The sequence below is a fragment of the Ruegeria atlantica genome, from assembly GCF_947495585.1.
GTDB lineage: Bacteria > Pseudomonadota > Alphaproteobacteria > Rhodobacterales > Rhodobacteraceae > Ruegeria > Ruegeria atlantica_G.
Genome location: NZ_CANLZK010000012.1, coordinates 1 through 54,872, shown reverse-complemented (window position 1 = coordinate 54,872; position 54,872 = coordinate 1). Strand labels below are relative to the sequence as shown.

60 protein-coding genes and 2 tRNA genes are annotated in these 54,872 nt (G+C 55.1%); 38 read left to right on the top strand and 24 right to left on the bottom strand.

The window, feature by feature from the left end:
* The first annotated feature begins 142 nt into the window (after positions 1 to 142).
* Positions 143 to 1,942 carry a translation elongation factor 4 gene (gene lepA, locus QMP16_RS17950; protein WP_058272209.1) on the top strand — a complete coding sequence of 600 codons (1,800 nt, stop codon included), beginning with the start codon at positions 143 to 145 and terminating at the stop codon, positions 1,940 to 1,942.
* 76 nt (positions 1,943 to 2,018) lie between these two features.
* On the opposite strand, the gene QMP16_RS23670 is transcribed toward lepA, so the two are convergent.
* Positions 2,019 to 2,558: a GNAT family N-acetyltransferase gene (locus QMP16_RS23670; protein WP_432653415.1), complete on the bottom strand. Its 540-nt coding sequence runs from the start codon at positions 2,556 to 2,558 to the stop codon at positions 2,019 to 2,021.
* 572 nt (positions 2,559 to 3,130) lie between these two features.
* On the opposite strand from QMP16_RS23670, the gene QMP16_RS17945 reads away from it, so the two are divergent.
* The 3 genes from QMP16_RS17945 (at position 3,131) to QMP16_RS17935 (ending at position 4,343) form a co-directional block, all read left to right on the top strand.
* Entirely contained in the window at positions 3,131 to 3,346 is a 216-nt protein-coding gene (locus QMP16_RS17945) for a hypothetical protein (RefSeq protein WP_282153497.1), read from the top strand.
* A 113-nt stretch (positions 3,347 to 3,459) separates the two neighbouring features.
* Positions 3,460 to 3,780: a hypothetical protein gene (locus tag QMP16_RS17940; RefSeq protein WP_282153496.1), complete on the top strand. Its 321-nt coding sequence runs from the start codon at positions 3,460 to 3,462 to the stop codon at positions 3,778 to 3,780.
* Between the two features lie 110 nt (positions 3,781 to 3,890).
* Positions 3,891 to 4,343, top strand: a complete 453-nt coding sequence (locus QMP16_RS17935; RefSeq protein ID WP_282153495.1) for a hypothetical protein — start codon at positions 3,891 to 3,893, stop codon at positions 4,341 to 4,343.
* Between the two features lie 1,091 nt (positions 4,344 to 5,434).
* Here the strand turns inward: QMP16_RS17935 and QMP16_RS17930 are convergent.
* A complete protein-coding gene (locus QMP16_RS17930; protein WP_199528492.1) occupies positions 5,435 to 5,572 on the bottom strand; it encodes an entericidin A/B family lipoprotein in 138 nt (45 codons plus the stop codon).
* 214 nt (positions 5,573 to 5,786) lie between these two features.
* The gene (locus QMP16_RS17925; RefSeq protein WP_109313386.1) at positions 5,787 to 6,128 is read right to left on the bottom strand and encodes an ArsR/SmtB family transcription factor; all 342 of its coding nucleotides are present in this window, start codon (positions 6,126 to 6,128) and stop codon (positions 5,787 to 5,789) included.
* Positions 6,129 to 6,472: 344 nt separating this feature from the next.
* Between QMP16_RS17925 and QMP16_RS17920 the strand changes: the two genes are divergently transcribed.
* From QMP16_RS17920 to QMP16_RS17895, 6 genes are all read left to right on the top strand, one after another.
* Positions 6,473 to 7,105, top strand: a complete 633-nt coding sequence (locus tag QMP16_RS17920; RefSeq protein WP_108861785.1) for an ATP-dependent Clp protease proteolytic subunit — start codon at positions 6,473 to 6,475, stop codon at positions 7,103 to 7,105.
* 134 nt (positions 7,106 to 7,239) lie between these two features.
* A complete protein-coding gene (gene clpX / locus QMP16_RS17915) occupies positions 7,240 to 8,505 on the top strand; it encodes an ATP-dependent Clp protease ATP-binding subunit ClpX (RefSeq protein WP_058272201.1) in 1,266 nt (421 codons plus the stop codon).
* 63 nt (positions 8,506 to 8,568) lie between these two features.
* On the top strand, positions 8,569 to 8,943 hold the full coding sequence (locus tag QMP16_RS17910; protein WP_282153494.1) for a Rid family hydrolase: 375 nt from the start codon (positions 8,569 to 8,571) through the stop codon (positions 8,941 to 8,943).
* A 79-nt stretch (positions 8,944 to 9,022) separates the two neighbouring features.
* On the top strand, positions 9,023 to 9,406 hold the full coding sequence (locus tag QMP16_RS17905) for an NADH:ubiquinone oxidoreductase subunit NDUFA12 (RefSeq protein ID WP_058272199.1): 384 nt from the start codon (positions 9,023 to 9,025) through the stop codon (positions 9,404 to 9,406).
* A gap of 13 nt (positions 9,407 to 9,419) precedes the next feature.
* Complete coding sequence (gene mlaD, locus QMP16_RS17900) at positions 9,420 to 9,872, top strand: outer membrane lipid asymmetry maintenance protein MlaD (RefSeq protein WP_058272198.1); 453 nt, start codon at positions 9,420 to 9,422, stop codon at positions 9,870 to 9,872.
* The gene (locus QMP16_RS17895; protein WP_108861789.1) at positions 9,869 to 10,237 is read left to right on the top strand and encodes a DUF2155 domain-containing protein; all 369 of its coding nucleotides are present in this window, start codon (positions 9,869 to 9,871) and stop codon (positions 10,235 to 10,237) included. Before mlaD ends, QMP16_RS17895 begins: the two co-directional genes overlap by 4 nt.
* Here the strand turns inward: QMP16_RS17895 and aat are convergent.
* The 4 genes from aat to QMP16_RS17875 all read right to left on the bottom strand — a co-directional run bounded on the left by aat (position 10,192) and on the right by QMP16_RS17875 (position 13,409).
* Positions 10,192 to 10,824: a leucyl/phenylalanyl-tRNA--protein transferase gene (aat, locus tag QMP16_RS17890; protein WP_282153493.1), complete on the bottom strand. Its 633-nt coding sequence runs from the start codon at positions 10,822 to 10,824 to the stop codon at positions 10,192 to 10,194. The genes QMP16_RS17895 and aat overlap by 46 nt on opposite strands.
* 48 nt (positions 10,825 to 10,872) lie before the next feature.
* Positions 10,873 to 12,222: an acetyl-CoA carboxylase biotin carboxylase subunit gene (gene accC, locus QMP16_RS17885; RefSeq protein ID WP_282153492.1), complete on the bottom strand. Its 1,350-nt coding sequence runs from the start codon at positions 12,220 to 12,222 to the stop codon at positions 10,873 to 10,875.
* 9 nt (positions 12,223 to 12,231) lie between these two features.
* Entirely contained in the window at positions 12,232 to 12,723 is a 492-nt protein-coding gene (gene accB / locus QMP16_RS17880; protein WP_058272194.1) for an acetyl-CoA carboxylase biotin carboxyl carrier protein, read from the bottom strand.
* 149 nt (positions 12,724 to 12,872) lie between these two features.
* Positions 12,873 to 13,409 (bottom strand): LuxR C-terminal-related transcriptional regulator, encoded by a 537-nt coding sequence (locus QMP16_RS17875; RefSeq protein WP_282153491.1) that lies wholly within the window; start codon positions 13,407 to 13,409, stop codon positions 12,873 to 12,875.
* A gap of 204 nt (positions 13,410 to 13,613) precedes the next feature.
* Here QMP16_RS17875 and QMP16_RS17870 point away from each other — a divergent pair, with 204 nt between their 5' ends.
* From QMP16_RS17870 to QMP16_RS17850, 5 genes are all read left to right on the top strand, one after another.
* On the top strand, positions 13,614 to 14,909 hold the full coding sequence (locus QMP16_RS17870) for a helix-turn-helix domain-containing protein (RefSeq protein WP_282153490.1): 1,296 nt from the start codon (positions 13,614 to 13,616) through the stop codon (positions 14,907 to 14,909).
* Between the two features lie 76 nt (positions 14,910 to 14,985).
* Positions 14,986 to 15,366, top strand: coding sequence for a response regulator transcription factor (locus QMP16_RS17865; RefSeq protein WP_113788253.1), 381 nt, complete (start codon positions 14,986 to 14,988; stop codon positions 15,364 to 15,366).
* The gene (locus QMP16_RS17860) at positions 15,363 to 15,665 is read left to right on the top strand and encodes a hypothetical protein (protein WP_282153489.1); all 303 of its coding nucleotides are present in this window, start codon (positions 15,363 to 15,365) and stop codon (positions 15,663 to 15,665) included. Before QMP16_RS17865 ends, QMP16_RS17860 begins: the two co-directional genes overlap by 4 nt.
* A complete protein-coding gene (locus QMP16_RS17855; protein ID WP_282153488.1) occupies positions 15,665 to 18,343 on the top strand; it encodes a sensor histidine kinase in 2,679 nt (892 codons plus the stop codon). The genes QMP16_RS17860 and QMP16_RS17855 overlap by 1 nt, the downstream gene beginning before the upstream one ends.
* Positions 18,344 to 18,420: 77 nt before the next feature.
* Positions 18,421 to 19,527, top strand: a complete 1,107-nt coding sequence (locus tag QMP16_RS17850) for a FliM/FliN family flagellar motor C-terminal domain-containing protein (protein ID WP_282153487.1) — start codon at positions 18,421 to 18,423, stop codon at positions 19,525 to 19,527.
* Positions 19,528 to 19,545: 18 nt separating this feature from the next.
* Here QMP16_RS17850 and QMP16_RS17845 read toward each other — a convergent pair whose 3' ends face one another.
* From QMP16_RS17845 to QMP16_RS17830, 4 genes are read right to left on the bottom strand one after another with little or no spacing between them, the layout of a single operon-like run.
* Positions 19,546 to 19,977: a TIGR01244 family sulfur transferase gene (locus QMP16_RS17845; RefSeq protein ID WP_282153486.1), complete on the bottom strand. Its 432-nt coding sequence runs from the start codon at positions 19,975 to 19,977 to the stop codon at positions 19,546 to 19,548.
* 9 nt (positions 19,978 to 19,986) lie between these two features.
* A complete protein-coding gene (locus QMP16_RS17840; protein ID WP_108861819.1) occupies positions 19,987 to 20,418 on the bottom strand; it encodes a DUF6691 family protein in 432 nt (143 codons plus the stop codon).
* On the bottom strand, positions 20,418 to 20,840 hold the full coding sequence (locus tag QMP16_RS17835) for a YeeE/YedE family protein (protein ID WP_058272188.1): 423 nt from the start codon (positions 20,838 to 20,840) through the stop codon (positions 20,418 to 20,420). The genes QMP16_RS17840 and QMP16_RS17835 overlap by 1 nt, the downstream gene beginning before the upstream one ends.
* A 32-nt stretch (positions 20,841 to 20,872) precedes the next feature.
* Positions 20,873 to 21,736, bottom strand: a complete 864-nt coding sequence (locus tag QMP16_RS17830; protein WP_282153485.1) for an MBL fold metallo-hydrolase — start codon at positions 21,734 to 21,736, stop codon at positions 20,873 to 20,875.
* Positions 21,737 to 21,981: 245 nt separating this feature from the next.
* On the opposite strand from QMP16_RS17830, the gene QMP16_RS17825 reads away from it, so the two are divergent.
* A complete protein-coding gene (locus QMP16_RS17825) occupies positions 21,982 to 22,197 on the top strand; it encodes a hypothetical protein (RefSeq protein WP_058277021.1) in 216 nt (71 codons plus the stop codon).
* 9 nt (positions 22,198 to 22,206) lie between these two features.
* On the opposite strand, the gene QMP16_RS17820 is transcribed toward QMP16_RS17825, so the two are convergent.
* Complete coding sequence (locus QMP16_RS17820) at positions 22,207 to 22,425, bottom strand: hypothetical protein (RefSeq protein WP_109313464.1); 219 nt, start codon at positions 22,423 to 22,425, stop codon at positions 22,207 to 22,209.
* Positions 22,426 to 22,586: 161 nt separating this feature from the next.
* On the opposite strand from QMP16_RS17820, the gene QMP16_RS17815 reads away from it, so the two are divergent.
* Positions 22,587 to 22,853, top strand: coding sequence for a DUF2312 domain-containing protein (locus QMP16_RS17815; protein WP_058272185.1), 267 nt, complete (start codon positions 22,587 to 22,589; stop codon positions 22,851 to 22,853).
* Between the two features lie 13 nt (positions 22,854 to 22,866).
* Here the strand turns inward: QMP16_RS17815 and QMP16_RS17810 are convergent, their stop codons facing one another.
* Positions 22,867 to 23,763 carry a hypothetical protein gene (locus QMP16_RS17810; RefSeq protein ID WP_282153484.1) on the bottom strand — a complete coding sequence of 299 codons (897 nt, stop codon included), beginning with the start codon at positions 23,761 to 23,763 and terminating at the stop codon, positions 22,867 to 22,869.
* A 164-nt stretch (positions 23,764 to 23,927) separates the two neighbouring features.
* On the opposite strand from QMP16_RS17810, the gene QMP16_RS17805 reads away from it, so the two are divergent.
* Positions 23,928 to 24,003: transfer RNA gene (locus QMP16_RS17805), tRNA-Thr, on the top strand.
* A 360-nt stretch (positions 24,004 to 24,363) separates the two neighbouring features.
* On the opposite strand, the gene QMP16_RS17800 is transcribed toward QMP16_RS17805, so the two are convergent.
* The 3 genes from QMP16_RS17800 to QMP16_RS17790 form a co-directional block, all read right to left on the bottom strand.
* Entirely contained in the window at positions 24,364 to 26,376 is a 2,013-nt protein-coding gene (locus QMP16_RS17800) for an ATP-binding protein (protein WP_282153483.1), read from the bottom strand.
* Positions 26,366 to 27,706 (bottom strand): SIR2 family protein, encoded by a 1,341-nt coding sequence (locus QMP16_RS17795; protein WP_282153482.1) that lies wholly within the window; start codon positions 27,704 to 27,706, stop codon positions 26,366 to 26,368. Before QMP16_RS17795 ends, QMP16_RS17800 begins: the two co-directional genes overlap by 11 nt.
* Positions 27,707 to 27,784: 78 nt before the next feature.
* Positions 27,785 to 29,143 carry a hypothetical protein gene (locus QMP16_RS17790; protein WP_282153481.1) on the bottom strand — a complete coding sequence of 453 codons (1,359 nt, stop codon included), beginning with the start codon at positions 29,141 to 29,143 and terminating at the stop codon, positions 27,785 to 27,787.
* A 185-nt stretch (positions 29,144 to 29,328) separates the two neighbouring features.
* Here QMP16_RS17790 and QMP16_RS17785 point away from each other — a divergent pair, with 185 nt between their 5' ends.
* Positions 29,329 to 29,973 (top strand): hypothetical protein, encoded by a 645-nt coding sequence (locus QMP16_RS17785; RefSeq protein ID WP_282153480.1) that lies wholly within the window; start codon positions 29,329 to 29,331, stop codon positions 29,971 to 29,973.
* Positions 29,974 to 30,200: 227 nt separating this feature from the next.
* On the opposite strand, the gene QMP16_RS17780 is transcribed toward QMP16_RS17785, so the two are convergent.
* Positions 30,201 to 30,419: a GDCCVxC domain-containing (seleno)protein gene (locus QMP16_RS17780; RefSeq protein ID WP_260023730.1), complete on the bottom strand. Its 219-nt coding sequence runs from the start codon at positions 30,417 to 30,419 to the stop codon at positions 30,201 to 30,203.
* Between the two features lie 4 nt (positions 30,420 to 30,423).
* A complete protein-coding gene (locus tag QMP16_RS17775; RefSeq protein WP_170657909.1) occupies positions 30,424 to 30,747 on the bottom strand; it encodes a hypothetical protein in 324 nt (107 codons plus the stop codon).
* Positions 30,748 to 30,846: 99 nt separating this feature from the next.
* Here QMP16_RS17775 and QMP16_RS17770 point away from each other — a divergent pair, with 99 nt between their 5' ends.
* The 3 genes from QMP16_RS17770 to QMP16_RS17760 all read left to right on the top strand — a co-directional run bounded on the left by QMP16_RS17770 (position 30,847) and on the right by QMP16_RS17760 (position 33,396).
* The gene (locus QMP16_RS17770) at positions 30,847 to 31,245 is read left to right on the top strand and encodes a MerR family transcriptional regulator (protein WP_282153479.1); all 399 of its coding nucleotides are present in this window, start codon (positions 30,847 to 30,849) and stop codon (positions 31,243 to 31,245) included.
* Positions 31,246 to 31,519: 274 nt separating this feature from the next.
* The gene (locus tag QMP16_RS17765) at positions 31,520 to 32,752 is read left to right on the top strand and encodes a sensor histidine kinase (protein ID WP_282153478.1); all 1,233 of its coding nucleotides are present in this window, start codon (positions 31,520 to 31,522) and stop codon (positions 32,750 to 32,752) included.
* Positions 32,749 to 33,396 (top strand): response regulator transcription factor, encoded by a 648-nt coding sequence (locus QMP16_RS17760; protein WP_282153477.1) that lies wholly within the window; start codon positions 32,749 to 32,751, stop codon positions 33,394 to 33,396. Before QMP16_RS17765 ends, QMP16_RS17760 begins: the two co-directional genes overlap by 4 nt.
* Before the next feature lie 72 nt (positions 33,397 to 33,468).
* Here QMP16_RS17760 and QMP16_RS17755 read toward each other — a convergent pair whose 3' ends face one another.
* Entirely contained in the window at positions 33,469 to 34,332 is an 864-nt protein-coding gene (locus QMP16_RS17755; RefSeq protein WP_174840302.1) for a hypothetical protein, read from the bottom strand.
* Between the two features lie 158 nt (positions 34,333 to 34,490).
* On the bottom strand, positions 34,491 to 35,372 hold the full coding sequence (locus QMP16_RS17750) for a cation diffusion facilitator family transporter (RefSeq protein WP_282153476.1): 882 nt from the start codon (positions 35,370 to 35,372) through the stop codon (positions 34,491 to 34,493).
* Between the two features lie 234 nt (positions 35,373 to 35,606).
* Between QMP16_RS17750 and QMP16_RS17745 the strand changes: the two genes are divergently transcribed.
* The gene (locus QMP16_RS17745; protein WP_282153475.1) at positions 35,607 to 36,305 is read left to right on the top strand and encodes a hypothetical protein; all 699 of its coding nucleotides are present in this window, start codon (positions 35,607 to 35,609) and stop codon (positions 36,303 to 36,305) included.
* A 462-nt stretch (positions 36,306 to 36,767) separates the two neighbouring features.
* Here the strand turns inward: QMP16_RS17745 and QMP16_RS17740 are convergent, their stop codons facing one another.
* The gene (locus tag QMP16_RS17740; RefSeq protein ID WP_170657913.1) at positions 36,768 to 37,349 is read right to left on the bottom strand and encodes a TetR/AcrR family transcriptional regulator; all 582 of its coding nucleotides are present in this window, start codon (positions 37,347 to 37,349) and stop codon (positions 36,768 to 36,770) included.
* Positions 37,350 to 37,473: 124 nt separating this feature from the next.
* Here QMP16_RS17740 and QMP16_RS17735 point away from each other — a divergent pair, with 124 nt between their 5' ends.
* The 8 genes from QMP16_RS17735 to QMP16_RS17700 all read left to right on the top strand — a co-directional run bounded on the left by QMP16_RS17735 (position 37,474) and on the right by QMP16_RS17700 (position 42,748).
* Positions 37,474 to 38,064 carry a YceI family protein gene (locus QMP16_RS17735; RefSeq protein WP_282153474.1) on the top strand — a complete coding sequence of 197 codons (591 nt, stop codon included), beginning with the start codon at positions 37,474 to 37,476 and terminating at the stop codon, positions 38,062 to 38,064.
* Positions 38,065 to 38,130: 66 nt separating this feature from the next.
* Positions 38,131 to 38,670 (top strand): luciferase family protein, encoded by a 540-nt coding sequence (locus QMP16_RS17730; RefSeq protein WP_282153473.1) that lies wholly within the window; start codon positions 38,131 to 38,133, stop codon positions 38,668 to 38,670.
* Positions 38,671 to 38,879: 209 nt separating this feature from the next.
* Positions 38,880 to 39,215 carry a hypothetical protein gene (locus QMP16_RS17725; RefSeq protein WP_170657915.1) on the top strand — a complete coding sequence of 112 codons (336 nt, stop codon included), beginning with the start codon at positions 38,880 to 38,882 and terminating at the stop codon, positions 39,213 to 39,215.
* A 58-nt stretch (positions 39,216 to 39,273) separates the two neighbouring features.
* Entirely contained in the window at positions 39,274 to 39,741 is a 468-nt protein-coding gene (locus QMP16_RS17720; RefSeq protein WP_282153472.1) for a DUF411 domain-containing protein, read from the top strand.
* A 68-nt stretch (positions 39,742 to 39,809) separates the two neighbouring features.
* The gene (locus tag QMP16_RS17715; protein WP_282153471.1) at positions 39,810 to 40,205 is read left to right on the top strand and encodes a c-type cytochrome; all 396 of its coding nucleotides are present in this window, start codon (positions 39,810 to 39,812) and stop codon (positions 40,203 to 40,205) included.
* Between the two features lie 12 nt (positions 40,206 to 40,217).
* Positions 40,218 to 40,562: a copper resistance CopC family protein gene (locus QMP16_RS17710; RefSeq protein ID WP_282153470.1), complete on the top strand. Its 345-nt coding sequence runs from the start codon at positions 40,218 to 40,220 to the stop codon at positions 40,560 to 40,562.
* On the top strand, positions 40,559 to 41,437 hold the full coding sequence (locus tag QMP16_RS17705) for a CopD family protein (RefSeq protein ID WP_282153469.1): 879 nt from the start codon (positions 40,559 to 40,561) through the stop codon (positions 41,435 to 41,437). Before QMP16_RS17710 ends, QMP16_RS17705 begins: the two co-directional genes overlap by 4 nt.
* Positions 41,438 to 42,662: 1,225 nt before the next feature.
* Positions 42,663 to 42,748, top strand: a tRNA-Leu gene (locus QMP16_RS17700).
* 8 nt (positions 42,749 to 42,756) lie between these two features.
* Here QMP16_RS17700 and QMP16_RS17695 read toward each other — a convergent pair.
* Both QMP16_RS17695 and QMP16_RS17690 read right to left on the bottom strand, forming a co-directional pair.
* A complete protein-coding gene (locus tag QMP16_RS17695; RefSeq protein ID WP_282153468.1) occupies positions 42,757 to 43,254 on the bottom strand; it encodes a hypothetical protein in 498 nt (165 codons plus the stop codon).
* Complete coding sequence (locus tag QMP16_RS17690; protein WP_282153467.1) at positions 43,247 to 43,996, bottom strand: helix-turn-helix transcriptional regulator; 750 nt, start codon at positions 43,994 to 43,996, stop codon at positions 43,247 to 43,249. The genes QMP16_RS17695 and QMP16_RS17690 overlap by 8 nt, the downstream gene beginning before the upstream one ends.
* 605 nt (positions 43,997 to 44,601) lie before the next feature.
* Between QMP16_RS17690 and QMP16_RS17685 the strand changes: the two genes are divergently transcribed.
* From QMP16_RS17685 to QMP16_RS17660, 6 genes are all read left to right on the top strand, one after another.
* Positions 44,602 to 47,025 (top strand): hypothetical protein, encoded by a 2,424-nt coding sequence (locus tag QMP16_RS17685; protein WP_282153466.1) that lies wholly within the window; start codon positions 44,602 to 44,604, stop codon positions 47,023 to 47,025.
* 128 nt (positions 47,026 to 47,153) lie between these two features.
* Positions 47,154 to 49,091, top strand: a complete 1,938-nt coding sequence (locus QMP16_RS17680) for a type I secretion protein (RefSeq protein WP_282153465.1) — start codon at positions 47,154 to 47,156, stop codon at positions 49,089 to 49,091.
* Positions 49,092 to 49,342: 251 nt separating this feature from the next.
* The gene (locus QMP16_RS17675) at positions 49,343 to 51,421 is read left to right on the top strand and encodes a type I secretion system permease/ATPase (RefSeq protein WP_432653414.1); all 2,079 of its coding nucleotides are present in this window, start codon (positions 49,343 to 49,345) and stop codon (positions 51,419 to 51,421) included.
* Complete coding sequence (locus tag QMP16_RS17670) at positions 51,418 to 52,770, top strand: HlyD family type I secretion periplasmic adaptor subunit (protein WP_108862401.1); 1,353 nt, start codon at positions 51,418 to 51,420, stop codon at positions 52,768 to 52,770. Before QMP16_RS17675 ends, QMP16_RS17670 begins: the two co-directional genes overlap by 4 nt.
* Positions 52,771 to 52,842: 72 nt before the next feature.
* The gene (locus QMP16_RS17665; protein WP_282153463.1) at positions 52,843 to 53,214 is read left to right on the top strand and encodes a rhodanese-like domain-containing protein; all 372 of its coding nucleotides are present in this window, start codon (positions 52,843 to 52,845) and stop codon (positions 53,212 to 53,214) included.
* A gap of 100 nt (positions 53,215 to 53,314) precedes the next feature.
* On the top strand, positions 53,315 to 53,503 hold the full coding sequence (locus tag QMP16_RS17660; protein ID WP_058272333.1) for a hypothetical protein: 189 nt from the start codon (positions 53,315 to 53,317) through the stop codon (positions 53,501 to 53,503).
* On the opposite strand, the gene QMP16_RS17655 is transcribed toward QMP16_RS17660, so the two are convergent.
* Positions 53,504 to 54,262: an alpha/beta fold hydrolase gene (locus QMP16_RS17655; RefSeq protein ID WP_282153462.1), complete on the bottom strand. Its 759-nt coding sequence runs from the start codon at positions 54,260 to 54,262 to the stop codon at positions 53,504 to 53,506.
* A gap of 92 nt (positions 54,263 to 54,354) precedes the next feature.
* Between QMP16_RS17655 and QMP16_RS17650 the strand changes: the two genes are divergently transcribed.
* A complete protein-coding gene (locus QMP16_RS17650; RefSeq protein ID WP_282153461.1) occupies positions 54,355 to 54,729 on the top strand; it encodes a hypothetical protein in 375 nt (124 codons plus the stop codon).
* Positions 54,730 to 54,872 lie beyond the last annotated feature (143 nt).

The window sequence follows — 54,872 nt, the reverse complement described above, 5'->3', positions numbered from 1 at the left end:
GGTGCGCCGGCCATTCAGCGCCACTATCCTACCCGCTGGCTGATTTTGGGTAAATGCGTCAGAGCAGAAAGACACCATAGCAGCCTTTTCTGCAACGCTTCACGGCTTGACGAGGCCCCAATCTCCGGACATATCCCAACCCATGACAGACCTCGCTCATATCCGCAATTTCTCCATCGTCGCGCATATCGACCATGGCAAATCCACCCTTGCTGACCGGCTCATCCAAGAGACCGGGACAGTCAAGGATCGTGACATGAAGGAGCAGCTGCTCGACAGCATGGATATCGAGCGCGAGCGTGGCATCACCATCAAGGCCAACACGGTCCGCATCGACTATACCGCTGACAACGGCGAGCAGTACGTGCTGAACCTGATCGACACCCCGGGCCACGTGGACTTTGCCTATGAGGTCTCGCGGTCGATGCGCGCGGTCGAAGGATCGCTGCTGGTTGTGGACTCGACGCAGGGCGTCGAGGCGCAGACGCTGGCGAATGTCTACCAGGCCATTGACGCCGATCATGAGATCGTGCCGGTGCTCAACAAGATCGACCTGCCGGCGTCTGACTGTGACCGGGTCGCCGAACAGATCGAGGATGTGATCGGCATCGACGCCTCCGAGGCCATTCAGGTTTCGGCTAAGACCGGGCAGGGCATCCACGAAACGCTGGAATCCATCGTCACCCATCTGCCCGCGCCTAAAGGCACGCTCGACGCGCCGCTCAAGGCGATGCTGGTCGACAGTTGGTACGACGCCTATCTCGGCGTCATCGTGCTGGTCCGCATCATGGACGGCACGCTGAAAAAGGGCATGCGGGTCAAGTTTATGTCGAACAACACCCTGCACCATGTCGACCGCGTCGGCGTTTTCCGTCCCGAGATGGAGATGGTCGACAGCCTCGGCCCCGGTGAGATCGGTTTTCTCACCGCGTCCATCAAACAGGTCCGCGATACCCGCGTCGGTGACACCATCACCAATGACCGCAACGGCACCGAAGAGGCTCTGACAGGCTTCAAACCCGCGCAGCCGGTGGTATTTTGTGGCCTGTTCCCCGTCGACAGTTCGGAATTCGAAGACCTGCGCGACGCGATCGACAAACTGGCGCTGAACGACGCCAGCTTCAGCTTTGAAATGGAAACCTCGGCAGCACTTGGCTTTGGCTTCCGCTGCGGCTTCCTTGGCCTTTTGCACCTTGAGGTCATCCGCGACCGTATCGAACGCGAATATGATATCGAGCTCATCACCACCGCGCCGTCGGTGATCTATCACGTCTACATGAAAGACGGCGAGATGATCGAGCTGCACAACCCCGCCGACATGCCCGACCCGTCCAAGGTCGATCATATCGAGGAACCGCGCATCAAGGCGACCATTCTGGTGCCCGATGAATTCCTGGGCGACGTGCTGAAACTCTGCCAGGACCGCCGTGGCATCCAGCTGGACCTGACCTATGCGGGCAGCCGCGCCATGGTCGTCTATGACCTGCCGCTGAACGAGGTCGTCTTTGACTTCTACGACCGCCTGAAATCGGTGACCAAGGGATATGCCTCGTTCGACTACCAGATGACCGGTTATACCGAGGACAATCTGGTCAAGATGTCGGTGCTGGTGAATGACGAGCCCGTCGATGCGCTGTCGACCATGGTTCACCGCGACCGGGCTGAGATGCGGGGCCGGGCGATGTGCGAAAAGCTAAAGGACCTGATCCCGCGCCACATGTTCAAAATCCCGATCCAGGCCGCCATCGGAGGCAAGGTCATCGCCCGCGAGACCCTCTCGGCCCTGCGCAAGGACGTGACCGCGAAGTGCTACGGAGGCGACGCCACGCGGAAACGCAAACTGCTGGACAAGCAGAAGGCGGGTAAGAAAAAGATGCGTCAGTTCGGGAAGGTGGATATCCCGCAGGAGGCATTCATCTCTGCTTTGAAGATGGACAGCTAAGGCTGCCCATCATGAATGAAGGTTCGCGAAAGCAGTTAGCGGGACTCTAGCATAGCCTGAGAAGCTGCTTTCGGGTTCAGCCCTCAAAAAGTTGAATGACGCTCCAAATGGGAAGTATCATCAACGGAGACGGGCCAGTTTCATCTGGAGCAATTCCGAAACCGAATTTTTCGTAGAGCTTAGTTGTACGTTCATTGAGGGAGCGCAATGCAACCCCGTAAGGAGCGACATACTTAGATACTTCATAGGCTTTTCGAAGCGCGTCTACCAACAAATGCGTTCCGATTCCAGACGACTGCCGTGGAGCTGCGACTGCTAGGTAGTCGATGTAAATCAAGGGTGCGCCGTTTGACCAAGCGTCACGGTGCTCAGCCGAAATTTTCGAGGTCTGTTCGGTGGACAATGATAAGCAATAAAAGCCTATTGTGGGCCCGTCGGTCGTTGACCTTGCACAAAACACTCGTGCCCTTCGTCTTTCGTGAAATTTGTGGGCCTTATCCTTGGCCCACTTATCTATCTCTCTTTCCCCGCACGAAAAACTGCGGAGGCAGTCTTTAGTGCGCAGTAACGTGACTTCTGGATGTGGATGGTCTGAAATCTTCTCTGCACTCGTCATCTATGTTCTTCTGATAATTCTCAAATGCTCGACGAAGTTCAGGCGTAACACCACCGGTGTTCTTGTACAACTGGCGGCAGAAGTCATAAGCCTCTTTATCGCTTGAAAAGAGTGCCTTCTTTTTGTCTGGACTAGCGCTAAAGCGAAGAAATTCCCAAAGCGAAAAAGCCATTTGTCTCACCGGTCTCTAAGTTAACTCAGCACCGGGTCGCAGTGCATCAATATCTGATTCTGTAGTGATCCGACCCTCGTTCCTTCACTACATCTATATAGAACGTAGGCCTTTTTGTGTAAAAAATAAGTTCTGTCAATTCACGGAATTGAAATATCCCAACGTCATACGCGTTTTTTTGCCGCGCGTGAGACGAAAATAAGCTCAAATCATAGCTAACAGAAGCTGTCGTGCCTGATTAGAGTTCTAAATGTCAGGGCTGGAACGGATATTCAACCCATCCGCACGGCGGTGCCGCCGAGCCGCGCCGACCCGCCCTCATGGGGCGGCGCGGCCCTTGGGACTTAGAATTCTGTGACTAGCCGCTGACAAATCACCTCATTAGGTTGTCGCTATGACAATGAACTATAAAACTATCTTGGAGCGTTGGCCCGTCGCGACGATTGGCCTGACGTTTCTTTCCTACTTTGTTTTGCAAAGCATTGCGGACCACACTTTCCGCGCCTTTGATCAGCAGGAATTTAACCCCGGTTGGGTACTGTTTCTCATTGTTGGTGGCTGGGGATTCTACAGCATGTTTCACATGGCATTTTATCTAATTCGAATGTTTAAATAGTATCGTATCAGTGGTTTATCGGTCGTCCACTTAACACCTGTGACCCAGCTCACAGCTCCAATCGCACCCGCCTGTTACACTTAACCCATCGGAACCCTCAGCAGGAGGCGCAGATGTCCACATCCATGATCCCCCTTATCGCCCTGGGGTCGGCGGGTCTCTATTCCGTGGCCATGATCGCGATGAAGTTCTGGTGGAAACTCCCCGGCGTGGGGCTTGGCCTGCTGATCGTCGCGACCCTGCTGGCCGGGGCAACGCTAGAACTCGCCGCGCTGCGCGAGGAACGGCTAGGCATCATCTATACCGGAATTCTAGGGGCCGAAGTTGTTCTGATCGCCGTCGCCTCGTTCTTTCTGTTTGGCGAAAACTTTTCGTATCGCGAGGCGGCAGGTATCGGTCTGGTCATCCTCGGCACCGCGCTGGCCTGGGCCTGAGGCAAACATTACCGGTTTGTGAAGTTTCCCTTAGGTAAGTTGCAACCCGCGCACTCCCTTCCAATCTGTTCAACAGGCCAGCAACGGCCCTGAACTTTGGAGGAGAGCCCATGACCAGATATATGACTGCCGGAGCAGCCGCTCTGGCGACAAGCCTCAGCCTTGCCACGGCCTCGATGGCCGAAACCACACCGGATCTGCGCGGTGCCTGGACAGGCACCTATACCAAGGTTTCGCCGTCCCGGGTGACCACCGGCGATGCGCCGCGCTTTCATCAGGGAGAGTGGCTTCTGGATATTCAGCAGCAGCAGGACAACCTGTTCTGGGGGCCCAGCATGTGGCGACCGGATGCTGGCACAGATTGGCGCGTGTTTGACGCCACCGGCACCATCAGTCTGGATGGGTCAGGCACCATCGGCATCGTCGAAAGTTCGGCCGATCCGCAAGTGGGTGTGAATGCGCTGGTGGATGCGCGCTATCAGGACGGCAAGATTTACGCGGATTTCCGTAGCCTGCGTCGCGGGACAACGTACAGCGTTGTGCTCGAACGTCAGGTGAACTGAAGCGTTTCCGGCCCGATCGGCTGTAGGGGGTACTGGCTGCACCGTGTTGCAGCGCGTAGTAGGTAATCTCGGTCGGGTCGGAACGCTTCTCATAAACGGACACAGCGTCTCCTCAGGGGGGGACGGGTCGGGCGGCATCTTGGCTGCAAGTGACAGGGTCCTGAACACACGGTGCCGGATTGCGGCGTTCCCTGGCACCTGTGGTTTAGGCTCTCGCGAACCTTCAGCGCGGCTTTGCTTGTGGTCTGAGGGCCGTCCGGCCCCGGATTCTCTGGTTATCTCTGGCTGGGCAATCACAAGATACGCCTGATTCGATGCTCTGAGGCTGTGAATATCCACAATTGGCAGCAAAATGGCTTTTGCAGGTGCAGAAAACGGGGAAAATCGGGTCATTTCGTCGAATTCAGCGTTTTCCATTGCCAAGACCGCACGGCGTTTCAATTTCCGGAGTTATCCACAATTTTCTCCCAGCGGATATCAACACTTTATCCCCGTCTATTTTTCATGCTGCAGTGCTATTTTCTTGTCGGAACATGACCCGGATGTAACAGTTCTATTACCGCAACGGTTCTTAGGAACCAGGGTGGGACGCAAAGGCCGAAGGCGGGTCGAGGCAATAAAGGCAAGTCTTAGGATTGGTTTTTATATGCAAAGGCTTACCGGTGGATGGTCAGCTGAATTGGGTGTCAGACCCGGGTCAGATGATCAGACTCTCAGAAGGTCGATGCGTGCTGTAAGGCATCTTAGGGTGCCGAGCAGCGGCCGTGGCCTGTAACAGGGTCGGGGCAACTGGATCGGGGCGTCCCTCGGGCGCATCGACCCGGCAAGGCGTCAGGAGTATCCGTGAGGGTACATGCATGGACCGCGTCTGCGCACCTGACGCCTTTTCCTTTTCTCAGGTCTATCCAGGCTACCACTCTGCCCCCCCGCAAAACGGGAACGGGGTTCTTGTGGATACACAAGAACCCCGAAGTGTCAGATATGCAATGCCGCGTCTATGCACCTGTGCCAAGGAGTGTACCTCGGTTGGTCGCAATCTTCAACCATATCCTGTATGCGTAAGTTACGCTTTCACAACATCCTGAATTGCGTCAGATATTCTGCTGAACGTCTGTTGCAGCTTCCTGGATGGCATCGCCTGCTTTTTCGATATCTTTGCCTGCACCCTTGGTCGTCTCGCACGCTGCAAGGGTAAACATTGCCAGCCCTACTAGAATTGCTCGGATCATCAGTACCTCCATTTGATTTTCTATACATGGCGTAGCAGCTTTTATTTGCTGGAACCAGTATTTTACCGTGCTTGCAACGGGCGTAGAAACACGAAGCTGCCGAGCCAATTGACCGCATGGATTGTGAAGGTGGGGTGTGGCCGCACCGACGACGGATCGTTCCGATCGAAAAGATTGGACTTACGCGTCGGGTGCGGTGGAAAGATGAACGAAATCAGTCCTTATCGCCCGCGCAGAACAGCTCATACACCACTTCCAGCATACGGCGCGGTCTGTCGTCAGCAAGGCGGTAGTAAATAGCTTTGCCTTCGCGTCGCGGAATCACAAGGCCTTCCAGACGAAGGCGGGACAGCTGCTGCGAGACAGCCGCTTGCCGCGCGGACAGAAGATCCTCAAGCTCGGTCACGGATTTTTCGCCAGAGACCAGATGGCACAAGATCATTAATCGGCCTTCGTGACTGATCGCCTTGAGGAAATTCGATGCGCGGGTCGCATTTCCCGCCATCCGGTCGAAATCGTCAGACGTCATATTCTGTGAAATCTGAGGCAATGCCATTGGTGTTTTCCTTTTGGGCCCTGGTGTGAGGGCACTTTTGTGAGTGAGCACATTTGTGAGTGGTTCGCTAAAGCGGTTCGCATTGCTACACGTTCTGTGCATGAATTTCCATATGCATGGATCAAAATGCCGTGATGGGAAAAGGGGAACTTATTGTTTAGAGCATCAAACCGCGCATTGACATCGGCGGCTTCGGTACGTTCGACATCAGACTATCCACCTATTTTGGACGGTTGGAGTGCGATCTGTTGAGCCCCCCTTGCAGCCCCCCCGTGGCGACACTAAGACTCGGGTAACGTTTCTTCGGGTAATGTCCCGATCCATAGCAAAACAGGCAGGTTCTCATGTTCGATCCCGTTGACACCTATATGAATACGCTCGTTCCCATGGTCGTCGAGCAGACCAGCCGGGGTGAACGCGCGTATGATATTTTCTCGCGCCTTCTGAAAGAGCGGATCATTTTCATCAACGGTCCGATCCACGACGGGATGAGCCACCTGATCGTCGCGCAATTGCTGCACCTCGAGGCCGAAAATCCGAACAAAGAAATCTCGATCTACATCAATTCGCCTGGCGGCGTGGTTACCAGCGGTTTGTCGATTTACGATACAATGCAGTATATCAAGCCCAAATGTTCGACATTGGTAATCGGTCAGGCAGCCTCGATGGGGTCGGTTTTGCTGGCCGGGGGCGAGAAGGGAATGCGTTTCTCGCTGCCCAACAGCCGGATCATGGTGCACCAGCCCAGCGGCGGCTATCAGGGCCAGGCCAGCGACATCATGATTCACGCGGCCGAGACGCAAAAGCTGAAGGATCGCCTTTATGACATATACGTGCGTCATACCGGCCAGACCAAAAAGGCGGTTGAAAAAGCGCTGGACCGTGACAATTTCATGAGCCCGGAAGAGGCGAAAGACTGGGGTCACATCGACGAAATCGTCGAAAATCGCGCCAAAATGGACGGTGACGAGGCCTAAGAATATCTCCCCACGTCCTGGGCGTGGGGACCATTTTTGAGATTGTAGCCGCCCCGGTGGTGGCCTAAGCTGCACCAACATGTGGCATGCGCGGTTCGACATGGACCGCAGGGACGAAGCCCGAAAGGTAGAACATGGCGACGAATTCAGGCGGTGACGGCAAAAACACGCTCTACTGCAGCTTCTGCGGCAAGAGCCAGCATGAGGTACGCAAGCTGATTGCCGGCCCGACCGTTTTCATCTGCGATGAATGCGTCGAGCTTTGTATGGACATCATCCGCGAAGAGACGAAGGCCAGTGGCCTGAAATCCAGCGATGGCGTTCCGACACCCAAAGACATTTGTGAGGTGCTGGACGATTACGTAATCGGTCAAGCCACCGCTAAGCGGGTTCTGTCGGTTGCTGTTCACAACCACTACAAGCGTCTGAATCATGCCCAAAAGGCCGGCAGCGATATTGAGCTGGCCAAGTCCAACATTCTGCTGATCGGTCCGACCGGCTGCGGTAAGACGCTGCTGGCGCAGACGCTGGCGCGTATTCTGGATGTTCCGTTCACAATGGCGGACGCAACAACGCTGACCGAAGCCGGGTATGTGGGTGAGGATGTTGAAAACATCATCCTCAAGCTGCTCCAGTCCAGCGAATACAATGTCGAACGCGCGCAGCGCGGCATCGTCTATATCGACGAGGTCGACAAGATCACGCGCAAATCCGAAAACCCGTCCATCACGCGCGATGTGTCAGGTGAAGGTGTGCAGCAGGCGCTGCTGAAGCTGATGGAAGGCACCGTGGCCAGTGTGCCGCCGCAAGGCGGGCGCAAGCATCCGCAGCAGGAATTCCTGCAAGTGGATACCACGAACATCCTGTTCATCTGCGGTGGTGCTTTTGCAGGTCTGGATAAAATCATCGCACAGCGCGGCAAAGGCTCGGCCATGGGCTTTGGCGCGGACGTGCGGGACAATGATGAACGCGGCGTAGGTGAGATTTTCAAGGATCTCGAGCCCGAGGATCTGCTGCGGTTCGGCCTGATTCCGGAATTCGTCGGACGTCTGCCGGTTCTGGCAACGCTGGAAGATCTGGACGAAGATGCACTGGTCACCATCCTGACCAAACCCAAGAACGCTCTGGTCAAGCAATACCAGCGCCTGTTCGAACTGGAAGATGCCGAGCTGGCCTTTACCGATGATGCGCTCAAGTCGATCGCCAAGAAGGCCATCGAACGCAAAACCGGCGCACGCGGGTTGCGCTCGATTTTGGAAGATATCCTTCTGGACACCATGTTCGAGCTTCCGGGCATGAAGAACGTAACCGAAGTGGTGGTGAACGAAGAGGCGGTGTCGTCTGACAAGCAGCCCCTGATCATCTACGCGGATGCCGCGGAATCAGCTTCGGCAGGGTAAGGCACAACAAGAATTACCAAGACGGCGCGGCATTGACCGCGCCGTTTTCTATTGGAGGGAAGCATGAAAATCAGACGCATTTCATCTGGCGGCGAATTCGAAGCCAAAGTCGGCTATTGTCGTGCTGTGGTTGCAAATGGCTTTGTCTTCGTAGCCGGGACCTGCGCCCAGGGTGATAACGTGCCCGATGATATCGTATCACAGTGCAAATCGTCCCTGGAGGCTATTGGAAAAGCGCTGGCCGAGGCTGGAGCCGGTTTTGCAGACGTGGTTCGGGTAAACTACTATTTGCCGGATATGAATGAGTTCGAACTTTGCTGGCCATTGTTGGTGGACGCATTTGGTGACAACCCGCCTGCAGCGACGGTTGTCGAATGCAATCTCATAACCCCAAAAGACCGTATCGAGATTGAAGTGACCGCGGTTCTGCCGAAATAGGGACTGCGATCCTTGTGACACTGGACCTTAGTGAGGCTTTGGTCCATATCTGCGAGTACAGAAATGCCGGAGGCAGCTGATGGGAATCCTAAACAGTCTTTTGCGGGCCGTAACCTGGTGGAACGGATCCACATTGAACACGCAAATTTACACATCGCGTAAGGGTATCAAGGTCGGTGAAGACGACGAAGGCAACGTGTTTTACCACAATGCTGACGACAGTAGACGTTGGGTGATTTTCAATGGTGAGGCTGAGGCGAGCCGGGTTGATCCAGATTGGCATGGCTGGCTGCACCGCACCTGGGATGAGCCGCCGACGGACAAACCGCTGAAACACAAATCCTGGGAAAAACCGCATCAGGAAAATCTGACAGGCTCTGCTTTGGCTTATGCACCAGCAGGTTCTTTGCGCCGCCCGGACCCGGTCGAGCGTAAGGACTACGAGGCCTGGAGCCCGGAATAACACGAGGCGAGCAATGTCGAGTTATAATGCAACCGAAGTTCTGGTCGGTGGGGTCGTCTTAGCCTGTGCCGTCGCATTTGGCGTTTACGCCAGCCAATCCACCGGCCTGTCGCAAAGCAGTGGCGGCTATGAACTGGGCGCCTCTTTCCGTTCCTTGGAAGGGGTAGGCGTCGGCACCGACGTACGCCTTGCTGGTGTCAAGATTGGCACTGTAACCGGTGTAGACCTGAATCCCGAAACCTATCGCGCCGATACCACCTTCTCGATCTCTGACGGAATTCTGGTGCCGGACGACAGCGCGATTGTCATCTCATCCGAAGGGCTGCTGGGCGGCAACTTTGTCGAGGTTATGCCGGGTGGTTCGCCGTTCTACTTTGAAGCGGGCGATCAGGTCGAAGATACGCAAGGTGCCGTCAGTCTGATTTCCCTGCTGGTCAAGTTTGTGGCCGGGGACGGAAGCGAATGAAGCGATTTGCCCTGATTGCAGCGTTGCTGGTCGCGACGGGGGCCACGGCCCAGCAAAAAGCCCAATCCGGTCCAGGCGCAATGCTGCGTGGTCTGGACAAGGTCAGCGGTCAGACCGTCGATGTTGAAATGCGGAATGGTCAGACACTGCCGGTTTTTGGGTTGGATGTGGCCTTGGGCGATTGTCGCTATCCAGCGGACAACCCGACCGGTGATGCGTTCGCCTATCTGACGATCTGGGAAAAAGGCAGGACAGATCAACTGTTTGACGGCTGGATGATTGCCACGTCGCCCGCATTGAACGCGCTGGACCATGCGCGTTATGACGTCTGGGTGATGCGCTGTATTACTGCATCGGGCGACTGAGGCACGTCTGCTGCGAAATCCGCACTGGCATTGATCGCCTCTTCAAGTGTGTTCCGATATTGCGTACGCGGAATCTCGATCGCTCCCAGAGACGCCAGATGAGCGGTCAGAAACTGGGTATCAAACAAGCGAAATCCGGTTTGGCGCAAGCGATCCACGAGATAGGCCAGCGCGATTTTCGAAGCATCCTTTCGACGGGAAAACATGCTTTCGCCGAAAAACGCCGCACCCAGTGTAACGCCATAAACGCCGCCGACCAGTGCGTCCTCATCCCAGACCTCCAGCGAATGGGCCCGGTCCGCGAGGTGGAGTTGTTGATAAAGGTGGCGCAATTCTGCATTGATCCAGGTGTCTGCCCGATCAGCGCAGCCATCGACCACTCCGGAAAAATCGCGGTTGATGCTGATGGAAAAGCCGGACTTTCGAATGCGGCGTGCGAGGCTGCGCGAGATATGAAAGCCATCTAACGGAAAAACGCCACGAAATTTGGGATCGACCCAAAACAGTTCCGGGTCATCGCGGTGTTCGGCCATCGGGAAAATTCCAATGGAATAGCCGTGTAGCAAAAGTTCAGGGGTCAGGCTCATGCGCGATACCCGGGGACCAGAGCGCAAGTGCCCTCTGGTCGCTTGGTTTTATTGGGCCATATTCGCCGCAAGCCAGTGTTCCAGCCAGTGAATGTTGTAATCACCGTTGTGGATTTCCGGCTCTTGCAGCAATGCATGGAACAGCGGCACGGTTGTATCGATACCGTCCACGATCAGTTCGCCCAATGCGCGATCTAGCCGTGCCAGCGCCTCGGCCCGATCACGGCCATGCACGATCAACTTGGCAATCAGCGAGTCGTAATAGGGTGGAATCGAATACCCATCATACAGCGCCGAATCCATCCGCACACCCAGACCGCCGGGGGCATGAAAGGCCGAGATCCTACCCGGGCAGGGTGAGAAGTTCGGCAGCTTTTCTGCATTGATCCGGACCTCAATGGCGTGGCCGTTGATCACAAGATCGTCCTGACCAAACGACATCGGTTCGCCAGCTGCGACGAGAATTTGTTCGCGCACCAAATCGACGCCAAAGATGCCCTCGGTCACCGGGTGTTCTACCTGCAGGCGGGTGTTCATCTCGATGAAGTAGAACTCGCCGTTCTCATACAAGAACTCGATGGTTCCGGCGCCAATATAGTTGATCTTGGCCACGGCGTCCGCGCAGACTTTACCGATCTTGGCGCGCTCTTCCGGGCTGATGCTGGGGCCGGGTGCCTCTTCAAACACCTTCTGGTGGCGGCGCTGCAGCGAGCAGTCGCGTTCGCCCAGATGCACAGCCTTGCCCTTGCCGTCACCAAAGACCTGGATCTCGATATGGCGGGGCGTCGTCAGGTATTTCTCGATATAGACCTCGTCATTGCCAAAGGCGGCTTTGCCCTCGGCACGTGCGGTCATAAATGCGCTTTCCATCTCATCCGCGCTCATCGCGACTTTCATACCGCGACCGCCGCCGCCAGCGGTGGCTTTGATGATGACGGGATAACCAAATTCCTCGCCGATTTTCTTGGCGGTCTCCAGGTCTGGCACGCCGCCGTCCGAACCCGGAACGCAAGGCACACCCAGCGCTTTCATCGTGTCCTTGGCGGTGATCTTGTCGCCCATGACGCGGATGTGCTCGGCGGTGGGGCCGATAAAGGTGATGCCGTGATCTTCGACGATCTGCACGAATTCGGCATTCTCGGACAGGAAACCATAGCCGGGGTGGATCGCCTGTGCGCCAGTAATTTCACACGCCGAGATGATCGCAGGCACCGACAAGTAGCTTTGCGGGCTGGGCGGAGGGCCGATGCAGACCGATTCGTCCGCCATGCGCACATGCATCGCGTCGCTATCGGCGGTGGAGTGGACGGCGACCGTCTTAATCCCCATCTCGCGGGCAGCGCGGATGACCCGCAGGGCGATCTCGCCTCGGTTAGCAATCAGGATCTTGTCGAACATGGGACCGCCTTACTCAACGATGACCAGAGGGGTGCCGAATTCCACCGCATCACCGTCACCGACCAGAATGCGTTTGATGGTTCCGGATTTGGGCGCGTGAATGTGGTTCATGGTTTTCATCGCTTCGACAATCAGCAGAGTGTCGCCTTCGGACACCGATGCGCCGACGCTGATGAAGGAAGGTGCGCCCGGTTCGGGCTGCATATAAACGGTTCCTACCATGGGCGAGGTGACAGCGCCCGGGTGGCTGGCCGGATCTTCCTGTGCCGCCGGAGCTTCGACAGGTGCAGCGGCTGCTGCTACGGGTGCTGGTGCCGCTGCCGGTACGGCCATCTGAACAGGGGCGGGCGCGACCTGCGACATACGGCTGACGCGGACATTCAAACTGTCGTCGTCACCATATTCGCGCATGACTTCCAGTTCGGTCAGGTCATTTTCGCGCAGCAGTTCGGCCAGTGCCTTGATGAATGCCACATCCGCTTCGTGTTTGGTATCTGTCATGAGTGTCCTCGACGGTTCCCCTTTGGCCCGTCTGTTCTCGCGGGCTTTGGTCTGATTACGCAGCGTTATAAGCTAAGCGGACGGTCATGAAAAGCGCAGTCTCGGCATGTCAGATGGGGGTTTTACCCAATATTTCGGGGGGAAACGGATTAAAGGGGCATGCCTGAGAGTTTTGCCACAAGTTCCGGTAGTTTGCGCGCGCCGAACTTCTCTAGCAAACGGGCGCGGTAAGCCTCGATCGTGCGATAACTCAGCCCCAGCTCGACGCCGATTTCCTTGGCGGACAAACCACGGCAGGACATGATTGCAACTTCGCGTTCGCGGGTTGTCAGTTCGACCAGCGGGCGGTCTTCTGAGATGTCGGAAAAGCTCCAGATGCCATGGCGAAACGGGTCGTCCGGTGTCAGGGATCGTCCGCGTGCACGGCACCAGAACAAGTCCCCGTCGCGTCGGCGCATGACCCGTTCGTCTGTGTAATATCCTGTGTCCTGCATCGCTTTCAGGCCGCGCTGTCCGATCCTCTCCCAATCCGCGACCGACGGGTAGAGGTGCAGCAGAGGCATATTGCGGTACTCTGATTCCTCGCCGCCAAAGGTGCGGGCAAATTGCAGATTGCAGCGTCGGATGATGCGGTTTTCCAACTCGACCAATCCGATGGGGGCATATTCGAAAGCTGGATCGCTCATCCGGCTATCGTGCAAGGAATTCGGGAAAATTAGAAGAGGGTGGATGCAGATTTGGCAGATTGGGCACCGATTGCTGGGGTGGAAGGTAAGGCCCATCCGTAACCACAGTTGTGAATGCTGTAAATGGGCTATGAAAATTGGCCGTTAAGCATTAGAAATTTAATAGGAGTTTTGAAAAGAATGGATCGAATTGGGTGATGGAACATGCGCGACACGCTGACGGGTAGCCGCATTCGCGAGCGACGCCAAATCTCAGGTTTGCGGCAGGCCGAGCTTGCGCGGCAGGTCGGGATCTCGGCGTCTTACTTGAATCTGATCGAACACAATCGCCGCCGGATCGGGGGCAAGCTGCTGGTGGACATCGCCAATGCCCTGTCTGTTGAGCCTTCGCTGCTCACTCAAGGGATTGAGGCTACGCTGATTTCGGCGCTGCGCGAGGCTGCTGCAGATGCGGTTGGACAGCAGGCCGAAGTGGATGCGCTGGAAGAGTTCGCAGGCCGGTTTCCCGGATGGGCCGGAGTTCTGGCGCAGATGCACCGCCGGGTCGTCTCGCTTGAGCGCACGGTCGAAACCCTGTCCGATCGGTTGACGCATGATCCACATCTTGCCGCGTCGATGCACGAGGTGCTGTCCACGGCCGCTGCCATTCGTTCAACGGCGGCGATTCTGGCCGACACGCAGGAAATCGAGCCCGAGTGGCGCGATCGGTTTCACCGCAACCTGCACCAGGATGCTGAAAGGCTAGCTGACAGTTCCAAGTCTCTGGTGGCATATTTGGATGATTCTGATGCGGCCGATGACCGTCGCGGTGTACCCTCGGAGGATGCTGAGGCTTTTTTTCAGGCCAGCAGCCACCATTTCCCGCAGATCGAAGCCGGCGGAAGCGGTGCGGACATTGACCTGAGCGCGATTGAATCGGCGGCAGCGCGGACTGTGACCAAGGGATATCTGGATACCTACGCCGCAGATGTCAGAGCCATGCCTCTGGACGACGTGCAGAAGGCTCTGACCGAGGCCGAGCCTGATCCGCTGGCTCTGGCGGCACGGTTTTCAGTAGATATCCCGACAGTCCTGCGGCGGCTGGCGACATTGCCCGAAGGATATCTGGGGCGGCCGACCGGGTTGGTGGTCTGTGACGCGTCCGGCAGTATCCTGTTCAGTAAATCCGTGCCGGGTTTCGCCATGCCACGCTTTGGCGAAGCCTGCCCGTTTTGGCCCATCTTTCAGGCGCTGAACAGACCATTGGTTCCGATCCGCAAACGTGTTGTGCAATTGGGCCGAACAGCGGCCGAGTTCGACTGCTATGCCTACGCGTGGCCGCAGGCGGTTTCAGGATATGACGATGCGCCAGCCTATCATTCAGTCATGCTTGTCCGAGCGGTGGAAGAGGGGGCACCTAGCGCGCAATCCGCGACCCGGGTCGGTCCAAGCTGCCGGGTTTGCCCGAATGACGCCTGTGCATCGCGCCGTGAGCCGTCGATTTTGAGCGAAGGTTTTTGACAGTTTCCTGACAGAAGGCTTAAGCTGACGCCGACAGGTTCACGGACAGAACCTGTCATGGGGAGGAATGGAACATATGAGCCGTAAGGTTCTGTTAATTGAAGATGAGCCCAACATCGCTGAGGCCATTCGATTTTTGCTGACCCGCGAGGGATGGCACGTTGAAACGCACGCAGAAGGGTCAGATGCGATAGAAGTCATCCAGGGCGCAAACCCTGATCTGGTCATACTAGACGTTATGCTGCCTGGCAAAAGCGGGATGGAGATTTTGCGCAACCTGCGCGAGCTTGAGGGCATGCAGCATTTGCCCGTTTTGATGCTGACTGCGCGCGGGCAATCGCGCGACCGGGAAATGGCTGAAAATGCCGGGGTCAGCCGCTTTATGACCAAACCGTTTTCCAACGCCGAAGTGCTGACAGCGGTGCGAGACCTGCACGCGCAGGCAACGCGGTCATGAACTCGGGCGAAGATCGTAAACCCCAAGGGGTCCGGCCTTCGCTATTTCTCGAGCGTCAGAGTTATCGCCGCCGCAGGTTGATGGATGCCGCGCGTCTTTTGCCCATTCTGGGGGCTGCTCTGGTTGCCATTCCGCTGCTCTGGCCAAGCCAAGGCTCATCTGATGATGGTGTGCCGCTGTCTTCAGCAATTCTGTATATCTTCACGTGCTGGGCTTTGCTGATCATAATCAGTCTGATCTTTGGATTTGCAGCCAGACGAATGGTTGTAAGTGACGATGCCGAGGCAGAGTCGGATTGATGGCCACACTAAACGTTCTGATCCTGGTTTGCCTCGGCTATGTCGTTCTGTTGTTCGGGGTGGCTTTTGCCGCTGACCGGATGGCGGCCGCTGGCCGAGGGGCGTGGTTGCGGTCTCCGCTGATTTATACCTTGTCGCTGTCGATTTATTGCACGGCTTGGACCTTTTACGGCGCGGTCGGAAATGCTGCGCGGTCCGGGTTGGAATTTGTTACGATCTACCTTGGGCCAACGCTGGTGATGCTCAGCTGGTGGTGGGGTCTGCGCAAGCTCGTTCGGGTCGGACGCACCCAGCGGGTAACATCCATCGCAGACTTGATTTCCTCGCGATACGGAAAATCCAACACGCTGGCCATTTGCGTGACCATTCTGGCCGTTTTGGGTGGAACGCCGTACATCGCGTTGCAGCTGCAATCCATTACACTGTCTTTTTCCATCTTTGCCGAGGCTGATCCCTCGGGCCTCTACCGAGAAGGTTCCAGTGTGTTTTGGGTAGCTGCGGGCCTGGCGGTATTTGCTATCCTATTTGGCACTCGAAATCTGGACGCGAATGAGCGTCACCACGGCGTGGTCACCGCCATTGCGTTGGAATCGGTCGTCAAACTGTTTGCCTTGCTTGCGGTTGGTGTCTTCGTGGTTTGGGGCGTTGCGGGTGGGATCGGCCCGATGATGGATCGCATCGATGCCTCGGAGATTGGGCAATGGAATGTGGATGCCGGACGTTGGACGACCTTCATTTTCCTCTCGGCCGCCGCTTTCATCTGTTTACCGCGGATGTTTCAGGTGATGGTCGTTGAAAATGCGGATGAGGGGCATCTGAGAACCGCTGCCTGGGCTTTCCCGCTATATCTGCTGTTGATGAGCCTATTTGTGGTGCCCATCGCCGTCGTGGGTCTGGATTTGATGCCCGAAGGCTCGAACCCCGACCTGTTCGTGCTGACGGTGCCCTTGTCGCAGGGGAACGACTGGCTGGCGATGCTGTCGTTTATCGGCGGGTTTTCCTCGGCCACGTCTATGGTCATCGTGACGGCAATGGCGCTGTCGACCATGGTGTCGAACCATCTGGTCATGCCGATCTGGCTAAGCACGCAAGGGGGGGCGGGATCTGTCTCGGGTGACGTGCGCAACGTGGTACTGATGGCGCGACGCGTGTCCATCGCGGTCATCATGGCGCTGGGTTACTACTATTACCGCTTGTCGGGCGGTGGGGCGGCTCTGGCGTCGATCGGGCTGGTGGCCTTTGCGGGCATTTCCCAGATCCTGCCAGCGCTGGTCGGTGGATTGTTCTGGCGCGGGGCCACGCGAACCGGGGCGTTGGTTGGTCTGACGGTTGGGTTCGTGTTGTGGATTTATACTTTGCTATTGCCGGGGATGGGGGGCGCAATAATGCCCGACTCGGTACTGCAGAACGGCCCCTTCGGGTGGGGCTGGCTGCGTCCACGGGCCCTGTTCGGGATCGAAGGCATGGACCCCATGGTCCACTCGGTCATGTGGTCGTTGGCATTGAATACGGCTGCGTTCTGCGCCGCGTCATTGTTGAGCTTTCCCAGCCCGTTGGAGCGTCTTCAGGGCGCGCAGTTCGTCAACGTCTTTGACCATTCGGTCTCACCGGCTGGTTGGACCGGGTCGGTGGCGCAAAGCGAAGACCTGATGATCATGACACAGCGCATTCTGGGCTCTGGCCCGGCGCAGGAGTTCTTTCAGCGCGAGGCTGAAGCACAGGGTGGACGGACCAGCCTGCCGGAACCCACGCCGGGGTTTCTGGAAAGACTGGAACGTGAACTCAGCGGCTCGGTCGGCGCGGCCACGGCACATGCGATGATCGGGCAGATTGTCGGTGGATCGTCCGTATCGGTTGAGGACTTGCTTGCGGTGGCTGACGAGTCAGCGGAACTGTTGGAGTATTCCAGCCAGCTTGAGGCCAAATCTGCCGAGCTCAGCCGAACCGCGCGCCAACTGCGAGAAGCGAATACCAAGCTGACGCAGATCTCCGAACAAAAAGACGGGTTCCTCAGTCAGGTCAGCCATGAATTGCGGACGCCGATGACCTCAATCCGGGCCTTTTCCGAGATCATGCGCGATACGGATGGTCTGAGTGCCGAAGAACAAACGCGCTATGCCGCGATCATCCATGATGAGGCCCTGCGGCTGACACGCCTGCTGGATGATTTGCTGGACCTGAGCGTTCTGGAAAGCGGTCGTGTGAGCCTGAATATGGGTGGGGATACCCTTGGTTCGATCCTGGATCGGGCGGTCTCAAGCGCATTGGCGGGGTCGCACCCAAAACTTAGGATTCGCCGCGCGCGACCGTCCGAGCGTATTCCGCTGAACACTGATCTTGATCGGTTAGGGCAGGTCTTTATCAATCTGATTTCGAACGCACAGAAATACTGCGACGCGGATGAACCCGTTCTGACCATCTCGGCCCATGATGTCGGGGGCCAGGTCGTCATTGATTTCACCGATAACGGCAGTGGCATCCCACCCGAAGCGCAATCGATGGTGTTCGAAAAGTTTGCCCGTGTCGGTGGGGACAAGGCGGGTGGCGCTGGTCTGGGTCTGGCGATCTGCCGCGAGATCATGCAGCGTCTTGGCGGCGAGATCAGTTATCTTCCCGGCCAGGGCGGCGCGGCCTTTCGGGTCCGCCTTCCGCTGGCGCACCGGCAAGCTGCGCAATGATACGAGCATAAAGACATTGGTAACCCGCCTCGGGTTAGACCGGATACCAGGTTCAGAAACTCAAATCGGTATCGGGCATGACGCAGTCTGTCAGCACAGCTTTGGCGCGCAAACTTTCAGCGGGACAAGAAGAGCAAGGTGAAAAGCCGCGTTCCGTTCTTCGTGCCCTTCGACTGGCCTTTGCGCGAACGGCAGGGGATCGGTTCCAGCTGCCGTTATCGGTGATCGGTGCAAGGCAGTCTTTCAAAGCCCAGAACACGCTGGCTGAGGTGGTTGATGCGGACTGGATGCTGTTGCGCCTGGGCAACGCGGACGGGATGTCCGCTGCGATTTGCGTGGATATGGGGGTCGTGTCAGCGATCGTGCAAGTGCAGACAATTGGTGAAGTTATGCCGAACCCGCCAACAGCACGGGAGTACACAGATACGGATGCAGCAATGGTGGCGCCGCTGGTTGAAGACGCTTTGACCAGGGCCGTCGCGCTGGTCGATACAGCCGCCGATCAATCCAGTCTTACCGGTTATGAATTCCGGGCGCGGATGGCGGATCTGCGTTCATTGTCGTTGGCTATGGTCGAAGACGCATATCGCGTGTTTGACCTGACGGTAGAACTTGGCGGTGGGCTGCGACAGGGGCAGATCACAGTCCTGTTGCCCGATACACCGTCAGAGCAGGAGGTCGATGATGAAATTCAAGTTGCTGCCGGCCCGAAGCTTGAGCAAGCGTCGGGGGTTGTCCGGGCCGAATTGAATACGGTGATCGGCAGGATGTCAGTGCCATTGGTAACCCTGTCCGGGCTGTCAGTTGGGGACGTTCTACCGTTGACCGGATCACGGCTAGATCGTGCGGAAATCCTGACAATTGGTCGAACGCGGGCTGCAATTGGACGTTTGGGACAATGCGGAGGAATGCGCGCAGTACGGTTGAACGAATGTGCTTCGGCTGGGGCGTTGGAGCAAGCTGAAATGCCCGAGTTTCTGGAAGCGCGAAGCAGCGCGCCAGTTCCGGACACTCTGAAAGATCCGATGCCAATCGATCCCGCGCATGAGGTCGTACCGATAGATGAAGTGGCATTGAACGAATTGGAGGGCGATCTGGGCTTTGGTAGCCCGGATCAGATGGCGGCCGAGATTTCGCAACTGGCAGGTCTGACGGGATTGGACGACGTTCCCGATCCAACCTGACCTGAGCGCCAAAGGTCCTTAGCCGTCAGAACCGCGCATATGCTCCAGCGCGGGGCGCAGGTTGTCCAGCACGTAACCTGCCTTGGTTGTGGCCTCGAGGATCTCATCCGCGCTCATGTGGTCGCACTGACCCAAAGCCCAAACCACCGAGCAGCGCGTGCCCGACGCGCAATAGGCTAAGACGGGGCCAGAGCAGCTTTCAGCCAATTCTCGTTGCAGGGCAACATTGCCAGGCGTCATGGTCTGGTGGGTCAGTTCCAGAACCTCATATTCCATCCCGGCTGCCCGGACGGCCTGTCCGATTGCATCCGACTGCATGGTTGGTGGAACTTCCGTATTGGGACGGTTGCAGATGACCTTAACGAAACCAGCTGCGGCGATGGCTGGGACGTCCTCGACCGTGATTTGGGGCGAGACGGCATAGCGGGGGGTTATTGGTCGAATCTCCATGGCAATTGCTTAGGCCGCGTTTGCGGATCTGTCCAGTTGTGCACCAAGCCCGGGCGCCGCAAACATTCCTGTGATCATCGCAGCCAGAAACACGAGGCCGCCAAGGCCGCCATAGGTTATGGACGCGATGGCAGGTCCAGGACAAAGCCCGGACAAGCCCCAGCCCATGCCAAACATCACGGAACCGATAATCAGGCGACGGTCCAACTCGGGCGGGCTCATCTTAGGAAACTGACCACCGGTCAGCGGCCTGCGGTGGGCCGTCATTCTCCACGCGATGAGCATCGGCAGGATCGCGCCGCCCATCACAAATGCCAGGGTGGGATCCCAGTTCCCGAACACATCCAACCACCCCTGAACCTTGGTGGTATCGGTCATGCCCGAGATCAAAAGGCCGGCACCAAACAGAGATCCAGCCAGCATTGATACGAGAACCCGCATCAAATCAGCCCCCATACATGGCGCATCAGGGCAATTGTTGCCCCACCTGCGCCGATATAGATCAACGTCGCGATGATGCCCCTGACGGAGAATCGAGAAATACCACATACCCCGTGCCCCGAGGTGCATCCATTGGCAATGCGCGTTCCTGCGCCAACCAAAAGGCCGGCGATGACGATCACTGCGAAATTGTCGGTCAGATGTGTCATGGGCGCAGAAGAGAGCAGGGGGCTCAAAACAAGCGGTGTCGCGATGACGCCTGCGATGAAACTTAGGCGTTCTAACGTGCGGTCACTGCCATCAACCAGCCCGCCTAGAATCCCACTGGCGCCCATGATGCGCCCATTGCCCAGAAGGTAGACTGCGGCGCCCAGGCCGATCAGCAGGCCACCGGCAAGCCCCCAAATCCATTCAATGTACATTCGTTATCCTCAGTTCGCTTGATGGGTCTGCGTCACAACTTGTTGATCGGCACCTTCAGGAATACGTCGCCCTGTTCGTCCGCAGGCGGCATCTGTCCGGCCCGCATATTGACCTGCAGGGACGGCAGGATCAGGCGCGGCATGGGCAGGGTCGCATCGCGGGCATCACGCATCTCGACAAATTCCTCGATTGATTTGCCTTGTCCGATATGGACGTTCAGGGCTTTTTGCTCTCCGACAGTGGTCTCCCAGGCAAATTCATCACGCCCAGGAGCTTTGTAGTCATGGCCAACAAAGATGCGCGTCTCATCCGGCAGGGCCAGGATCTTCTGGATCGACTCGAACAGCATTTCCGAAGACCCACCGGGAAAATCGCATCGCGCGGTGCCGAAATCCGGCATGAACAGCGTGTCACCGACAAATGCCGCGTCTCCGATCACATATGTCATGCAGGCGGGCGTATGGCCAGGCGTGTGGAAAACATCGCCACGCATCTGCCCAACATGGAAGCTGTCGCCATCGCGGAACAAAGCATCGAACTGACTGCCGTCGCGCTGAAACTCAGTCCCTTCATTGAAGATTTTCCCAAAGGTTTCCTGGATCGTCACGATCTGTTCACCGATACCGATCTTTCCGCCCAGTTCCTGTTGCAGATAGGGTGCCGCCGAAAGGTGGTCGGCATGCACATGGCTTTCCAGAATCCACTCGACCCTTAGCTCATTGTCGCGAACATAAGCGACGATCTGATCCGCCGAGCTGGTTTTCGTTCGGCCCGAGGCGTGATCGAAGTCCAGAACACTGTCGACAATTGCGCAGGCCGTCCCTTCGGGTTCTTGCACAAGGTACGAGACCGTATTGGTTTCAGGGTCGAAAAACGCTTTCACAATTGGTGTCATCTGGCTCTCCGTCAGCGCGCAGTTTATCATATATGTTTTTCAGAATATGATGCAACCGGCATTCTTTGATTTGATGCGTGTCAAGGCAAGTTAATCCAAATCCGATTAGAATTTAATCATTCTGCCTTAGGTTGCCGATACAGGGTGGGCGACAGGCAGTTTTCCGCGCGTTTGTTCGCCACGATAACCAGGTCTTAAATCCGTTACCTATATCGGCGACAGTGATAGAAATTGGGAGGAATAAAATGTCTGCAAAAAGTTTGTATTCCGAAGCCGAACACCTGGAGCAAAAGCTGCAGAATGCCTGTTTTGAGACCCGGCTTGCGCTTCAGCCCAGTGTAACCAAAGTGATTGATCGGATGCGTCAGGAAGGCATGCACGTGCCATCGCGCCTGCGTCACCTGGATGCGGCTTTGTGCGAAGATGCCATAGAGGCGCAGTTCGACAATATGCCGGTCTGAGGCGAAGTATCAGCCGAACGAGATTCCCAGGATCACCAGCATCAGGCCAATCACAGAAAGAAAAAGCGAAGCCAGATTCCACGGCAGGACGCTTTGAACAGCGGCGCGCAATTCATCGTCCGACAGGCCGGATTTGCGCGCTTTCATCACACGCAAGATACACCAAACCAGACCCAGCAGGCCAGCTAGTGACAGGGCGGCACCGCCCCAGGTGATGAATTCGAACATGGTTCCCCACATTTTTGCGCAAATCCTGATTGCGCTTAGCGGATCGACCGACCGCGCACAAGCCCATCGAGGATTGGATGCTTGCAGCCCACGCGGCGGCAAGGTATCCGGCTAACTGCCGTTGCTAATGCATCAGATTGCAGCCTTTTGGAGAGATGAATATGGAAGACGTGACCGAAGATCAGGCCGCCGCCAACTACCGTGTAACAGCGGGCGAGCTGCGTCAGTTCGTGGAACGGATCGAACGCCTGGATGCCGAGAAAAAGGATCTGGCGGAGCAGCAGAAAGAGGTCATGGCCGAAGCCAAAGCCCGCGGTTACGACACAAAAGTGATGCGCAAGGTCATCGCGCTGCGCAAACGCGACAAGGACGATATCGCCGAAGAAGAGGCGGTACTTGAAATGTATAAGGAAGCGTTGGGCATGTGAGCCGCGCCTGGGGTCAGGGTTTCAGAACCTTCACCCCGGCCATCGTTTCCAACCCGGCCAGATCCTGCTCGTACAGTTCGGAAAATGCGTCGATGATCTCATCGCTCCAGCCAGGTAGTTCCAGTTCTTCTTCCATTTTGTCCAGTTGAGCATGGTTCGCCAGAATATCTGCAAGAATGTCTCGGGTCTCAGCCTGTGAAAGCGTCGAAACCTGGTCCAGAATCGCCTGCGCTTGTGATTGACCTTCTTCGGTCAGCAAAGAGATCAGCAGGTCATACTCACCTTTGATCGTAGCGTCTGTAGCAAGCCCGCCGACGCTGCGCACGATATCCCCCCACATGAGCGGAATGTCCTCATTGCACCACAGGGTGATCTGCACCCCGGGGGCAAAGTCGCGAACATCTTTGATCATTTCAACCCAGCTGAGGTGACTTAGATCATTGTTTCGAACCACGTCCTCGCGCGACTGTTCCGGTAAAGACATCAGATGTTTCGGGACAAAGCTACCTGGATTCCTGAGCGCCAGAAACAACTCCAACTGACAATCTCTAAAGGACTCTTCCAGAACAGATAAGCGTTTGCCCGCAGAAGGATAGAACTGCCCATCGGCAAGTACCACGTCTTTTTCACCAATGAAGTCTTCACTGGTGAAAATGGCGCGCTTTACCTTTGGTTGGATTGGCAGGTTGTCCCGAATGCTTTCAATCTCGTCCGGCAATGGGGGGCGCGTATTCAAGGCCTGAAATGCTGGTTTGAACACTTGCCGGTAACGGCGCGGACCAAAGAAAGCCACACCATCTTGGGTTAGTATGTCCCGGTTGGCTTGCAACGACCTGAGCAGCCGCCCTTCATCGGTAAAAGCCGCGCCTGCGTGAATGGCAACCTGCATGTTTGGTTCTAGTCCTTGCATTCCTGAACCTGCCTGTTGAGTTACAGGCTGTGCCGGGGACAGTCAAATCCTCACCCCCCACTCAAAGGTGATCGGCCGCATCATAAGGAAAATCCAAATTCACTAAGTTTGGATGAAAATTGAGGCTTGCAGTCCGTTAAAAGAGAAAGTAATCGACACCCAGCGCCCCTATAGCTCAGCTGGTAGAGCAACTGATTTGTAATCAGTAGGTCCGCGGTTCGAGTCCGTGTGGGGGCACCATAAATCATTTAAAATCAAGCACTTACGAGAAAATTACTGACGTATGGTGACGTATGGCGCGAAGCTACCTTGCGGATTCGAACCGGCGCACCATTGTTTTTGAATCTGCCATAATATCTATCCACAAGTTCAGCCGGGGTCTCGTCGCCTTCTTTGGAACAAGAGTTTCTGACAACTCAATCGGCGTCTCGCAAAGTTGTGGTGAGGGCCACCGAGCTGCTGTTCGCTGCGTTTGCAGCGCGGAGCAGCACGAACGGCAGCAAGGCGCAGAAAGCGAACTTTGCAAAGCCATCTAATTGGACCTCAACCGTCACAAATATTTTGGATATGTTGCTGCGGTGCAGCGCGTCAAAGCAGCCGTTAACAAATCCCAACTTTGAAGTTGTCAGGTTGAAACCAAAGCTTCCCAATTTCTGTATCATCACTATCGGGTGCGGGATTTACCGTGCGAACCTTGAATGTGGTTGGGATGTTCACCGCGTTCCCGAAAATCAATGCATGCTGCTTTGGCAACGACGGGAGGCGCTTCATTACGTTTTCCGAGATAAATGGAGTCATCTGCCTGATGTGCGCCAGGTCATCTGGGTTCTGTATGCGGTGCACTACAAAGTTACTGCACTGCGACAGGACGGTTCGCGAAAGCTCACTTGGCCGTTGTGATGCCGCCAGAAGGAAAACGCCGTACTTACGGCCTTCCTTGGCGATCCTCTCAAAGATGCGGCTTGCATCAATAGCATACCGGGTGGGTTTTTGTGCGATGTACCTATGCGCCTCTTCCAAAACCATGTGCACGGGATACCGATTGCGCGGTGTGGCTCGCTTCAGCTTTTCGAACACCATTCGCGCGATGACAGCAGCCGCGATTTCAACAACCTCGTCGGCGGCGTCATTTAAATCAATTATAGTGATCTGCGCGGACTTGGCGACTGCTTCACCGGCCCTTGAAAGGCCAATCAACCACTCAATGAACGTGTTCGGTGCCGCTTCTTCTGACGTCAGTCCTTTTGGATCGTATCGCAGAAAGGAGAACTCTTCGCGCTCAGCAACCCATTTGAATCGCGTGATCATCTGCGAGCAGTGGTCTCGAATTTGCCGGTTCCCGTGTGCCTCTTGATAGAGAAGAGCCAAATCCAAACATTCCGCCAACACATCAAAGCGGAACGGTTTGTTCTCGTATTTCGGAAATACGACGTCATCTTGGATAAATGATTCTAGGTGGTCGATGAATCTGCGTTCCCAATCACCCTGCTCCGGGAAGTTTCCAAACTTTGGATTCCAATTGTACTCACTCAACACGGATGCATTCAGATCATCGGTTCCAAAAGTGTTCAGAACCATCCAAGCCTTTTGGCGCTTAGAGACCGGGGAGTCACCGCCGGTGCCATGGAGGCATTCCTTCACACTCATAGCGTTGATATGGTTTCTGGTTTTCAGGCTTTCTTCGCCGTCCTCTGCAAGTATGGAAGAAAACGCAAGTGCCATCCGAAGAACAGGTTGCTGAGTGCGTTCGCTGGCCCGCAACAACAATTCCCATTCTTCAACCGACATGAACCAGTGAGGCAGTCGAAACTGGCTCACAGTTTCGCCTTCAGAAATTTGCTCCAAACCTTCAGCAAGATCACCGGTATTGGCTCGTAGGTACAGGCGTTGAATTTTCTCGGGCAGCTTGGAGAATGCTGGACGGTACTCTCCGTTAACATCAAACAGAACAAAGGACGCACCACGAGCCGCGAATTCTTCAGGTCGCTCAAATAGTGACTGTAGAATACTGGCTACGGTGCAGGATTTGCCGCTCCCCGTGTTGCCGAGAACTGCGCTATGGCCCCCAAAATACTCGCCAACCTTTACCTTTACCGGATAGCCTTTGAACACAACGGAAGTTCCTACCTCCAAGACAACAGGAATTGTTCCTTGGTGCTCGTTGCCTTCTCTGTCTTTCAGTGAAACAGCTCTGGATGTGTCTTCGACATAAAAAACCTTGTCCAAGTCTTCATCTCGGGCGTAGAGCGCGTCAGCGTAAAGAGGTGGGAAAACTGATACCCCAAACTCAAATTTGCGCGTCTCCCCTCCGCGGATCATTCCCAATGGCGCCAGATCGAGGAATTTCGCAGAGGCGGCCTTGTCCATTTCGCGCCCTTTGTCGTCCGGTCGGTTTGATTGGGGGTCTTTTTCCCAAAGCCCTGTTACCTCACAAACAACATATTCAGCCTGTACCGGAACGAGAATAAATGAACCAAGTCGGGCAACGTAATGCACATCGTCAAAGCCAACGACGGTAAAGTTGTCGTTTCCCCGGTGCAGTTCCACCACCAAACGGTCGGCGGAAACGCTGGTTACCTTGCCAACTACGCGTCCTTTGTCATCATCCGGCATCCGCTTCGCCTCCATCCTTTTTGCCAGCCAGAACGCCAAACGCTTTCAACGCTTTTTCAACAGCATGATCTGTCCGGTTACCGGGACCGGCGGGCAAGAAGTGCTCGACGATGGTCTTGAAGTAGTGAGCTTTCATTCCACCTTCTGGCCCTTCGCCCCAGATGAACCAAATGCGAGGGTCTTCCAGATTGCCCAAGGTTTTTGTGACCTCGTTCAAATCCGGGTCGCCGAAGATAACTAGGCGGAAACCTGGTATCGTCAGGGCTTGGAAAACAAGGTTGTTGACGTGTTCGTCACCGAAGCCGTACCCGGCTATGATCAAAACGCTTTGATCCTGAACGACTTGTTTCTGGAACTCTCTAAACAGATCGGAGTACGGCGCTCCAAACGAAGTGTTTTGCTTTGCCGGAGTGGGGTAAATCATAACCCGATGGTCCGCATCCGTTGCCGGAACATCTTGTAGAGCACGGATAGGAAAGAGGCCTTCCCCATCCTCCACCCAATTGATCGAACCATGAAGTTTGCAGAGATAAACGAAGCTATCGACTGCCGCCCAGCGTTTTGAAGTAATGTCCAGTTGTTCAGCGAGGGCATAACGGAATGTTGCTGGGTTAAGCCTTTGCTCCACAGAACCACTGAACCCATTGCAATATGGGATGCTTAGTCGATCCATTGCCCGTTCGCTGAACAGGTCATAGTTTGTTGTGAACACCCAAGGGCGTGGCAACGTGCGGTCACGCAATACCAGCCTTTGATAGAACTTCTGGTACAGGGCGAAGACAGGGTTTGAGTTTTCAGCTAGTTTTGGCTTGGAGCAGGCTTCCGTCACGTAGGTGATCACCTTGCCAATGACACTCTCCAAATGCGTTTTGGCTGCTTTAATCGCTGATGAGTTCGATGTGTCGGCGAAAACCTTTGTAGCAAGCAGGACTTCCAAAAGCCGTTCGAGGTTTTTAGAGAACGCTTCGTCTTTCAGGTCAATGCCAAGAACGTTCGTTAGGGCTTCAATCTCTTCATTGGTAACGGATGCCTTAGCTTCGCCCCCGAAAAGGCCTTTGAAGCCAGCAGCAAGCGGAGCCATCGTTGGGATACCTTTTTCTTCGGCAGGCAACAAGTCCTCAAGTACCTCGTCTTTCTCCATCAGTGAAGAGCAGCCAGCACCGAACAGAAAAGAGAGGTTTCGCGCACCTAGCGCATCTGAAACCTGTTCCTGTACGATTGCCGAGCAGCTCGCCCAACTGGATTTATCTTGTACGTCTTTGAGGGTATCAACTGCGCCCTTAATGAAATTCAATGACGGTGTTTCCTGGTCCGGTAATATCTGGTCCATCAATGCTTCACTTATGCCTTCCTGCCAAAACCTAAATGCCCTTACTCATTATCGAAGTAATTTGCGTAGCAACTTGTGTCAGCCTTCGAAGTCCTCCGCATCTTCGGCAATAGCATCTATTGATACATCTTCAGCGGTCGGTTTATCCTGCTTGATCCTTGGCGCAGCTTTTTTCCAAACAGAGAGGTTCGCGCCCACTTCGCCGTAAAACAGAGGAACGACTTCTTCCAAGTCAGATATGAAGTTGGCCTGTTGTGTGAACCGTCCTCCGAGGCGCTTGGATAAGAAAACGTGGAAGCCGTGCGTTACCAGATGGTCCTTGCCTTCTTGGCAGATATCAATGTCTTCCCGGAGTTCTGAGACCAAGTGCTGCGTCGGCTCGCTGGCACCAGGCCAAAGCAAGCGAATATACAGTCCATCCATGTTGTCGACCTTGATCTGCCGAAGAAGCCAATTCAGCCTGGCTTTTGTCGATTTCTTATCTTCAGGTGCTCGGATGGTCATACCTACGTCGACGCACCGCCGCTTCAGGTCTGCGGTGACATCGATAGGGGCGGCCGTGTCAGGGACGTCCAATGTACATTGCAGTTGGTGCTGTTCGCGAAGCATCAGAAGTTCATCCTTTTTCCGCTGCGCCGGATCATTGATGTGCTTGCGCGACAGTTTTTCACTGACAGATGTCTCAACCAAACGGCTCAGGATTAGCGACAGATCACGTGTTTCCTGATGCCAAGCGTCGATTACAATCTGCGCCTCTGGCGACCGTGCTGGAATGACGCCACCAGACGACACCAGTTTGTTGAGATCCCCCCACTCTTTGGGCATCCTATGGAAGCCCTGCACACCAGCGCTCTCATGATTGAGGAAGCGCCTAAGCTCATTCAGCAACAGTAGTTGGTCCTTGTCTTCGACCTGCTCATTGCTGATCAGCAACTCCGCAGTCGTGACCACATGCATCCAGGACCAGTGATACACGGGAATCTTGGACCTGCTCTTCCTGACTTCCTCAACAGGGTGCGCGGTCGGCGTAGTCGCGAATTGATTGGAAATTGTGATGACGCAATCGACGCCATTCTCTTTTGCGAGAGCACGGTATCTTTCGACTTGCTCAGTATCGAGTGTGTTGTTCCCAACTTTAGTTTCAACAAGGGCCTTCCACTCGCGGGAGCCAACCTTCAGGACAATCAGTCCGTCGGGCCGATCCTTGATTGTCTTGGACTGGTTCTTGAACACAACCTCGGTGAAGGCATGAACCTGGGCCCGTTTTCCACGCTTCTGGCCTATTGATTGCAGCAGTGCGGCTCCCAGCTCTTCAATCTGAACCATACAGGCCAGCACAATGGATGTTGTTCGGCCTTCCTTTGACGTGGTTGAGAGAACGGGGAACAAACGGGCCGCTTCGCCTTGAGCCAGGTAATCTGGCAACTTTTCAGTCATCTATGCGCCTACAACTTGAAATTGAATGTCATGTCTCAAATAGACAGTCACCGCCGCTTTCCGTCAAGTTTTCAATGAGGTATCGTCCTCAAAACGTTGAGGGATACAGCCTCTTTTGTCGTTGAGAGACCACGGCTGCAAGGGAGTAGCGCATTTCAATGAAGTTCCATTCTGATTGGAAGCCCATGCAATGGCAATCAGTTGAACGAGTTGCCAACAATGACTTAACGCGTGTCGTCGCTTTGGTGCCGATCATTGGGTATCTGATCCTGTTCAATGACCAAATCGCGGAAATAGCTTCATTTCGGATAATTGCAGGCGTTGAACCGGGTGCGGAAACACCGTTTTTCTTATCTGGCATAGTCAAAATGAGACTGGTCTTCTTTGGCAGTCTGCTTCTGCTGATTTCCAATTTGATTTTTAAGGTCTTTCGACCACAGGTTTTGGAGCTTGCCAAAGGAGACATAGAGTTTGCCGCAAGGGTGGGAGAACGCTACAGCGTTCATGAGCTTGCGAACATGGAAACCCACGTTTATTCCGATCATTGGGAACCCAGACTGCCCTTGTTTTGGAAAGTGCGCGACGAGTTCAGGAGCAAGAAGCCGGTGGTATCAGGCTATAGACCTGATATGCGAAATGCCATGTTCAACGCACATGGCGACTACATCAGCTACCTTTCGCGAGAATGGTGGACCGGCGAGATGCACACATTCCGTTTGGCGCGTTTCGTTTCACTAATTCTGGGCATCACCGGAATCCTCGTACTGGCAATTCCAACGCTGGACATCACGCAGGCCGTGGTCGGAGACGTTTTTCTGAAACTTTGGTGAGTTGATTGGCAGTTGCACCTAATTTCACCTCAAGAACGAAAGACTGCTATGGGCTGCGACTAGCCAATCATGCAAACCGCAGAGTACGGCGGCACAGAGCCCACTTTGACCGATGCTGCGCGATGCCCCAATTACAGAAATGCGCAGAAACCAGACTTTGCAAACTTTGGTGGACGAGCCAACACGGACAATCAACATCTTTCTCGGATGTCGCGGTTGCGGCCCGCTTATCCACAACAGCAGTCACCTAACTGAATTGGCGGGCACGGAACGGTAGCGTAAGAGCAAAAAACACAGCAGTCGCCTTCTAAAGGCTTCAAAACTGACTTGCATGATTTGCATTCATAAAACCACTGGCACGAGTCAGTTGGCATTTTCTCGATTTCAACGTGCCCACACCGAGGACAGGTCAAAGTGCTATCCAGCACCACAGTTTGTTTTGTCATTGTCTCACATCTGCATGATTAGATAATCGTTGATTTGAGCCTCATTGAACACGATGACCCATGCCAGCGCGGTGATCGCCGTGCTTCCGACAAGCCACCATTTCAGATTTGCCAGTGTCCCGTTTCGATGCGCTACGAACCACGAAACCGCGATCAGCGCTGTTGAGATGGCGAGAACATAGTAGCTTGCTGCCGCTATTTTTCCGAACATCGCCAACCAACTGCCACCCAAGCCGAGCAACATCATGGCCATTGGAAGAACACAGCATGTCGCAACCCCCAGAGCGGAAACCGATCCCAGGTAGCTGAGGGTCACATATTTTTTCATCTTTCGCTCCCTGGGTAGGCGATTTGATTGAGTTGAGGCGCCGGCATTCAGTACGTATAACTCCTGTAGTAACTACAGGATCAAGTGGAGGCACTTCACATGATTGCGATAGGTGAGGCTTCCCGGCAATCCGGGGTCGGCATAGAAACCATCCGCTACTATGAACGCGAAGGTATCGTACCAAGACCCGCACGAGCTCCGAATAATCGTCGCCTCTATTCAGCGAGCGATGTTGGAAGACTTCGATTTTTGAAGAAATGCCGCGACCTGGGGTTTTCTCTCTCAGACGCAAAGGCGCTTTTGGAGCTGTCAGAAGGAAGTGCCGAAGACTGCCGGTCAGTGAAAGAGCTGGCCGAGGCACACATTGCCACCGTTCGAAACAAGATTGATGAGCTCAGACGCCTGGAGCACGCCTTGAGTGAGCTTACGGCCAATTGTGATAGCGGAAACGTTCAATGCCTGATGCTCCAAAGACTGAGAGCGATGGATGATATCTGACTCTGGCCGCTGGGCGGAATCAAAGTATCTGAGATTTAGCCAGATCACGTCAGACCAAGGTCTGTGGTGCGATAACAGATTGTAGTTCATAGTCGATTTCACGATGAGAGAGAAAGTAACTGACCTGACGATTGGCAATTGGTCGTTGTCGCGAGTCTTTCTTGCGGCCTGCATTTTAGTGATGGGTATTGCTACCGCAATCGTCGGGGTTTGGGTGTCAAATCGAATCCAGAACGCAGTCGTACAAAACTCCGCCAACTCTGCCGCGCTATATATGGAAAGCGTAGTATCCCCGCTCAGTCAGGAATTGGCACATGGCGACCGCCTTTCAGACCAGGCGAGCCTGGCGTTGGACGAGATTTTCATGACCCAGCCAATGCGTGACCGTATCGTTTCCTACAAATTCTGGAAGCAAGGCGGTGTGATTGCGCATGCCTCGGATACAGACATCATTGGAAACCGTTTCAACCCAACGGATGATCTAAGGCGGGCGTGGAACGGTGACATATCCGGCTCTTTCGAAGAGCTTGATCATGCCGAGAGCGCCGCCGAGGCGGCATTGGGGATACCACTGCTTGAAGTTTACAGCCCCATCCGCGAACTCTGGTCCGGCGAAATCATCGCAGTTGCGGAGTTCTACGAAAGAGCTGATCAGCTTGAGTTAGACTTGGCCAAGGCCAGGCGAACAAGTTGGTTGGTCGTCGGTTCCGCATTTCTGGCAAGTACTATTGTTCTGTATTCCATCGTCGCAATCGGTGACAAAACAATTCGACGACAGGGAGCTCTTCTCAAACAGCGCCTGACAGAAAGTGAGAGGATGGCCGAGCAGAATGCCCGTCTGCGCTCGCGTGTGGTCGAGGCGTCAGAAAGACATGCCACGCAAACAGATCGATTTCTCAAGAAGCTTGGTGCCGAGCTACATGACGGTCCTGCGCAATACCTGTCGCTCGCCGCCCTTAGACTGGAGGCGGCGTTTTCCAAAGAGTCCGAAAGACCTAAAGAGGCAGAGGAAATTCAGCAGTCTTTGCAAAAATCTCTGGCTGAAATTCGTGCAATATCGCGAGGGCTGTCCGCGCCAGATATCGACAGCCTTTCACTCGTCGATGTTGTGAAGAGAGCCGTAGAGGATCACGCCGAACACAGCCCGTTGCGACCGGATATTTCATTCTTGGGTGGCCAGGCTCCAGTATTGTCATTGTCCGACAAGCTGTGCGTTTTTCGGTTCCTTCAGGAGACGCTTTCCAATGCCGCGAGGTATGCTCCAGCATCCAACTGCACGGTTATCTCTGAGGCACAGAACGACCGCATAGTTGTAAAGGTCAAAGACGACGGACCTGGATTTGACAGGTCAGAAGAAACCGCGTTGCGAGACGATGGTGGCCAGGGGCTTATGGGCTTGCGAGATCGGGTCGAGAGTATTGGTGGCCGGTTCGAAGTCGCATCGAGACCTGGCGAAGGCACCACCATTGCTATGACACTCTTTCCCAGAAAGTTAGGCACATCATGACTACATCTGTCGTAATAGCTGATGATCACCCGATATTCAGGGATGGTTTGCGACGCACGTTAGATGAAGCTGATGGTTTTGAAGTTTTGGCCGCTGGGTCCAACGCTGACGAGGCAGTATCGCTGGTCGGCACGCATCAGCCGGACATAGCCATTCTTGACCTCTCTATGCCCGGTGGCGGGATAAGCGCGACACGTAAAATTGCGGCAATGGAAAATCCACCCAGCATTGCAATCTTGACGGTCTCAGAGAACAGCAGCGATGTCGCGGACGCCTTGGAGGCGGGCGCAATTGGGTACATTGTGAAGGGAGTAACCGCGAGCGAACTAACCGCTTCCTTACGCACCATCGCTGCGGGTGAAGGGTTCGTTTCTCCGGGCTTGGCTTCGCGGGTATTGCTTCAAATCAACGCTGACAGCGGCATGTCTGTTAACAGCGGCATTCTCGATGACCTTACGCATCGTGAGGAAGAAATACTTCGACGTGTGGCCAAAGGATTGAGTAATCGTGAAATCGCTGACGAGTTAGACCTCCAGGAAAAAACCGTGAAGCACTACATGACGGCAATCCTGTCCAAGCTTCATGCGCGAAATCGGGTAGAAGCCGCGCTTATTGCACATGATGTTTGGAACAATGGAGATTAGCTGCGGTCTCTTTGACGACGATGACGGCCTCTCGTTAAGAGAAGCCGCCAACGATTATCGACTAGTTGCTGTTCAGTTGGCAACCGACTGCAACCTCCGGCGATCGGAGGCCGTCGCGGTTCTTTCAACAACAGTCCGGTTGTACGGGTCTTTCAACTCGTAGCGCCCAAACTCGATCTCCTCTTTCCAACCATTGGCATAGTTCACTTCGATATTGTTGCCTTGGCGTTCGATTTTCGTGGGCCGACTTCCAGTAGTGCCGCCTTGCCCAGCAGAACGCACGCTGTCGATTGAGATACCATTCGCCAAAGACCGAAGCCTTGAGACGTCCGCACCGGTCGCAGGGCGCTCCTCAACAGTTCGGTTTTGAGCGTTCTTTCTCTCATACCGCCCGTTTTCGATCTCCTCCTTGGTTCCGTCGGCGTAACGCACTTCAATCCCGTTAGCGTTTGTTTCGACCTTTGTTATCCCGGCCGAACCCGACGGCTTGCCCCCTGCTTGAGACCGATCCTTCTTTCCGCTGCCTCTATTGGAGCGTTTCGAGTCATCATCGTCATCGTCATCGTCATCGTCATCATCGTCGTCGCGACCACTTTTGCCTGATCCTGAATTGTCGTCACGATCATCATCTCGGTCGTCGTCGCGATCATCGTCTCTATCGTCATCACGATCATCGTCCCGGTCACCACCACGGCCGCTATTACCCGACCCCGAGTTGTCGTCGCGGTCATCATCTCTGTCGTCGTCACGATCATCATCCCGATCATCGTCGCGACCATCCCCGTCTTTCCCCTTGCCGCTCTTGGCAAAGGCATATGACGGTTCAAAATGTAGGCGACCATCGGCATCAAACGCTGGCACATAAGGCGTCGCCGCAATCAACGAAGCCAACGCCGCTGTACTAAGAAGTTGACCCAGCTTTCTTTGAATTTTCATTTTCGCCTCCAATTCTGATCATCACGCGTCGTGACATTGAAGACAGGTTACGTCTGGATCGGCTTTCCCACATCGGGCTTAGGTCTGACGAATTTCAAGCCGAACGTCTTAGTCTGATCAGTCAATCCAAGCGAGTTTCGCTGAGCCATGTGACCAGTTCAGTGGGAACTAACCCCGTCACCCTTCAACTCGTCATCAGGTTCGAGGTGAATGACAAAGACCGAACCCGGATACAAACGATCCAATTCTTCCTCGATGTCATTGCATATATCGTGCGCTGCACTGACTGGCATGGTGCCGTCCACAACAAGGTGAAACTCCACGAAGATGACATTTGCGGATCTGCGCCCTTTGAGGTCGTGGTACTCTAAGGCTGCGCCGAGATTTGCTTCGATTGCGTTGGAAACAGTCTGCAAGTCATGGTTCGAAAGTGTCACATCCATCAGGCCATCGACGGACGCCCGAATAACTTTCCAGCCCTCCCACAAGATGTTCAGTGCAACAAGAATTGCCAGGATCGGATCAAGGATCAGCCAGCCGGTGACAAGTGCAAGTATCAGACCTGCGATGACACCAACTGAGGTCATGACATCCGTGAAAATGTGCCGGGAGCTTGCCTCCAATGCAGGCGAACCCTCGCGCCTGCCGATTTTGAGCAATAGGTAGGCCCATGCGCCATTCACGCCCGTTGCAATGATATTGATGGCGACTCCAAGCAGCGGCGCATCCTCAAGATGCGGGTTTGGGAGTGCCAGCACAGCTTCTCTGATGATCAAGAACGCCGCCAGCACAATCATTACACCCTCGGCGACGGCGGAAAGATACTCGGCTTTTTTGTGACCAAAGGGGTGGTTTTCGTCAGGGGGTATGTTGGCAATCCGAACCGCAAAATACGCCAGCAGTGCCGCAACAACATTTACGGTAGATTCCATCGCGTCCGACAATAGCACCACCGAGCCTGTCAGCCACCAAGCCAACAGTTTTAGGGCCAGTACCGCAATGGATATCGGAATGGACCAAAGAGCGATTTTTTGTGTCATTTGGCCGCGACCCTCAGTCAATCGTTACAAATGATCCTGGGAACAAGTGAGCGACCGTACTTAACACGTAAGACAGGAGTAAGGTAATAATGAATAAGGCCACAGGGTCGGTCATGCACGACCGGCTGTCGTGAATAACGCTGGCACCAAAGTGTCATACATTTGTTACTCGGATGGACCCGATTGTTACATACGGCTAGCATCAGTGATCACACAGCAGAAAGGGAGACACACATGTCGAAGTTCACCAACGGAAAAACTGCCCATGGGGTCGTTGCACTCGTAATCTGCTGTATCGCGGCGACCGCACACGCGCAATCGGCAGGCGAGGAGATGTCGTTTTTCATCACTAGTGTGGGCAAGGGGGACGGTGCAAATCTAGGCGGCCTCGAAGGCGCCGATGCTCATTGCAATGCGCTTGCTTCCGCGACCGGTTCTTCCAAGACTTTCTCGGCCTATCTGAGCACCTCAATGTCCATTGATCGCAGCACCGACCCGATGACAATCACCAATGGCGTTTCTGCACGCGACCGGATCGGATCGGGTCCGTGGCATAATGCCGACGGAGAGCTCATCGCCAACAATGTTGAGGACCTGCACAGCGACAACGTGAATATTAACCTTCAGACCGCGCTCGACGAAAATGGTAACCCTGTCAATGGGCGTGGCAGTCAGCCGAACAAACATGACATTTTGACGGGCTCCGATTCCGCCGGACTTTTCTCAACGGCAGGTGGCGATACGACATGCAGCAACTGGACTTCGAATAGTGAAGATGGGTCTGCGATTGTCGGACACCATGACCGTGTAGGTCTCAATGATGCCCGAAATATGTTGTCCTGGAACTCATCGCACGGTTCGCGCGGTTGCGGTGAGGAACATCTGCCACGTTCCGGCGGGGCAGGTTTGTTTTACTGCTTCGCAACTGACTAATCGGGCAGCATTGGTACGCGTGTCGCCCGCATTGAACCTGATATTGCCAAGTCAGTTCTAGAGATTGCGCTATGGAAGCGGTCTTTGGACGGAATCAGTCTAAATGCCGCTTCGTTGCGAGTTTACTAAATTGCAATGCTTGGGTGAGAAGGTTCAGTTTGGGCTGCTTCAAGTCACTTATGTGCAAGTCAGCGAAAGGCGCATCCGAGGAGGATACTGGACATTGCAATGTTGGCCGGTTCCCGAAAGTCGACATTGCCGTGGGCGACACTGAACCCAAAGGTGTCCATGTTGCATTGTGAATTAGCGGCAGCGACAAATCAGGGTGCAGTCGTCAACGTTTTGAGGAGCGCATCGAATTGACCCTGCGACGTGCTGATGTCAAGCGGCGAACGTAGCCATACTGCGATCTTGGAAACTGTTATGATTATTGGCCGCTTTGATTGCATAGTCAGGCGATGGTCACTGTCCCGAATTGGTTTTCGCGATACTGCAAAGCAGATCGACATGTTTGTCCAACCACTCTTCGTCCAGTGCCTCGTGGCGTATGAGCTTGCGGAAATAAGGTGCCGCGACTGCTAGTTCTATGAGCTGGTCAACCGGAATGTCGGCGGTGATCTCACCGCGACCTACTGCGGCTGCAAATACTGCTTCAACACTCGCGAACCTGTCTTTCATGAATTCCGTTATCACTAACCTTGCTTCTTCGTCGGTGGACGCAGCAGCGACCACCTGAGGCGCGATTTGGCCCCACGGTGTGTCATTCAAGGCTCCCATCAGTACACCGAGTAACCAGCGCAGGTCAGATCGTAGCGGGCCATCGGTTTTGGGCGGTATGTTTGGCGGTGTTGCGATGCGCCGGAATGCTGCATCACGCAGACTGCGCGCATCTGGCCAGTGCCTGTAAAGTGTACTGCGCGAAATGCCCGTTGCCTTTGAAACTGCGCCATGAGTTACGTGCAGCACGCCTTCATCCATCAGTATCTTTTGCGCAGCATCAAGCGCAGTCTGTCGTGTGGCGATCAGCCTAGGATCTTCTTTCAATCACTCCTCCTATAGAACAATTTGTTGCATAGTAGAACATTTTGTCCTAAAAGTATGGTCGGCCAAAACCTAAATCCCAAAACTCAATTCCACAAACACGTCTTGTCAAAATGGGAGCGTATCAATGTTCAAAGTGGCAGCAACCCCGCTGGCGGTACTCTTATCGATGGGCGCGACAACCGCATTGTCCGAGAGTGGCACTTACGAGCTGGATCCTGGGCACAGCCAGGTATTGTTCAGCTACGACCACATCGGGTTCTCAGAAACGTTTGGAATGTTCTCAGGTTTTAGCGGCGAGATAGAGTTCAGCGAAGATGATCCGTCTGCGTCATCTGTCACGGTGTCTATGCCTGTAAAATCCATGATCACGGGCTGGGATGCCCGTCTGCAACACTTCATGTCCGATGACTTTTTCAGCGCGAGTGACGGTGATGTGGTCACATTCGCCTCAACCAGCATTGAAGTGACCGGGGACAATACCGCAAATATTTCTGGCGACCTGACCATGAATGGCGTCACCAAACCTGTTGTTCTGGAAACAACGCTCAACAAGTCAGCGCCATATCCGTTTGGCCAAAAAGAGGGCACGCCGACTTTGGGGCTGGCTGCCACGGCGACTATCGTGCGGTCTGAATTCGGACTTGGGGCATTTGCGCCAGCGGTGAGCGACGAAATAGAGCTCTTGATCAATATCGAAGCATTAAAGGCTGAGTAATGTGTGCAAGGGCGCTGATACTGCGGTGAGCGCTCATTCTTAACTTTTGACGGGCTGGCAACAAAAATGAATGTGTTCCTTAGACTACTGGCGGTTGCTGCGATAGCGGTGGCGTTGACGTGCCCGTTGGCATTCGCACAAGAGCGCTCCTTGCCGGAGCGCACCTCGCCCCGTCCCGAAACGACAAGCGGCGTACCGCATATTCAGATCGGTGTCGAAATTGATGCCGATTTGGCCAAGCTATTGCTGGAGCGTGTTGCGCAATTCCCAGGGGTCACGCTTGGCCCGACACGCATATCACTTCCTGGCGCGATTGGCTTTCAGCTTGATCCCGACATGTTGTTGTCTCAACCGAGCTCTATCGTCGGTGGGTTTGAATTTGCGCATATGCATCCTGATGGCAGCTTGCATGCTTCGCTGCATCCGGCAATGGCGCGACGGGCGATTGAGGCTGGCTGGGCCGTAGCTCACCCTTGGGCCAATCAACGTCCCGGATGGAGTGGCTTTGTCATGATCTATACTCCGACTACACCAGAAGAGCTGGATGTCGTCATTGATCTGGTGGAAAGTTCGTACACCTTCATCACCGGCAAAACCTTGGGCTAAATGCCCACCTGCTGACCTTTCCGTTGCTGACTAATGCGCAGGTCAGCCAGTATTCAGCCTTGCGCGGATATACAGATGATCCATGTTCCACTGTTCCGGACGGACATGATCCAGAGATGTGGCGCACCCACAATAAGTGCAGCTAGGATGTAAATGGCGACACATCCTCGAAACTTGTCAAAACCTCATACCCCCAGTAGGTATTTGGTATGTTTCGCTTGGTCCTGTCGATACTTCTTGTTGTTGCATTCTCTGGCGCATCCGCAGCGTCCGTGAAGCATGGCTTGACTCATGGATCGGATCACTCTGGTCATCATGCTCAAATGGCAGGCGACGATCCGTTGGCTAATGCCGAGAAAGCTGTTGCGGATTGTTGCGACACCACCAGCGGCATGAGTTCAGCATCCTGTTTTGGTGATCTTGTCGCCACGGCGGGGATTTCGCCGATTGCTCCATTGGCGATCTCAGAGTGTGGTGTGACGCAAGCTGATTCCGATTTTTCGGGCCTCGCAATGGGCGTCCCTACCGGTCCTCCGAAAGCCTGAGCGGCAACGGGCGCCCGCCCGCAATCCGTTCAAATTTCACATCAAAGGACCGACAGACATGATCACACGTCGTCACTTCACCACACTGTCTGCAACTGCTCTCATCGCGACCGCTCTTCCCGTCCGAGCAGGCACCCCAATGCATGTGCTAAGCTCACCAGGTTGCGGATGTTGTCACGCATGGGCCGACTTGGCTCGCGCACGTGGCTACGCCGTAACCATTGAGGAACTGACCGACCCCGAGGCACAGAAGTCAGCGCGGGGTATCCCGCTGAACCTCGCATCCTGTCACACCGTTGAAGCCGATGGTTATGTCTTTGAAGGCCATGTGCCGTTTGAAGCACTGGAAGCCGTGTTGAAGGATCAGCCTGACATTACAGGGCTTGCCGTTCCTGGCATGCCAATGGGCTCCCCTGGTATGGGCGATGATCCGTCCGTCCGTTACGACGTCATTGCATTTGGGGGAGAGGCTGGGGCCGGTACAGTATACTACCGTGCGGGCACCGCGCAGCCGTTCGACACCTGATGCTAGGGCGCACAACACTCTTGGTTACCGGTGGGCTTGCGCTCGCCGGTTTCGCCGTAGCTTTCGTTGTGGCCCAGCCCCCCGAAGCGGTCGGTCTTTTAACTCCTGATGACGCGGAAGTTGTCGCCATTGGCCAAGATATATACGCGGACCAATGTGCTGCCTGCCACGGAGCGCGCCTTGAAGGACAGCCAAACTGGCGGATACGCGGCGAGGATGGTTTGCTACCAGCACCGCCGCATGACGCCACAGGGCATACGTGGCACCACGATGATGAAACGCTTTTCACCCTGACTAAATTTGGCCTGGCCGGACTGATGGAAAATGCGCCCCCAACCGGTATGCCGGTCTATGAAGGTGTGTTGAGCGATGACGAAATCATAGCGGTCCTATCTTTTATCAAGTCAACCTGGCCCAATGACCTTCGTGAGTACCACGACGAGCTGAATGCCCAATCCGAATAGAGGAAAACTCAGATGATCAAACAAACTCTTATCGGCTTGGTGCTAGCAATGGCTCCAATGCTTGCGGCCGCACATTCAAAGTCGGAAGTAACGACACCGGCTGACGGCGCGTCTGTCACGGATGTGCCGGAGCTTACCATGCGGTTCGATGATCCGATGCGTATCATCTCGGTCACGTTGACCTCACACGATGGCGACGTCGAAATTGAACGCCAAACGGGCATGGACCCCACCACGGAATTCCGGGCTATGCCTTTGGATGAGCTTGCACCCGGAAGCTACCGCTTCGACTGGCGAGGTATGGCTTCAGACGGTCACCCGATGCAGGGCAGCTTCTCTTTCACGGTCGCTGAGTGATCGGTCTGGCACACATTGACGGTGTTATCGTCTTGGCCATTTTGGCGAAGGCACTTGGCTACGGCGCGGCGCTGCTGGCGATGGGTGGCGTCCTGTTCACGGTCCTCTTTGCCAAGGTCGCTGAAGAGTCTGTTCTACGCCTTGCACGTCACCTCGCGGTTGGAGCTGCGATTGTCGGTTTGGCCGTACTTGCTTCACGTTTCGGCATCAGAGCAGCGCGGATATCTGGGATGGGATTTGAGGGCGCGACGGACCCAATGATGCTTGGCTTTGTTTGGGACAGTCCGCTTGGCACCGCCGCGATTTGGCGAGGATTGGGTGAACTCGCGATATTGGCAATTCTGCTCCCGCGCGTCGGGCAGTGGATCGCTTTGGCGGGCAGCCTTGCCGTTGCGATTTCCTTTGCCCAGGTTGGACACTCGCTCGGACAGCCCAGGGCGGCACTCGCAATCTTGGTGGTTCTGCATTTACTGGCTGCCGCGTTTTGGGTCGGTGCTCTCCTGCCTTTGCGCAAAGCGGCGCTCACTCCAACTGGGGCCGATCTACTGCACCACTTTGGCAATGTCGCTGCTTACGGAGTTTCCGTCCTGATTGTAGTAGGCGCGGCACTCGCATGGCTGCTTTCGGGCTCTGTGGTCGCCTTGTTCGGAACGGCGTATGGATTGGGACTTTTGGCCAAGGTCGTGATCGTTTCTGCCCTTATTGGCCTGGCGGCGCTGAACAAACTGAGATTTGTTCCGGCTCTCAGGGCTGAGAAGCGTGGCGCGGAAATTGCTCTCCAGCGGTCGATTTCAATAGAGATGTTGGCTGTTGTCCTGATCCTGCTTGCAACGGCGACCCTAACCAGTGTGACGACACCTCCCATCAATCTCTGACGCCTTTTGGTCCGAAGCAGGAGCTGCAAAGTCTTGTTGTGAATGTCCGTTTAGGGCTGCGACCTGCCGAATGCGTTCGCAGCATCTCAGGCGAATGGTAACGGCAGGTCAGGGCTCTTAGCTGACTCCTTGTATCCAAGTTACATTGATGCCGTGTTGGATCAGTTTGATTAAATTCTTGCCACAGCATTCCATGTGAATTGCTGACCAACGGTCTAGGTTTTAACTCAGATTGATATTTTCTAGGAATGACTGAACTTATGTCATACTCTGGTTCCGCAGAGAAAAATTGGAGGAGAATGTTCACGTAGAAACCAGTGTTTTCTAGGAGCAAAAATTCCATACGTCATGTGAAAAGGAGGGTTCTACCTTTCGGGTGAAAAGACGTATGGATGACGTATGAGGCGATCAATGGACTAATAAGATATTGATTTTGTTGCATTTTGATTCCGTGTGGGGGCACCACTATCTTCGAAAATACAAATACAATTTAATAATTTAAACACATTTAGATATTTTCAGACCACCTTTCGATGGCTGTTGGATGTTAGTGGTTTTTTCGTTATACGATGCAACTAATTGTGGCTGACGAAAAGTTTTACAGTGCAGTAAACCTTCCTCAAAGGCCCGATGCCAAACAAATCCTAAAAAATAGTCAGGAACGCAGTAGTTCGCTGTGCATTGAGACATGCACGCAAACTTCACGAAAGCGGTCTTTGTGCCCCAAGGCATCTATTCTTGAGCATCTAGAACTGCTGCCTCATTGATCCTCGGCGTGACAGTTCAGCATCCACGCGCAATTTGATCGCCTCTTAAATCCGAAAATCCGTTCAAGGTAGCCATCGCGTTGTCAGGTGAGAAGGAGCTGGACGGTGCTCCGTATACCGAAGCTTGGAGAGCATTGTTGCTCATCGCCCAGGAAAGAAATTCGACGGTGACCCAGGTGATCCGGGCCCGATGGTCAAAGGTCACCAAAAACGGGTGATGCAGATTATGAACGCAAGCTGAAGCGGATCGACCTGAAGACGGATGTGAAAGCTAGAATAAGCAAGAGTCATGCAACCCAAGAGAAAGTAATTGGTGCATCGCGGCGATGGAAGAGCATGGGCAATGAAGGGGATACCCGGACGTTTTGACACCGAAGTTTCTCAAGTGAAACGCATTGAATTCGTGATCTGTTGGCCTTACTGAGTTCCTGAGGCCCAACAGAGGCTTGGCACGCTGAGCGGGCGTGATGGAATGGTAGACATATCAGACTTAAAATCTGAAGGGCGTATGCCCGTGTGGGTTCGAGTCCCACCGCCCGCACCAGCGCATTGTTAAGCTGGAAACCCAAGATCGTTGATCAGTTTCCACATTTCCCGGTTCGCCACTGAAAGTTGGTCGACCACCTTTTCGATTTCTTTCATCGCACCCTTGTCAACCGTATCCTGGCGGCCCAATTTGATATCAGTCTTCCGGTCCGCAATGCGCATCAGGATTGTCTTCGGGTTGCCGCTGTCGGGGTCGAAGGAATAGATGCAATGGTTGTATCTGTTCCGAATTCCCGAAAGCTTGCTGAGACGCTGCGTGTGCTTAAGGATAGAGTCACGTATGTCTGGCGGGCGGCCATCCATCTTAGCCAGCCGCTCGACCAGATCAATTCTGGCGCGGGTCGTGTTCAGCGTCAGAAAGATGATGACCGAGATATCCTTGTTGGTGCGGGTCAACCCGGCGATCAGGTGAATCAACAGGCTTTCCGTGTTGGTCCACATGTAGTTCAACTTGCCGACCAGCAGGATCAGGCGGTCAAACCGGGCTTCGAAATCGTCAGTCAACGGGCAGCTCTCGCGCTTCGTCCGGCGCAACCTCGAAATAGAATTGCGCGGCTGCAGTCCGGTTGCTGACACCGATCTTGCCCGCCACATTGTGCATATGCAGTTTAACGGTGTGTTCGGTGATGCCCAGGTTCGATGCGATGATCTTGTTGCTTTGACCTTTCGACACCAGTTTCAGTACCTGCTTTTCCCGGCGTGTCAGCTTGGAGTATGTCGGGTGGAGGTTGCTGGGCTTTGATGTCGCTACCGGCGCACCACTCGACGGCGTGGGTGAATGCGCCACGCAATCCGCAAGGAAACACGGCAGGTACAGCTCTTCATGCAACAGCAGGCGCAAAATAGATCGCCATACATCCGGCGCGACGTTCATCGGCAGGTATCCGATGTCGCCGAATTTGCTGCGATCCCACTTTTCGAATGCAAGCCGGGCAGCTTCTTCCTTGCGGTAAGCAAAGGCCAAGCTGCCTGATCCCGCGATTTCCATATAGGCCTGCGGTCGGTTCAACAGGTCGTCCAGCATCATCTGGTCGACGACGACCACCTTTCCGGCCCCAACGTCCGAGCAGCTTGGCGCAGACAGCGCGTCAATTGTTTCGATCCGACGCGTGATCACGCCAAATTCGGATTGGACACCATGGATTGTTTGATCTGAATAGAAGAGTTCTTTGCCGACGAAATTGATCGAGAATTCTTCGGGATTGAAATCGTTTTGAACAGCATCTTCCTGAATCGGAATGCCCATTGCCACGCCCCCTTTTTAATTAACCCACGCCGCGAAAAATAACGGCGAAATTGTAACCAGTACTCGTAGAACAGAATTAAAGTAACTTACGCTATTGAGGCGCGACTATAGCTGAAAGTACAAGTTTTATCAATGATGTGCGCCGTTCCGAAAATTCAGTTCTAATGCTTTCGTTTAGGTCGGCAGTACTTCCCCTCGCGTAAGTGGAGGAAAACAATGGGTTTCCCAAACTGTGAGTTTTGACCCGCGCGAATGGCCGATGCTGCGACTGCTATTCGATCACACAAGCATTACAGCAATGAAATCAAAGCTTTGGGCGTTCTAGTCCTTTAAGGTAGCTATTCACGACGCGCTTCGCCTGTAACCATGATCTCGCTTCTATTCTGAAGCCTTAATTCCTGATGTGTCCGCGAATCGCGCATTACCGCGAGCTACTTCCGCAGACACGGTGTCGGCTAAGCCGAGAAAGGAGGGTGGGTAAAATTCACTGAACGAAACCGCACACGCGCGTTTTGCGCATGAGTGCGGCCCTTATTATTCAACTGCGCCAGTAACCGTTTTAGAGATGAGTGACGGTCAGCGCGCTTCTTAAGTGGAGAACTATTATGAGTAGACGCAACCAACCGTACAACGACATTACTGCAATCGGTGAAGTTGAGGTCGAAGAGGCCCATGTTGATATCGATGCCGATATTACAGTCGAAGAAGCTCAGATTGACGCAAATCTGAATGAGCAAGAGCAAACCAACGACAACAGCGTAGATAACGATCAGGATCAGGATCAGAAGCAAAAGCAGGATCAGGACCAAGATCAGGATCAGGACCAGGATCAAGACCAGGATCAGGACCAAGATCAGAACCAGCAGAACTATAATGGTGGTGATGACAGCAACGACAATTCCAACGCAGTTCACATCGACTTTGGTGGCGGCGAGTGGATTCCGCGCGATGACGATCAGGTCGATCTGGATCTGGGCGACGATGCGAGCGTAGGTGACGTGATCACTGCTGGTGGCGACATTGACTATGATCCCGGCGATGACATGAACCTGGATGTTGACATGAGCGGTACAACGACCGCTATGGCAGCAATCAACAATCAAGTTGCTACACTGGAAGACAACGACGTTCTGGAAAGTGCCGAAGTTTCCAATGACGGCACCTTCGAGCAGAAGGGTGACGCCTATGGCGGAACCGCAAATGCTGCTGAAGGTATTGGTTCGCGTGCAGACGGCGGCAATTCCGGAGAAGGTGGCAATACAACTGGCGGCGATGCCAGAGGTGACACAGAAGGTGGCTGGGCTGATGCTGCTGGAGGAACATCCGGTGACGCTAATGGTGACGGCGAAGGCGGAGACGGCGGAGATTCCGGCGAAGCGACCAACTTCGGTCTGGGCGTTGGGCATTCTAACGCTGAATCAAATGGCAGCAGCAGTGCCGGTGACGGCGGTGACGCTGACAGCGAATCGGATGCTGAAAATGACGGCAGTGCAGACTCGGACGTCGACAGCGACGGTGGTGAAGGCGGAAACGCCGGTTCCATCGGTCTTGGTCTGGGCTTTGGCTCGTCGGAAGCCAGCAATGACGGTGAATCGGCCGGCGGCGATAACGACTCAGACGCCGACAACGACGTAGACGTCGATACTGAAAACGATTCTGAATCCGACGATGCAAACGGCGGTGGCGGACTCGCTGGAAACCTTGGTCTCGCTGCAAACGAGAGCGACAGTGACACCGAAGCCAATGACGCGACATCTGGTGGCAACATCGGACTTGGTCTTGCAGCAGGTCTGGCTGGCGCGGATGCAGACGGCACCGGTGGTGACGGCGATGGCGGCGACGGCGACAGCGGTAACGCAGATGGCGGTAACGGCCCTGGTGGTGACGGCGCCGGCGGCGACGGCGGTAACGGCGATGGCGGTAACGGCGACAGCGGCAACGCAGATGCTGGCAACGGCCCGGGCGGTGACGGCGGCGACGGTACTGGTGGCGACGGCACTGGTGGCGACGGCGGCAACCGTACTGGCGGTGACGGCGGTGACGGCGACGGTGCTCGCGGCGAAGGTGCTGGTGGTGGTGACGGTGACGGCGGAAACGCTGACAGCGGCAACGGCCCTGGCGGTGACGGCATGGGTGCTGCAGGTGCAGGTGGTGACGGTGGCGACGGTGACGGTGGCAATGCCGACAGCGGCAACGGCCCCGGCGGTGACGGCAATGGTGCATCTGGCAACGGTGGTACCGCTGACGCGGCTGCCGATGCTCAGGGTGTAGGTGATCAGGACGCTACGGGTCCAGCGGTCACTCAAGCTCCGGGTGACGTGACCGGCGAAGCCGACAACAACCAGGATGCCCAAGTCAATGGGGGTGCTGGCGGAACCAATGACGTTGATGGTTCAGCGACGGGTACCGGAACCGGGACCGCGATGGCTGACGGCGTCGGCGGTGGCGGCGGAGCCGTTCAGCAAGATGCTGCATCCACAGGGACCGGTGAGGGTTCTGCTGACGCGACCAATACCGCGGGTGACGGCGGATTGTCCGAAGTCTTCTCGACGGCGGAAACCGACGGTTCGGCAGACAGCATGGCAGAGGCCATCGCTGGTTATGGCGGCGACGCTATGTCGGACAACGACGCAACCTCGACCGCAGCGGGCAGTGCCACTGGCACAGCAACGTCGGGCGTTGGCGGCGGCGGCGGTGCTGGTGCCGGATACGGCGGAACCTCTGGTGACGCTTCTGGTATGGCGACGCTCGGTGACACCAACGGTGCAAACGTCGACGGTGGCGATGCGTCGGGCGCCTATTCGGGTGCTGGCGGAGCCGGCGGCAATGCTGGATCGTGGGGTTCAGGCAACGGCGGTGATGGAATCGTTACCGGCGAGTCCTATGCTTCGGCAGCTGCTGTGGTCGACACATCGGCGTTCAACCAGTCGATCGTCATGGGTGCCAACGTTCTTGGCAACTCGGTCGATACGACCATGGTTGGCGGTTCGATGACCGCGACCCACAACAGCGACGACACGGACGTATAAGTCGCAGTCAGGGCCCGAATTATCGGGCCCCGACCTTCTGACGAAACCGCCGAGGCCGCGACAAGTGGCCTCGGCACAACAAACCCAAAGCGGAAATTTTAGGCCGGGGCGGGGAAAAGGAAACCGATATGTCTCTCGACAGTATTACAGAAACGATAGCGCATTTTATTGGAACCTTTGAGCTTACGATTGAACAGGCCCGGCTGAGAGATCAGTACGAAGAATTCACGGCGCTTCGGCGCAAAGTCGAACTGGATGAACTTGACGATCCGATATCCATACGGATCGCTACTGAATTAGATCTCCCACCAGGAGAATATGATCCACTCCCATATAAACTTCTGCCTCCTCCTGCCGATCTTCCGTTGCCGCCCGTGCCCGATGGGCCGCTTGAATTGTCAGAGATATATGTCGGTCCCAGCTTCGATCCCGATCCCTATATTCCGGATGTTCAGTTGGGGACGGCGCAGACGGCAGTATTGATTCTAGATCCACAAGTCCCACCACTCATTATCGGTTCGGCCGTAACCTACACGTTCCAGGCGATTGTCCTGAACGACAACGATGTCATCGGTCATGGCGATTTTCGCGATATCGAAATCCAGATTGCGCAAGGCGAGCAGATGCTGGATGTCGCGTTGTCGATGCACGCAATTGCAACGCCATCTCTGAACATTGAAGACTATAAGTCGCTGGAATACCTCGAAAGTCTGGCTGAACAGATGCAGTCGCCGATGATATCGCAAATCGAAGGCGTGACCATTCACCAGTTCCACGGCGAGGACGCACTGGGCGTTATTGTGAATGGCGAAGTGGTCGAAGAAATTCCGGATTGGGACGATCTTCTGCCCGCGCATCACCAGACAGAAGACGAGGAAGAAGACGATACGCCGGACATGACGCCGGACGAATGGGACCGCTCGGATGATGATGAGTTCGGCGAGGGCCATACGGTTATCGCAGGCGGAAACCTTGCGATTAACGAGGTTAACATCACTGTGGCCTGGGTTGACGCGCCGGTCATCGCGGTGGGCGGAAAATCAGTTAGCTTGACTGTGGTCAGCCAGGTGGCGGTGGTGTCTGACATCGACCAGGGTGAACCCGGCGTGCAAAGCGACACCAATGTGGTTCAGGCGTCATTTATCGGGACCGAAGCCAGCGAAGAATGGTGGCAGGACGACAATGAAGCCGAGCCAGGTGCGGAGCCGATTGTCTCGGTCACCTGGATACAAGGCGATTTGTGGGTCACGAACTTCATCAAGCAGGTGATCGACGCCACAGATATCGACAAGATCAATACGGAAATCACAGCTTCGACCAGCCTGTTCACATTGGGTGACAACGTTTTGAGCAACGTCACCAATATCGTTCAGTTGGGTAACTTCTACGATCTGATCATGATCGGTGGAAACATGATTTCGGTCGATATGCTGCACCAGACCATCGCGCTGTTGGATGATGACGTCTACGGCGAGGGCAAGCCGGAAGAGGGTGATAACAATCTGGTTATGAACCAGGCCAATCTGACGACGACCGGCGAGGACACGGTGGAAGAACTGGACATGGCCCATGCCGAGGCTATGCCGTTGCAGCAGATTGATCGCGAGGCCTTTGAGGACGCTTTGACATCCAATCCGGACTATGCCGGCATGGAGTTGCTTCGCGTACTGAAGATCGACGGCGATCTTTTGCAGGTCAATTCGGTCGAACAGGTCACATTGTTGCAGGATCAGGACGATATTTCGCTTGAAGCAGCAGCAGCTGTTGATGCCGCGGTCAACGGTGCTGGAAACGCCCTGTTGAATGCAGCCGACATCACCAAGACTGGTGTCGACTCAACCATTATGGCAGCGGGCGGCGAATATTCGGACCTGCTGTTGCATCAGGCAGCACTGATTGACATCCCCGAAGTGCCAGACGCTTCGGAGTTGGCCAATGAAGTCATTGCCATAATAATGGAAGAGACGGCTGGGATTGGCGAAAACGCTATCGCACAGGCACAATCGAACCTTACACCTTCTGAAAATGCTAGCACCGATGATGCAATGCAAACGATGCTGGCGTGAAATTTCTACCTGATTTGGTCAATTCGTGTTAGCGTAATGACTGTATTTGTTACGAGTGTTCCGAAAGTTTTAAAATGTCGATTGTATTTTCGTCGCGTCGTTCTTCTGATGCCAGCCCGCTTGAAATTGAGGGCGTTGGCACGCCCACGCAGCCGCATGGCAGCGATGAATCCCTACCAAAAGCAGCTCAGACGCCAAGTTTGCGTTTGAACAAAGAAATGCGTGTACCAGATCCAGAGGACAGTCCCAAGATGACTGCGAACAAGGACGATGCGGTTGCCGCAAAAGCTGTGAAGCCCAAAAAGCAGGCGACCAAAACCAGGTCGGAACCAGCAACTCGTGCCGCGGCTTCACCCCGGCGCGAACAGTCGCAGCCCGCTCAAGATCAGAATGCCCAGGGCCGCGACGCTGGGGTGGCCGAAGAAGCCCAAAGCCCCGATCCTAACACCGCCACAGAAACGACTGCGCGGGTGACCCCCCAAACGCGCTCGAAGGGCGGTGAACACTTAGGTGCCACTATCGAGGCTAAGGCGAACGAGCCGATGCAACTCCGACAAACGGGCGGAGGTGACGGCAACGGGCCACCCCAGACATTCCACAAACGCACGCCGCCAGAGGATTTCCAAAATACTCTGCGCACCTCGCTAAAGGCGATCTGGCGCAATCTGGCATTTGTCCTGGTTCTGACCTGCGCAACCAACATCCTGATCCTTGCGATCCCGATCTACCTGTTTCAAATCAGTGACCGGGTGCTGACCAGCCGGTCTTTGGATACACTGATCATGTTGACCGCCATTGTTGCGGGGGCTGTGATCTTTCAGGCGGCTTTTGACGCGGTGCGCCGTTTTATTCTGATGCGTACAGCGGTCGAGGTTGCCGCGCGATTGGGCGCGCCCGTTCTAAGTGCGGCAGCACATGCGTCGCTGCACGGCAACGGCCGGGAATACCAGACGCTGGGCGATCTTCAGCAAGTGCGCGGTTTTTTGGTGTCGGGGACGTTGATTTCATTCCTTGACGTCCCTTTCGCACCGCTGTTCATCCTGATGATTTTTCTGGTGCATCCGCAGCTGGGATCAATCGTTATCGTAACCGCGATGCTGCTGATGATTATCGCAGTGATAAACCAGAAAATGACTGCCAAGCCATTTGCCGAGGCGAACAGATCCCAATCAATGGCGAACCTGCACCTCGACTCGATGGCGCGTAACAGCCAGATCATCAACGCTTTGGCGATGATCCCCGAGGCGGTACGCATCTGGGGTCGCGACACGGCACAATCTCTGACATGGCAAGTACGGGCGCAGGACAGGAACGTGATCTTCGCGGCCATCTCGCGTGCGATACGCCTGCTGACACAAATTGCCATTCTGGGCTGGGGCGCTTATCTGGCGCTGCAGGGCGAGATCACTGGCGGTATGGTCATCGCCGCTTCGATTATCGCCGGGCGCGCATTTGCACCTATCGAAGGGTCGATTGAAGGCTGGAATGCATTCCTGCTGACGCGCGCCGCTTTTGGGCGCATCAAGAACCTTTTGTCCAATTCGGCCCTGCAATTTGAAAAGTTGCGCCTGCCGCGTCCCGAGGGGCGCATGGATGTGGAGCGCCTTCTTTATGTTCCGGGCGGCACCAAACGTGTTGTCCTGAACGGCATCAGTTTTTCGCTTAATCCCGGTGAAACACTTGCCGTTATCGGCAATTCCGGGGCGGGAAAAACCACGTTGGGCAAAACGCTGGTTGGTTCGATCTTGCCGACATCCGGCAGTGTTCGTCTGGATCTGATGGATATCCGCAATTGGGACCCACGTCAGTTTGGTGAGAGCATCGGTTATTTGCCGCAGGATGTTCAGCTGTTTCCCGGTACGATCAAGGACAATATCGGCCGGATGCGTATCGATGCGACAGATGAACAAATCCACGACGCCGCTGTTCTGGCTGATGTCCACAACATGATCGCCACTTTGCCGCAGGGATATGAAACTGTCGTTTCCGCTGATGGATCTCCGCTGTCGGGCGGGCAAAAACAGCGGATAGCACTGGCACGCGCTTTCTTTGGCAATCCGCGCATGGTGGTTCTGGACGAGCCAAACTCGAACCTGGACGTTGCCGGTGATCAGGCGCTGTCGCGGGCGATTGAACAAGCCAAGGAAAGCAAGATTACCGTCGTGGTGATCACTCAGAAACCGACGCTGTTGAGCGTTGTCGACAAAATCATGCTGCTGACAGATGGTCGTGTGGCGCTGTTTGGTCACCGTGAACAGGTGCTGCAACAGTTGAACGCCTCACGTGGAAACAAACCAGGCATTCAGTCGCAGCAGGGGGGGCCAACATGAACGAAATTGTACCCGTAAACAATGACCCGAAGGATCCAGCAGTTTGGTATGCCGAGGTGCCGCGGTCGATCCACCGCTTTGTTACTGTCGGCTTGATCTTGCTGGTTGTCTGCTTTGGCGGGTTTGGCGTCTGGTCCTTTAGTGCGCCATTGGCCGCGGCGGTAATCGCGCAGGGCAGCTTTGTTGCCACAGGCCGAAATAAGATTGTTCAGCACCTCGAAGGTGGGATCATTGAAGATATCAAAGTCATCGAAGGTCAATCCGTTATCAAGGGACAGGTTCTTATGACCCTGGACCAGACCTCGGCCGAGTCAAATGAACGCGAACTGTTCATCCGCAAAATCCGCTTGCAAGCCATGTCCCAACGGTTGTCGGCTGAAAACAACGAGCGTGATCGGCTTGAGTTCTCGCCGGAACTGATTGAAGCGTCGAACGATGTCGAGGTGATGGCGATTCTTGACGGGCAAAAGATCAGCTTTGATGTATCCCGAAAGACGCTGCTGAACGACATCGCTTTGCTGGAACGCAACATGGAAGCGCTGAAAATTCGCTCAAGCGGGTTTGAGGCGCAGTTGGAAAGTATGGTTCGGCGTTCGGAAATTTTGCAGGAAGAGTTCGAAACCAAACAAGTACTGTTCAAAAAAGGGCTGGTGCGTAAGGGCGACATCAACACGATCCGCCGCGTGCAGGCCGAGGCCGAGGGCCAACTGGCGCGGTTGACGGCTGAAACGGCTGAAATCAACCAGATGCTTCTGAAGTACGAAGAACAGATTTCCCGCACCCGATCGGCCTATCGCGAGGCTGCGTTGGATGAATTGAGCGTGATTGCAGCTGATCTGGAAAGCGTACGCGAAAAATCCCGGCAGGCCCGAAGCGTTCTGGACCGTGCGGTTGTGCGCGCTCCGGTCACGGGAACCGTAGTGCGATTGCACTATCATACGGCTGGCGGTGTTATCGAAACTGGTGAACCAATCGCGGAAATCTTGCCTTCGGATGCGCCCCTGATTATCGAGGCGCAGATCCCCCGAACGGAAATCGACAGCGTCGTGATGGGGCAGCAAGCAACGGTTCGACTGGTCGGGCTTAACCAGCGTACCACTCCTGTGCTGAGCGGCGAGGTCTACTATGTCTCGGCGGACGCGCTAGTTGAAGATTCTGGAGGAATTCCGCAAGAGGTTTATCTGGCGCGCATCTCGCTGGAACCCGATGAGATGGACCGCGTGCGTGGGTTTGTTCCCACACCCGGAATGCCCGCCGAGATCATGATCCAGACCGAGGAACGCACCTTTGCGGCCTATATTGCAAAGCCTGTGACAGACAGTATGTCGCGCGCCTTCCGCGAGCACTGATCACTCTATAGACCTGCTCTTTCCCGGTTTACCGTGTTAGCCTCTGGTGAGATTCACCAGAAGGGACGCTTTATGCCATTAACCGTAGGCCAGATGATGGAGGCAGCAAACGCTGCCGTCGAACGGATTGATACAAACACAGCAAAGGACTTGATCGGGCAGGGTGCCTTGCTGCTGGACGTGCGCGACGCAGTCGAGCTGCAGCAAACCGGCCGTGCGCAAAGCGCGCATCATATCCCACGCGGTATGCTGGAATTCCGCGCGGACGATGCACTGAAATCTCATGACTCCGAGCTGCGCAAGGACCGCGCAATCGTGCTGTATTGCGCGGCTGGTGGTCGTGCGGCACTGGCGGGCAAGCTGTTGAAAGATATGGGGTATGAAAAGGTTTACAACATCGGTGGGTTGCCGGACTGGGTCAACGGTGGCGGCGAAGTGACCTGATTTCTGACCTCTGTCCGTTGAAATCTGACGCAGATCAAGGCGTATAGCATACCAGTTGTCTAAAGCGATAATCGGGCTTCTGACAAAAGGACAACTGACGATGCTACGCCTTGCCTCTATCCTGTATACTTTGATCGCAACCGCTCTGGCCGGGTCGGGCGTTATTGCCGTCCTGTCCGCAGGTTTGGTGTCTACGGTTGCAATCGTTTCAGCAGCTGCGGCTGGTTGTGTTGCTGCCTTGCCGGTGTCCTGGTTGGTGGCGAAGAAACTGTACCAGAACGCAGCTTGATCAGGCGTTCAGGAACGTCCTGACGGCGGCTTCAAACTCACGAGGTTTCTCGGCGTGCAGCCAATGGCCTGCGCCGGGGATTTTCGCAAATCGTGCGGCGGGAAAATGCGCGCGGATGGTGCTGCGATGTTCGGGCAGGACGTAATCGGAATCGCCGCCGGACAAAAACAGCGCCGGGCCGTCCCAGGATGCATCAGTTTCCGGAAAGCCCATGATTTTGGGCATCTCGGCCGCCAGCGTGTCGAGGTTCAGAAGCCATAGCTTCCCCTTGACGTCCAGAGATTGCGTGAAAAAGCTCTGCAGTGCTTTTTCGACGCCTTGCGCCGCCAACTGTCCCTCGGCGTCCGAGCGTCTTTCGATCGTTGAAAAATCCACGGCGCGCATGGCTTCGATGAATTGGATTTGGCTGTGCGTATAAGTAACGGGCGCGATGTCAGCCACAACCAGCTTGCGCACCAATTCTCCGTGGCTCAGCGCCAGCATCATCGCAGCCTTACCGCCCATCGAATGCCCGACAACATCCGCTTTGCCGCCAAGTTGCAGGATCACCTCGGCCAGATCTTCGGCCAGATCGGGATAACCATGCTGGTCGGTCCATTCGCTGTAGGCATGGTTGCGCATATCGACTGCAACGACTTGCCTTTCGTCACACAGTCGGCGCGCAATAACCCCCCAGTTTCGGGCTGATCCATACAGCCCATGCGCAATCAACAGAGGAGGGCTCGAGGTTGGTTCACCGTGAATGATCGTGTTCAGCATTCTGGTTTGATACCTGCGTGCGTTTGAAACAACCAGCCCCCATTGTCGCCCCTGCGGGCTGAGGCTAGATTGCGCTGGCAGGAGGCCACTTCATGTCGCAAACCACAGATATCCAAAGCCAGATCGCGCAGACGGTGCAATTGCTGCATGAAAAGCTGGGTGTAAAGGATCAGACGCTGACAGCTTCGGTCCGCAAGGCCAGGCGCCGATTGCCGCGCCGCATATACAAGCAGGCCATGATGCTGGCCGGTGCCGAGCAGATGGCCTCGCACCCTAAACTGCGGTTGGCGCTGGACACTCCGAAACTGGCCAAGGCATCGGAAGAAGTTCAGACACATCTGAGCGGCATAAACCTGGCCGATCGCCGCTGGGGTTGGTTCCTGAACTTTCTTGGGGCGGTTGCTTTGGGATTTCTGGCGCTGGCGGCTTTGGCAGTCATTGTCCTGCGCTGGCGCGGTTACATCTGACTGCATTCCCAAACAAAAAAAACGGCGCCCATTGGACGCCGTTCTGATTTGTGATCCCTTTGTGGATTACAGGTTTGGATAGATCGGGAATTTAGCGCAAAGCTCTGCAACCTCGGCTTTGACTTTGGCTTCAACTGCGCCAT

Bases quoted from the DNA above. Each gene is read 5' to 3' on its own strand.
- QMP16_RS17810 (WP_282153484.1), bottom strand. From the start codon at position 23,763: ATGCAAGGACTAGAACCAAACATGCAGGTTGCCATTCACGCAGGCGCG.
- aat (WP_282153493.1), bottom strand. From the start codon at position 10,824: ATGAGCCTGACCCCTGAACTTTTGCTACACGGCTATTCCATTGGAATT.
- QMP16_RS17775 (WP_170657909.1), bottom strand. From the start codon at position 30,747: ATGAAAAAATATGTGACCCTCAGCTACCTGGGATCGGTTTCCGCTCTG.
- QMP16_RS17815 (WP_058272185.1), top strand. From the start codon at position 22,587: ATGGAAGACGTGACCGAAGATCAGGCCGCCGCCAACTACCGTGTAACA.
- QMP16_RS17910 (WP_282153494.1), top strand. From the start codon at position 8,569: ATGAAAATCAGACGCATTTCATCTGGCGGCGAATTCGAAGCCAAAGTC.
- QMP16_RS17655 (WP_282153462.1), bottom strand. From the start codon at position 54,262: ATGCTGAACACGATCATTCACGGTGAACCAACCTCGAGCCCTCCTCTG.
- QMP16_RS17825 (WP_058277021.1), top strand. From the start codon at position 21,982: ATGTCTGCAAAAAGTTTGTATTCCGAAGCCGAACACCTGGAGCAAAAG.
- lepA (WP_058272209.1), top strand. From the start codon at position 143: ATGACAGACCTCGCTCATATCCGCAATTTCTCCATCGTCGCGCATATC.
- QMP16_RS17675 (WP_432653414.1), top strand. From the start codon at position 49,343: ATGACTGCGAACAAGGACGATGCGGTTGCCGCAAAAGCTGTGAAGCCC.
- QMP16_RS17760 (WP_282153477.1), top strand. From the start codon at position 32,749: ATGACTACATCTGTCGTAATAGCTGATGATCACCCGATATTCAGGGAT.
- QMP16_RS17690 (WP_282153467.1), bottom strand. From the start codon at position 43,996: ATGGGCATTCCGATTCAGGAAGATGCTGTTCAAAACGATTTCAATCCC.
- QMP16_RS17795 (WP_282153482.1), bottom strand. From the start codon at position 27,706: ATGGACCAGATATTACCGGACCAGGAAACACCGTCATTGAATTTCATT.
- QMP16_RS17945 (WP_282153497.1), top strand. From the start codon at position 3,131: ATGAACTATAAAACTATCTTGGAGCGTTGGCCCGTCGCGACGATTGGC.
- QMP16_RS17930 (WP_199528492.1), bottom strand. From the start codon at position 5,572: ATGATCCGAGCAATTCTAGTAGGGCTGGCAATGTTTACCCTTGCAGCG.
- QMP16_RS17800 (WP_282153483.1), bottom strand. From the start codon at position 26,376: ATGCCGGATGATGACAAAGGACGCGTAGTTGGCAAGGTAACCAGCGTT.
- QMP16_RS17765 (WP_282153478.1), top strand. From the start codon at position 31,520: ATGGAAAGCGTAGTATCCCCGCTCAGTCAGGAATTGGCACATGGCGAC.
- mlaD (WP_058272198.1), top strand. From the start codon at position 9,420: ATGTCGAGTTATAATGCAACCGAAGTTCTGGTCGGTGGGGTCGTCTTA.
- QMP16_RS17935 (WP_282153495.1), top strand. From the start codon at position 3,891: ATGACCAGATATATGACTGCCGGAGCAGCCGCTCTGGCGACAAGCCTC.
- QMP16_RS17665 (WP_282153463.1), top strand. From the start codon at position 52,843: ATGCCATTAACCGTAGGCCAGATGATGGAGGCAGCAAACGCTGCCGTC.
- QMP16_RS17870 (WP_282153490.1), top strand. From the start codon at position 13,614: ATGCGCGACACGCTGACGGGTAGCCGCATTCGCGAGCGACGCCAAATC.
- QMP16_RS17860 (WP_282153489.1), top strand. From the start codon at position 15,363: ATGAACTCGGGCGAAGATCGTAAACCCCAAGGGGTCCGGCCTTCGCTA.
- QMP16_RS17940 (WP_282153496.1), top strand. From the start codon at position 3,460: ATGTCCACATCCATGATCCCCCTTATCGCCCTGGGGTCGGCGGGTCTC.
- accC (WP_282153492.1), bottom strand. From the start codon at position 12,222: ATGTTCGACAAGATCCTGATTGCTAACCGAGGCGAGATCGCCCTGCGG.
- QMP16_RS17920 (WP_108861785.1), top strand. From the start codon at position 6,473: ATGTTCGATCCCGTTGACACCTATATGAATACGCTCGTTCCCATGGTC.
- QMP16_RS17835 (WP_058272188.1), bottom strand. From the start codon at position 20,840: ATGTACATTGAATGGATTTGGGGGCTTGCCGGTGGCCTGCTGATCGGC.
- QMP16_RS17730 (WP_282153473.1), top strand. From the start codon at position 38,131: ATGAATGTGTTCCTTAGACTACTGGCGGTTGCTGCGATAGCGGTGGCG.
- QMP16_RS17850 (WP_282153487.1), top strand. From the start codon at position 18,421: ATGACGCAGTCTGTCAGCACAGCTTTGGCGCGCAAACTTTCAGCGGGA.
- QMP16_RS17845 (WP_282153486.1), bottom strand. From the start codon at position 19,977: ATGGAGATTCGACCAATAACCCCCCGCTATGCCGTCTCGCCCCAAATC.
- QMP16_RS17735 (WP_282153474.1), top strand. From the start codon at position 37,474: ATGTTCAAAGTGGCAGCAACCCCGCTGGCGGTACTCTTATCGATGGGC.
- QMP16_RS17745 (WP_282153475.1), top strand. From the start codon at position 35,607: ATGTCGAAGTTCACCAACGGAAAAACTGCCCATGGGGTCGTTGCACTC.
- QMP16_RS17820 (WP_109313464.1), bottom strand. From the start codon at position 22,425: ATGTTCGAATTCATCACCTGGGGCGGTGCCGCCCTGTCACTAGCTGGC.
- QMP16_RS17750 (WP_282153476.1), bottom strand. From the start codon at position 35,372: ATGACACAAAAAATCGCTCTTTGGTCCATTCCGATATCCATTGCGGTA.
- QMP16_RS17725 (WP_170657915.1), top strand. From the start codon at position 38,880: ATGTTTCGCTTGGTCCTGTCGATACTTCTTGTTGTTGCATTCTCTGGC.
- QMP16_RS17685 (WP_282153466.1), top strand. From the start codon at position 44,602: ATGAGTAGACGCAACCAACCGTACAACGACATTACTGCAATCGGTGAA.
- QMP16_RS17710 (WP_282153470.1), top strand. From the start codon at position 40,218: ATGATCAAACAAACTCTTATCGGCTTGGTGCTAGCAATGGCTCCAATG.
- QMP16_RS17660 (WP_058272333.1), top strand. From the start codon at position 53,315: ATGCTACGCCTTGCCTCTATCCTGTATACTTTGATCGCAACCGCTCTG.
- QMP16_RS17865 (WP_113788253.1), top strand. From the start codon at position 14,986: ATGAGCCGTAAGGTTCTGTTAATTGAAGATGAGCCCAACATCGCTGAG.
- clpX (WP_058272201.1), top strand. From the start codon at position 7,240: ATGGCGACGAATTCAGGCGGTGACGGCAAAAACACGCTCTACTGCAGC.
- QMP16_RS17840 (WP_108861819.1), bottom strand. From the start codon at position 20,418: ATGCGGGTTCTCGTATCAATGCTGGCTGGATCTCTGTTTGGTGCCGGC.
- QMP16_RS17790 (WP_282153481.1), bottom strand. From the start codon at position 29,143: ATGACTGAAAAGTTGCCAGATTACCTGGCTCAAGGCGAAGCGGCCCGT.
- QMP16_RS17830 (WP_282153485.1), bottom strand. From the start codon at position 21,736: ATGACACCAATTGTGAAAGCGTTTTTCGACCCTGAAACCAATACGGTC.
- QMP16_RS17895 (WP_108861789.1), top strand. From the start codon at position 9,869: ATGAAGCGATTTGCCCTGATTGCAGCGTTGCTGGTCGCGACGGGGGCC.
- QMP16_RS17855 (WP_282153488.1), top strand. From the start codon at position 15,665: ATGGCCACACTAAACGTTCTGATCCTGGTTTGCCTCGGCTATGTCGTT.
- accB (WP_058272194.1), bottom strand. From the start codon at position 12,723: ATGACAGATACCAAACACGAAGCGGATGTGGCATTCATCAAGGCACTG.
- QMP16_RS17780 (WP_260023730.1), bottom strand. From the start codon at position 30,419: ATGACAAAACAAACTGTGGTGCTGGATAGCACTTTGACCTGTCCTCGG.
- QMP16_RS17650 (WP_282153461.1), top strand. From the start codon at position 54,355: ATGTCGCAAACCACAGATATCCAAAGCCAGATCGCGCAGACGGTGCAA.
- QMP16_RS17785 (WP_282153480.1), top strand. From the start codon at position 29,329: ATGCAATGGCAATCAGTTGAACGAGTTGCCAACAATGACTTAACGCGT.
- QMP16_RS17680 (WP_282153465.1), top strand. From the start codon at position 47,154: ATGTCTCTCGACAGTATTACAGAAACGATAGCGCATTTTATTGGAACC.
- QMP16_RS23670 (WP_432653415.1), bottom strand. From the start codon at position 2,558: ATGACGAGTGCAGAGAAGATTTCAGACCATCCACATCCAGAAGTCACG.
- QMP16_RS17755 (WP_174840302.1), bottom strand. From the start codon at position 34,332: ATGAAAATTCAAAGAAAGCTGGGTCAACTTCTTAGTACAGCGGCGTTG.
- QMP16_RS17875 (WP_282153491.1), bottom strand. From the start codon at position 13,409: ATGAGCGATCCAGCTTTCGAATATGCCCCCATCGGATTGGTCGAGTTG.
- QMP16_RS17770 (WP_282153479.1), top strand. From the start codon at position 30,847: ATGATTGCGATAGGTGAGGCTTCCCGGCAATCCGGGGTCGGCATAGAA.
- QMP16_RS17925 (WP_109313386.1), bottom strand. From the start codon at position 6,128: ATGGCATTGCCTCAGATTTCACAGAATATGACGTCTGACGATTTCGAC.
- QMP16_RS17670 (WP_108862401.1), top strand. From the start codon at position 51,418: ATGAACGAAATTGTACCCGTAAACAATGACCCGAAGGATCCAGCAGTT.
- QMP16_RS17720 (WP_282153472.1), top strand. From the start codon at position 39,274: ATGATCACACGTCGTCACTTCACCACACTGTCTGCAACTGCTCTCATC.
- QMP16_RS17905 (WP_058272199.1), top strand. From the start codon at position 9,023: ATGGGAATCCTAAACAGTCTTTTGCGGGCCGTAACCTGGTGGAACGGA.